At 60.7% G+C, this 43,426-nt stretch carries 43 protein-coding genes and 4 pseudogenes; 30 read left to right on the forward strand and 17 right to left on the reverse strand.

The window, feature by feature from the left end; translation table 11 throughout:
* Positions 1–305 precede the first annotated feature (305 nt).
* A pseudogene (locus FHT70_RS27480) lies at positions 306–563 on the forward strand (ISNCY family transposase); the annotation flags it as partial.
* Positions 564–569: 6 nt separating this feature from the next.
* Here FHT70_RS27480 and FHT70_RS27485 read toward each other — a convergent pair.
* On the reverse strand, positions 570–1,307 hold the full coding sequence (locus FHT70_RS27485; RefSeq protein WP_183706214.1) for a hypothetical protein: 738 nt from the start codon (positions 1,305–1,307) through the stop codon (positions 570–572).
* A 367-nt stretch (positions 1,308–1,674) separates the two neighbouring features.
* Between FHT70_RS27485 and FHT70_RS27490 the strand changes: the two genes are divergently transcribed.
* The 7 genes from FHT70_RS27490 (at position 1,675) to FHT70_RS27520 (ending at position 6,391) form a co-directional block, all read left to right on the forward strand.
* Positions 1,675–1,971, forward strand: coding sequence for a DUF1778 domain-containing protein (locus FHT70_RS27490; RefSeq protein ID WP_183706215.1), 297 nt, complete (start codon positions 1,675–1,677; stop codon positions 1,969–1,971).
* Positions 1,968–2,465 carry a GNAT family N-acetyltransferase gene (locus FHT70_RS27495; protein WP_183706217.1) on the forward strand — a complete coding sequence of 166 codons (498 nt, stop codon included), beginning with the start codon at positions 1,968–1,970 and terminating at the stop codon, positions 2,463–2,465. The genes FHT70_RS27490 and FHT70_RS27495 overlap by 4 nt, the downstream gene beginning before the upstream one ends.
* Before the next feature lie 675 nt (positions 2,466–3,140).
* Positions 3,141–4,439: a bifunctional sulfur transferase/dioxygenase Blh gene (blh, locus tag FHT70_RS27500; protein ID WP_183706219.1), complete on the forward strand. Its 1,299-nt coding sequence runs from the start codon at positions 3,141–3,143 to the stop codon at positions 4,437–4,439.
* Positions 4,430–4,777, forward strand: coding sequence for a sulfite-sensing transcriptional repressor BigR (bigR, locus tag FHT70_RS27505; protein ID WP_183706221.1), 348 nt, complete (start codon positions 4,430–4,432; stop codon positions 4,775–4,777). The genes blh and bigR overlap by 10 nt, the downstream gene beginning before the upstream one ends.
* The gene (locus tag FHT70_RS27510) at positions 4,774–5,184 is read left to right on the forward strand and encodes a YeeE/YedE family protein (protein WP_183706223.1); all 411 of its coding nucleotides are present in this window, start codon (positions 4,774–4,776) and stop codon (positions 5,182–5,184) included. Before bigR ends, FHT70_RS27510 begins: the two co-directional genes overlap by 4 nt.
* The gene (locus FHT70_RS27515; RefSeq protein ID WP_183706225.1) at positions 5,181–5,612 is read left to right on the forward strand and encodes a YeeE/YedE family protein; all 432 of its coding nucleotides are present in this window, start codon (positions 5,181–5,183) and stop codon (positions 5,610–5,612) included. Before FHT70_RS27510 ends, FHT70_RS27515 begins: the two co-directional genes overlap by 4 nt.
* Positions 5,594–6,391, forward strand: a complete 798-nt coding sequence (locus tag FHT70_RS27520; RefSeq protein WP_183706227.1) for a sulfite exporter TauE/SafE family protein — start codon at positions 5,594–5,596, stop codon at positions 6,389–6,391. The genes FHT70_RS27515 and FHT70_RS27520 overlap by 19 nt, the downstream gene beginning before the upstream one ends.
* Positions 6,392–6,662: 271 nt before the next feature.
* On the opposite strand, the gene FHT70_RS27525 is transcribed toward FHT70_RS27520, so the two are convergent.
* Complete coding sequence (locus FHT70_RS27525; RefSeq protein WP_183706229.1) at positions 6,663–7,484, reverse strand: universal stress protein; 822 nt, start codon at positions 7,482–7,484, stop codon at positions 6,663–6,665.
* Between the two features lie 722 nt (positions 7,485–8,206).
* On the opposite strand from FHT70_RS27525, the gene FHT70_RS27535 reads away from it, so the two are divergent.
* From FHT70_RS27535 to FHT70_RS27565, 7 genes are all read left to right on the forward strand, one after another.
* Positions 8,207–8,638, forward strand: coding sequence for an EF-hand domain-containing protein (locus FHT70_RS27535; protein WP_183706284.1), 432 nt, complete (start codon positions 8,207–8,209; stop codon positions 8,636–8,638).
* A gap of 320 nt (positions 8,639–8,958) precedes the next feature.
* Entirely contained in the window at positions 8,959–9,225 is a 267-nt protein-coding gene (locus tag FHT70_RS27540) for a PepSY domain-containing protein (protein ID WP_183706231.1), read from the forward strand.
* Between the two features lie 2 nt (positions 9,226–9,227).
* A complete protein-coding gene (locus FHT70_RS27545) occupies positions 9,228–9,797 on the forward strand; it encodes a cytochrome b/b6 domain-containing protein (RefSeq protein WP_183706233.1) in 570 nt (189 codons plus the stop codon).
* Positions 9,794–10,471: a response regulator transcription factor gene (locus FHT70_RS27550; RefSeq protein ID WP_183706235.1), complete on the forward strand. Its 678-nt coding sequence runs from the start codon at positions 9,794–9,796 to the stop codon at positions 10,469–10,471. Before FHT70_RS27545 ends, FHT70_RS27550 begins: the two co-directional genes overlap by 4 nt.
* Positions 10,468–11,799 (forward strand): HAMP domain-containing sensor histidine kinase, encoded by a 1,332-nt coding sequence (locus FHT70_RS27555; protein ID WP_183706237.1) that lies wholly within the window; start codon positions 10,468–10,470, stop codon positions 11,797–11,799. Before FHT70_RS27550 ends, FHT70_RS27555 begins: the two co-directional genes overlap by 4 nt.
* A gap of 161 nt (positions 11,800–11,960) precedes the next feature.
* The gene (locus FHT70_RS27560; protein WP_246722005.1) at positions 11,961–12,251 is read left to right on the forward strand and encodes a universal stress protein; all 291 of its coding nucleotides are present in this window, start codon (positions 11,961–11,963) and stop codon (positions 12,249–12,251) included.
* Positions 12,252–12,261: 10 nt separating this feature from the next.
* The gene (locus FHT70_RS27565) at positions 12,262–13,755 is read left to right on the forward strand and encodes an acetyl-CoA hydrolase/transferase family protein (RefSeq protein ID WP_183706239.1); all 1,494 of its coding nucleotides are present in this window, start codon (positions 12,262–12,264) and stop codon (positions 13,753–13,755) included.
* Positions 13,756–13,766: 11 nt separating this feature from the next.
* On the opposite strand, the gene FHT70_RS27570 is transcribed toward FHT70_RS27565, so the two are convergent.
* The 3 genes from FHT70_RS27570 to adhP all read right to left on the reverse strand — a co-directional run bounded on the left by FHT70_RS27570 (position 13,767) and on the right by adhP (position 17,035).
* Positions 13,767–14,741 carry an ABC transporter ATP-binding protein gene (locus FHT70_RS27570; protein ID WP_183706241.1) on the reverse strand — a complete coding sequence of 325 codons (975 nt, stop codon included), beginning with the start codon at positions 14,739–14,741 and terminating at the stop codon, positions 13,767–13,769.
* Between the two features lie 125 nt (positions 14,742–14,866).
* Positions 14,867–15,589, reverse strand: a complete 723-nt coding sequence (locus FHT70_RS27575; RefSeq protein ID WP_183706243.1) for a CBS domain-containing protein — start codon at positions 15,587–15,589, stop codon at positions 14,867–14,869.
* 372 nt (positions 15,590–15,961) lie between these two features.
* On the reverse strand, positions 15,962–17,035 hold the full coding sequence (gene adhP / locus FHT70_RS27580) for an alcohol dehydrogenase AdhP (RefSeq protein ID WP_183706286.1): 1,074 nt from the start codon (positions 17,033–17,035) through the stop codon (positions 15,962–15,964).
* A gap of 220 nt (positions 17,036–17,255) precedes the next feature.
* On the opposite strand from adhP, the pseudogene FHT70_RS27585 reads away from it, so the two are divergent.
* Positions 17,256–17,900 (forward strand): annotated as a pseudogene (locus FHT70_RS27585) (alcohol dehydrogenase catalytic domain-containing protein); the annotation flags it as partial.
* Positions 17,901–18,098: 198 nt separating this feature from the next.
* On the opposite strand, the gene FHT70_RS27590 reads toward FHT70_RS27585, so the two are convergent.
* Both FHT70_RS27590 and FHT70_RS27595 read right to left on the reverse strand, forming a co-directional pair.
* Complete coding sequence (locus FHT70_RS27590) at positions 18,099–18,932, reverse strand: universal stress protein (protein WP_183706245.1); 834 nt, start codon at positions 18,930–18,932, stop codon at positions 18,099–18,101.
* A gap of 66 nt (positions 18,933–18,998) precedes the next feature.
* The gene (locus FHT70_RS27595; protein ID WP_183706247.1) at positions 18,999–21,680 is read right to left on the reverse strand and encodes an HAD-IC family P-type ATPase; all 2,682 of its coding nucleotides are present in this window, start codon (positions 21,678–21,680) and stop codon (positions 18,999–19,001) included.
* A gap of 237 nt (positions 21,681–21,917) precedes the next feature.
* Here FHT70_RS27595 and FHT70_RS27600 point away from each other — a divergent pair, with 237 nt between their 5' ends.
* Together FHT70_RS27600 and FHT70_RS27605 are read left to right on the forward strand one after the other, a co-directional pair.
* Positions 21,918–22,238 carry a TraR/DksA family transcriptional regulator gene (locus FHT70_RS27600; protein WP_183706249.1) on the forward strand — a complete coding sequence of 107 codons (321 nt, stop codon included), beginning with the start codon at positions 21,918–21,920 and terminating at the stop codon, positions 22,236–22,238.
* 26 nt (positions 22,239–22,264) lie between these two features.
* On the forward strand, positions 22,265–24,127 hold the full coding sequence (locus FHT70_RS27605) for a heavy metal translocating P-type ATPase (RefSeq protein ID WP_183706251.1): 1,863 nt from the start codon (positions 22,265–22,267) through the stop codon (positions 24,125–24,127).
* Here the strand turns inward: FHT70_RS27605 and FHT70_RS27610 are convergent.
* Positions 24,124–24,945, reverse strand: a complete 822-nt coding sequence (locus FHT70_RS27610; protein WP_183706253.1) for a universal stress protein — start codon at positions 24,943–24,945, stop codon at positions 24,124–24,126. The two genes, FHT70_RS27605 and FHT70_RS27610, sit on opposite strands and share 4 nt — an antisense overlap.
* Before the next feature lie 128 nt (positions 24,946–25,073).
* On the opposite strand from FHT70_RS27610, the gene FHT70_RS27615 reads away from it, so the two are divergent.
* Entirely contained in the window at positions 25,074–25,532 is a 459-nt protein-coding gene (locus FHT70_RS27615) for a pyridoxamine 5'-phosphate oxidase family protein (RefSeq protein ID WP_183706255.1), read from the forward strand.
* 157 nt (positions 25,533–25,689) lie between these two features.
* On the opposite strand, the gene FHT70_RS27620 is transcribed toward FHT70_RS27615, so the two are convergent.
* Positions 25,690–25,989: a hypothetical protein gene (locus FHT70_RS27620; protein WP_183706257.1), complete on the reverse strand. Its 300-nt coding sequence runs from the start codon at positions 25,987–25,989 to the stop codon at positions 25,690–25,692.
* Between the two features lie 164 nt (positions 25,990–26,153).
* Here FHT70_RS27620 and FHT70_RS27625 point away from each other — a divergent pair, with 164 nt between their 5' ends.
* Both FHT70_RS27625 and FHT70_RS27630 read left to right on the forward strand, forming a co-directional pair.
* Positions 26,154–27,137: a zinc-dependent alcohol dehydrogenase family protein gene (locus FHT70_RS27625; RefSeq protein WP_183706259.1), complete on the forward strand. Its 984-nt coding sequence runs from the start codon at positions 26,154–26,156 to the stop codon at positions 27,135–27,137.
* A 285-nt stretch (positions 27,138–27,422) separates the two neighbouring features.
* Positions 27,423–28,070 (forward strand): BON domain-containing protein, encoded by a 648-nt coding sequence (locus FHT70_RS27630; RefSeq protein WP_183706288.1) that lies wholly within the window; start codon positions 27,423–27,425, stop codon positions 28,068–28,070.
* Between the two features lie 107 nt (positions 28,071–28,177).
* On the opposite strand, the gene FHT70_RS27635 is transcribed toward FHT70_RS27630, so the two are convergent.
* Complete coding sequence (locus tag FHT70_RS27635; RefSeq protein ID WP_183706260.1) at positions 28,178–30,097, reverse strand: PAS domain-containing sensor histidine kinase; 1,920 nt, start codon at positions 30,095–30,097, stop codon at positions 28,178–28,180.
* Positions 30,075–30,806 carry a helix-turn-helix domain-containing protein gene (locus FHT70_RS27640; RefSeq protein WP_183706262.1) on the reverse strand — a complete coding sequence of 244 codons (732 nt, stop codon included), beginning with the start codon at positions 30,804–30,806 and terminating at the stop codon, positions 30,075–30,077. Before FHT70_RS27640 ends, FHT70_RS27635 begins: the two co-directional genes overlap by 23 nt.
* Before the next feature lie 122 nt (positions 30,807–30,928).
* Here FHT70_RS27640 and FHT70_RS27645 point away from each other — a divergent pair, with 122 nt between their 5' ends.
* Complete coding sequence (locus tag FHT70_RS27645) at positions 30,929–31,672, forward strand: response regulator transcription factor (RefSeq protein WP_183706264.1); 744 nt, start codon at positions 30,929–30,931, stop codon at positions 31,670–31,672.
* Here the strand turns inward: FHT70_RS27645 and FHT70_RS27650 are convergent.
* Positions 31,635–32,078 (reverse strand): hypothetical protein, encoded by a 444-nt coding sequence (locus FHT70_RS27650; protein ID WP_183706266.1) that lies wholly within the window; start codon positions 32,076–32,078, stop codon positions 31,635–31,637. The two genes, FHT70_RS27645 and FHT70_RS27650, sit on opposite strands and share 38 nt — an antisense overlap.
* A gap of 204 nt (positions 32,079–32,282) precedes the next feature.
* Here FHT70_RS27650 and FHT70_RS27655 point away from each other — a divergent pair, with 204 nt between their 5' ends.
* Positions 32,283–32,792 (forward strand): Hsp20/alpha crystallin family protein, encoded by a 510-nt coding sequence (locus tag FHT70_RS27655; RefSeq protein WP_246722007.1) that lies wholly within the window; start codon positions 32,283–32,285, stop codon positions 32,790–32,792.
* Between the two features lie 75 nt (positions 32,793–32,867).
* Here FHT70_RS27655 and FHT70_RS27660 read toward each other — a convergent pair whose 3' ends face one another.
* Positions 32,868–33,515 carry a BON domain-containing protein gene (locus FHT70_RS27660; RefSeq protein ID WP_183706270.1) on the reverse strand — a complete coding sequence of 216 codons (648 nt, stop codon included), beginning with the start codon at positions 33,513–33,515 and terminating at the stop codon, positions 32,868–32,870.
* A gap of 214 nt (positions 33,516–33,729) precedes the next feature.
* Between FHT70_RS27660 and FHT70_RS27665 the strand changes: the two genes are divergently transcribed.
* The 6 genes from FHT70_RS27665 (at position 33,730) to FHT70_RS27690 (ending at position 40,303) form a co-directional block, all read left to right on the forward strand.
* Positions 33,730–35,364, forward strand: coding sequence for an MBL fold metallo-hydrolase (locus FHT70_RS27665; protein WP_183706272.1), 1,635 nt, complete (start codon positions 33,730–33,732; stop codon positions 35,362–35,364).
* Complete coding sequence (locus FHT70_RS27670) at positions 35,345–35,698, forward strand: hypothetical protein (RefSeq protein WP_183706273.1); 354 nt, start codon at positions 35,345–35,347, stop codon at positions 35,696–35,698. Before FHT70_RS27665 ends, FHT70_RS27670 begins: the two co-directional genes overlap by 20 nt.
* Positions 35,691–36,881, forward strand: a complete 1,191-nt coding sequence (locus tag FHT70_RS27675; protein WP_183706275.1) for an acetate/propionate family kinase — start codon at positions 35,691–35,693, stop codon at positions 36,879–36,881. The genes FHT70_RS27670 and FHT70_RS27675 overlap by 8 nt, the downstream gene beginning before the upstream one ends.
* Positions 36,874–39,285 (forward strand): phosphoketolase family protein, encoded by a 2,412-nt coding sequence (locus FHT70_RS27680; protein ID WP_183706276.1) that lies wholly within the window; start codon positions 36,874–36,876, stop codon positions 39,283–39,285. Before FHT70_RS27675 ends, FHT70_RS27680 begins: the two co-directional genes overlap by 8 nt.
* A gap of 158 nt (positions 39,286–39,443) precedes the next feature.
* A complete protein-coding gene (locus FHT70_RS27685) occupies positions 39,444–40,109 on the forward strand; it encodes a CBS domain-containing protein (protein WP_183706278.1) in 666 nt (221 codons plus the stop codon).
* Between the two features lie 41 nt (positions 40,110–40,150).
* Positions 40,151–40,303 carry a hypothetical protein gene (locus FHT70_RS27690; RefSeq protein ID WP_183706280.1) on the forward strand — a complete coding sequence of 51 codons (153 nt, stop codon included), beginning with the start codon at positions 40,151–40,153 and terminating at the stop codon, positions 40,301–40,303.
* A 151-nt stretch (positions 40,304–40,454) separates the two neighbouring features.
* On the opposite strand, the gene FHT70_RS27695 is transcribed toward FHT70_RS27690, so the two are convergent.
* Together FHT70_RS27695 and FHT70_RS27700 are read right to left on the reverse strand one after the other, a co-directional pair.
* Positions 40,455–41,288: a universal stress protein gene (locus tag FHT70_RS27695; RefSeq protein ID WP_246722008.1), complete on the reverse strand. Its 834-nt coding sequence runs from the start codon at positions 41,286–41,288 to the stop codon at positions 40,455–40,457.
* Between the two features lie 192 nt (positions 41,289–41,480).
* On the reverse strand, positions 41,481–41,864 hold the full coding sequence (locus tag FHT70_RS27700; protein WP_183706290.1) for an EF-hand domain-containing protein: 384 nt from the start codon (positions 41,862–41,864) through the stop codon (positions 41,481–41,483).
* Between the two features lie 360 nt (positions 41,865–42,224).
* On the opposite strand from FHT70_RS27700, the gene FHT70_RS27705 reads away from it, so the two are divergent.
* Entirely contained in the window at positions 42,225–42,497 is a 273-nt protein-coding gene (locus tag FHT70_RS27705) for a DUF982 domain-containing protein (RefSeq protein ID WP_112755869.1), read from the forward strand.
* Positions 42,498–42,570: 73 nt separating this feature from the next.
* On the opposite strand, the pseudogene FHT70_RS27710 reads toward FHT70_RS27705, so the two are convergent.
* A pseudogene (locus FHT70_RS27710) lies at positions 42,571–42,918 on the reverse strand (cytochrome b/b6 domain-containing protein); the annotation flags it as partial.
* 362 nt (positions 42,919–43,280) lie between these two features.
* Positions 43,281–43,426, reverse strand: a pseudogene (locus FHT70_RS30520) (VapC toxin family PIN domain ribonuclease); the annotation flags it as partial.

Genomic DNA, 43,426 nt, shown 5'->3' on the forward strand with positions numbered 1-43,426 from the left:
CGCTCCGGCAAGATCATGCGCCGCATCCTGCGCAAGATCGCCGAGGACGATTTCGGTGCCCTCGGCGACACTTCGACGCTTGCCGATCCCGCCGTTGTCGACGATCTGATCGCCAACCGGCAGAATTGGACAACGGTCACTGCGTAGATGGAAGGTGATGGCACCATCGGCGTGCTCTCAAGTCGTCTCGAAGTTCAGAATTTATCGATATGCCTCAACTCATTGCTTTCGCGGAGCGGCAACTCCTTCCTTGAGGGTCGCTGGTTCGTATCCCTTCATGAGCGCCGCCGGCGATTTTGGGAAGTGCGGAGGTCGTCGACAACAAGCGGCTGGACGACATGCTGTCGATCGTCGCCGAGTTGCAAGCCGGCCGAGAACAGCAACGCAGCAAGAGTGGTCCCCGACGCACCGGGCAGATGGATCATATGTTTGGCATTCGGGACGGTAGCACAGCCAACGGCTATCAGAAGCGGGGACGCAAGCCGAGGACAGATTACATGAACGATCCGGCGGTGATTGCACGGCGAGAGAAAGCGTTATTGAGGCAACCAGCGGCGGAATAAAGATCGTCAGTGCACGCCGATGTCGCTTTGCGTAGCCGATTCCAGCTGCAGGCATGCGGACCAAAGCGGTGTCTTGTGGAAGGATCCGTCCTGGAAGAGTGTGAGCCCCTCTCTTACTTCATAGAGCAAGCCGAGCCAGCACAAGCGCCGTAAGACGCCGTATTTTCGATCGGATTTCAGCTTCCAGGCTTCCAGGGTCATTTCGGTTTCCGAAAGAGGCGCCAGATCTGGATAGAGGATTTTCACAACCTCCATTAGCGTGCAACCTTCTCTGGCCTTGATATTGAGAAGATTGAGGAACATGCGCCACCAGCGCAACCGCGCTTGCACCTCCTCTTCCCGTTCGGTGGCGTGGATGTAGGAATAGAGATAATCCGTGGCGACCAAATCGAAGAAGGCGTTAGGGTTCACCAGAAACTCGCGGCCGCGTCTGGTTGGCAGCAGCACATCCTTTTTCCGACGAAGCAGCTTCAGATGACGGGTCATGTCGCGCACGACCCAGAGCGGCGGCATGTCGCGTTCATTGAGCACCTTGTTCATGCTATAGAGGTCTTCGGCTGTAAAGTCGGGCCAGAGGAAGTTAACAGCGGCCCAATGCACGAACTTGCGGTTCATGGCGCCGGTTGCCGTCAACCCGATGCCACCCTCACCGTCGGCATAGGCAACGGCAAGAAGCATGCCGCGAACGAGTGGTGACAGCGCGGCGACATTGACGTCACCCTGCAGTTTGATTTCCGGAAGCATCGTGCGACTTTGATCCCTACCCCGCCCCTATGCAGGTGCGCACGAGTATCAGCCGGAGACGGAACAATTGCTACTGAGAAAGCTAAAGCCGAAGAGGAGCATCATCACCCGCCCCCGCTCCGCCCTTTCAACCCGGCCCAGCCGGCCGGATCGGGGGCTGATCGTCAGAGCCAGTGTCGCATTTCTAACTGGCTGACAATGTCGCAGCCCTATTCAGCTTTGACAGAGGGAAATCGCGTGGCCGATGGTTCAATCAGACGAGCTAAATGCCGCGAATTAGGAACGCGCGAATTGTGGAACGACAATGCCTTTACGGGCCTTGTAAAGATATTGTCGTTACGCTATATCGGTGCAACAGGAGTTTGCCATGCCGACCTCACACACGAGCAAAAGCTCGGACGCAAGCGTACCGCTGAATATGCGCATCAAGCCTGCGACCCGCAATCTGATTGATCGAGCTGCTGAGTTGCTTGGGAAGACGCGAACGGATTTCATGTTGGAAGCTTCCGAGCGCCGAGCCGAGGAAGTGCTGCTCGACCGCACTATCTTCACGGTAAGCCCCGAAATCTATGCTGAATACCTTGCCCGGCTCGATGCACCCACGCAGCCCAATGAGCGTTTAGCACGCACCATGTCGACCAAAGCACCGTGGGATGAGGCGTGACCCTCAGCGCACCGGCCCCCCTGACCGATCATCATGAGTTGGCCGAGTTCAATTCCGGAGTCGTTGAACTGGACGACTGGCTGCGACGTCGCGCCCGTTCTAATCAAACCAGCGGCGCATCACGGACCTTCGTCGTGTGCGAGGAGAGCCGCGTCATCGCCTATTACGCGCTCGCTTCCGGCGCCATCAAGCAGCCGGAAGCGCCTGGCCGCTTTAGGCGCAATATGCCAGATCCAATTCCCGTCGCTGTGGTTGGTCGCCTCGCCATTGATCAATCCTACCAAGGGCGCGGTATCGGCAGGGCATTGGTGCGCGACGCGGGCCTGCGCCTGCTCAATGCCGCTGAAGTAGTTGGCATCCGAGGTATGCTCGTTCATGCGATTTCAGATGACGCACGAGCCTTCTACGAGGCCGTCGGCTTCCTGTCGTCTCCGTCCGACCCCATGATGCTGATGGTCGGATTGCATGACCTCAATAATGCGCTGAACCGTTAGGCGGAAATGATCATTAATTTCGGTCGAATGCATTCCATCTCGCTTCTAAGTCGCTGAATTTTGGGCCGAAGGATCCGACCTCAATTGAGGCCGCGGGTTCTAGTCCTGTCAACCGCATTAACGGTCGTCGGTTGGACGCCGATTGGCAGTCAGAAAAATGGTGAGAGCGCTGTCACCGTCGTTCGTCGAAAATCATGTTCTAAATCGGATGTCTTCCCCGAGAAGCTGCAAGGCCCAGTTCCATTTGCAACGTTCCGTTCTTGGGCGTTGCCCAGGCTTCTCCAAATCTCACCACGACCGATAGACGTTGCCGCCATGCGCCGCCTCTTCTGATACCCGGGGGAGCGCAGGACGGCATCGAGCTTGTCGCCAACCTTGGCTTCAAAAACGCCCCTGAGCGTTTTCAAAGCATAGTCAGTCCGGAAGCCAGCCGACGCAGGATCGGCAGCGGCGCTCAGCATCCCTCGGATGGCGTGCTGGAAAAGAACCCCGTCACGATAGCCGGCAGGACCAGCCACCGGCGATCCGCCGTGGCCGCCAGGACTGTTCCTTGAACTGGAAGCTTTCGCCTCGAGCGTCCGGCCACAAGGTATGCACAGAGTTGCATACCTGATCTTGTTTTATATCGTTATATATTATATTATAGTATATAACGATTGAGGCGCGGAGCCAGTCATGCCCATTACAGCAATATCCGAGAAGCTTTCCGTCTCGACGCAGCCGAGCATTGAGGACATCCAGTCGCTCCGCGACAAAGAATTCAAGACACTCATCAACAACCGACCGGACGACGAGGATCCTGCACAGCCTGGCACGCAAGCGGAAAGCCAGGAAGCGAAGCACTGCGGCCTGTCCTATGCGTTCATCCCGGTCACGGCCAGCACGATCACCGAGGCGGACGTGCGTGCGTTCCAGCGCGCGGTCGATGAATCCGACGGGCCTGTGCTCGGCCACTGCAGGACCGGCACTCGCTCGCTGAGCCTCTACTTGATCGGTGAGGTCCTTGACGGCCGCATGTCTGCCGATGAGGTCGTCGAGTTCGGAGGCAGCCGCGGCTACGACATCAGCGCTGCAGCACGCTGGCTTGAGAAGCAGGACGCGCACCGTCCGCAGGTAAAGGGCTTTTTCGACAAGCGTACCTGGAGCGTTCAGTACGTGGTGTCGGATCCCGCGACCAGCAAGTGCGTCATCATCGACCCTGTGCTCGACTTCGACGAGAAGTCAGGGGCGACAGCGACCGTCAATGCCGACGCTATCCTCGACTACGTTCGCGACCAGGGGCTGACCGTCGAGTGGATCCTCGACACCCATCCGCACGCCGACCACTTCTCGGCTGCGCAGTATCTGAAGGAGAAGACGGGGGCGAAAACGGCCATCGGCGCGCGCGTCGTGGATGTCCAGAAGCTTTGGAAGGGCATTTACAACTGGCCAGAGCTCGCGACCGACGGTTCGCAATGGGACCGGCTGTTCGCCCATGGTGACACCTTCATGGTCGGCTCCATCGATGCCAAGGTGCTGTTCTCACCGGGACACACCCTCGCCTCCGTCACCTATGTGGTCGGCGATGCGGCTTTCGTGCACGACACGCTCTTCATCCCCGACAGCGGGACCGCACGAGCCGACTTCCCCGGTGGTGACGCACGCGTCCTGTGGAAGTCGATACAGGACATCCTCGCGCTTCCGGATGAGACGCGAATCTTCACCGGCCACGACTATCAGCCAGATGGGCGGGCGCCTCGTTGGGAAAGCAGCGTGGCTGATCAGAAGAAGTTCAACCCGCATCTTGCTGGCGTGACGGAAGAAGAATTCGTGGCGCTCAGGACGAAGCGTGACAAGACGCTGCCGATGCCGAAGCTCATCCTCCATGCCTTGCAGATAAACATCCGCGGCGGGCGCCTGCCAGAGCCGGAAGCGAACGGCAAGCGCTACCTCAAGTTTCCGCTGGATGCATTACAGGGAGCAGCATGGGAATGACCGCCGATCCGAAGGCAACGATGAAGGCTGGGCTGTCTCCTGCGGAGCTTTCTCTCCGCGCGGGCGAGGTGGCGAACCTTCTGAAGACGCTGTCCCATCCGGCGCGTCTGATGATCGTCTGCACCCTCGTGGAAGACGAGTATTCGGTCGGGGAGCTTGAAGAGAAAGTCGACGTCCACCAGCCGCATCTGTCGCAGCACCTGACGGTACTGCGCGGCTCCGGCATCGTCGAAACGCGACGGGAGGGAAAACAGATCTTCTACCGTCTGACGGAAGAAAAGGCCGCGCAACTTGTTGCCGCCCTCTATGACATCTTCTGCGTGAAGGACGAGAAATGAGCGCCTATCTCCCATCTCTGCTCGGCGGCATGCTGATCGGGGCATCGGCTGTCATGCTTCTGCTCCTCAACGGCCGGATTGCCGGGATCAGCGGGATCGTCTGGCGTCTCGCGCAAGGGATCGGCTTGACGACCAACCTTGCCTTTGTGCTCGGGCTGCTGCTCGGGCCGCTCGCCTATCTGCCTATGTTCGGCGGCTGGCCGGTTGTGCAGATCACCGCCGGCTGGCCGCTGCTCATCGTGGCGGGACTGCTTGTCGGCTTCGGCTCACGCATGGGCTCGGGCTGCACCAGCGGACACGGCGTCCTTGGGCTTGCCCGTCTTTCGACACGATCAATGGTGGCGGTGGCCACGTTTCTGACCGCCGGCGCGGTCGCCGTCGCAATTCTGCGAGGTGCGGGGTTATGAACAGGAACATCTATCAATTCGTCGCGGCGCTCGCCTCGGGTGTTGTCTTCGGCTTCGGACTGTCCTTGTCCGGCATGCTGAACCCCGTCCGTATCCAGGGCTTCCTCGACGTCTTCGGCGCCTGGGATCCGAGCCTCGCATTCGTTCTTGGCGGTGCAGTTGCGGTCGCGGCCATCGGCGTGCAGGTGATGAAGCGGATGCGGCATCCAGCCTTTGACGACAGCTTCCATGTGCCGGCGAACCATCGGGTCGACGCGCCGCTGGTTATCGGCTCCGTCTTGTTCGGTCTTGGCTGGGGGATCGGCGGCCTCTGTCCAGGCCCGGCGATTGCATCTTTGTCAATGGGTCTTCCTCGGACAATCCTGTTTGTCGTGGCGATGCTGGGCGGGATGATGTTGTATGACAGAGTATGGAGCCGACGGGCGTGAGCTATCCTATCGTTTCGGCAGTCGGCTCCGGCGGCCTCGTCGGCTTCATGCTCGGCCTCCTGGATGGAGGCGGATCGATCCTGGCAACGCCCCTTCTGCTCTATGTGGTGGGGGTGACGCAGCCGCACGTCGCCATCGGCACGGGCGCGCTCGCCGTTTCGGCGAACGCGTTCGCAAATTTTGCCAGCCATGCGATCAAGGGTCACATTTGGTGGCGCTGCGCGGCCGTCTTCTCTGCACTCGGCGTCGTCGGCGCCGTCGGCGGCTCCAGCCTCGGCAAGGCGATAGACGGAGATCGCCTGATATTTTTCTTCGGGATCGTGATGATGGTCGTTGGCGCTCTGATGCTGAACCCCCGGAAGGCGGTGGCCGTCGAATGCCGCCCGGTCGACCTCAGGATGTGCCTTGCCACCGCGGCCGTGGCACTCGCCGCCGGCGCTGCATCCGGCTTCTTCGGGATCGGCGGGGGCTTCATTATCGTGCCCGGCCTCATGCTGTGGACGGGCATGCCGATGATCAACGCGATCGGCACATCTCTCCTCTCCGTCGGTGCATTCGGACTGACGATCGCCCTGAACTACGCCAGTTCAGGGCTTGTGGACTGGCGGCTTGCCGCCGAGTTCATCGGCGGCGGCATTGTCGGCGGCGTTTTTGGCATGCTGCTCGCTACGCGGCTCAGCGCCTACAAGAACATCCTCAACCGCCTGTTCGCGGCGCTCATCTTCGTGGTTGCCGCTTACATTTTGCATCGGAATTGGCGGACGGTGGTGTTGGGGTAAGGCGTCAAGCGGCGAGACGGGGCGCGGTCATGTTCCAACCTCGGTTGATGCGCCATGAAAACTGGCATGCTGCTTTGCATTATCCTGTTGCGCGTCACGCCTTGAACAGCGTCTGCGCCAGCGAGGGTGATTATATGCGCCCATGACGATCAACTCGGCAATCACATCCGTGGCATGCTGCCTCTGGACCTCGTCAGCTTCCGCCCGTCGGCGGCGCATTGCTGCAGGAGGTCATCGACGTAGCGGTCAGCCTCAACGCCCTTCGCGCTCTCTAGTGGGCGAGAAGCACTGGCAGCTCCGCCTTAGCGAGCAGTTCGCGAGTAACGCCGCCGAGGATGAATTCACGAAGCCGGGAATGGCCGAATCCACCCGCGACCAGGAGGTCTGCTTTACGCTCCAGCGCAGCCGATTGGATGGCAGCGGTCGCGGTCTCTCCGCCTGCCTGGATGGACACGTCTTCCACGTCGAATCCCGAGTGCTTCAAGGACGAGATCAAGAGCGCGCGGTTCGCCTCGTCGATCTCCTTGTCGTCCGTGATCGAGATGACCTGCACCTTGGTGGTGCGCTCGATGAAAATGCGGGCGCAGGATAAGGCGCGCGCGGCAGTGGCGCTGCCGTCCCAGGCAACGGCGATCGTGTCTACACGAGAGCAGATGCTCGTGGCGGGATATAGAACGATGGGACGGCCGCTCCCGAACAGCAGCGTCTCGGAAAGCTGGCGGGAGAGCTCCGACGCCTCGATGATGGACAGGTCGTGGCACCTGGCAAATTCGGAAAAGCGCTCATACACGAACGGCTCCGTGGCCTCGAATCCATGGATTCGCACTTGAACGCCAGTCTCCGAAACAGCGTGGGTGAGATGCTCTCGCAGCGAAGTCCCGCTGTCCCGGCTATACCGCTCAGCTTGCCCCCGCCACGCGTCGACATCGATCACTGTAGGAAAGGGCTGATGGACCTGGGGGATGCGAACTCGCGGGATGCTGGCGACGAGATGGGCGTCATTCCGCCGAGACAGGTCGATTGCATTGTCGATTATGGTGAAGGAACTCGCGTCGGGATAGGTCGACAACGGGAGATGGAACTGCGGCTTCATGATGGCCTCCTGAGGTTAAACAGCCGTCACGATGCCTGCCGCAGAGAGAGTTTGCATTGCGCTTTGTCAAGGCCATGGCGCAACCAGGCTGCGAATTTGGAAACTCGTCAGCGTTTTGCTGAGGGCTTCGACCAAGCATTCCCATTCGATCGTGTAGCAGATATCTGAACCATTCGTATGAGGGCGAGACGTTACTATCGCTGAAAGCAAAAACGTTGCCATTCTTGACCTGAATCAATGGAGCTAATGCCGGATAGACAGATGATGGATCTATCGTCGTGGCCGGGGCTTCGCGGCCAGATTCGGAGGATCATTCCATGGCGAACACTACCTTGCATGCGCAACCGTCGACCTACTCTGCGATGCCGATTCATGTCTCCGTGCTGGTGCTTGGCACGACACTGGCCGCCTTCGTCACCGTCTCATTCCTGCTCTGCATGGTGCTCGGCTTCGTGGCTCCCGACTGGGGACTGCATCGGCCCTGGCTGCAGTTCTTTTTGGGCCTGACCGGCTTTGATCTTCGAAGCCTGGCCCTCGGGACGATTCAAAGCGTCATCTTCGGCGGCTACGCGGGAGGATTGATCGCTATAATCTTCAACTTCACCAGCCGACGTCTTGGCCGATTGGGCAATCTGCGGGGACTTGGGCGCAAGCTCATCTTAAAATCGTCCTGCTCCACTCGGAAACAGGCGTGTAGACAGATTAAACCAAAGGGGAAGGACATGAGAAAGACAAGACTTCCAAACGCTGTGGCGCTCGCCGCGACGATCGCCCTCGGCGCTGCGGGATTCGCGGTCGCACAGACGAATGGTGTGGATCCGCATCATTCCGAGGAATCATCGCAAGGCGCCTCACCCTCCGGAACGGAGGAGATGAACGGACAGGGCCAGGAGACCATGCCCGGTTCCGGCATGATGCCCGGCGGAATGGGGCGAGGTATGATAATGCAGCCCGGCATGATGGGCGGCATGCCGCCGATGGGCATGCGCGGACAGATGATGAAGATCATGTTCGCAATCGCCGACACGGACGGGGATGGTGCGCTGTCCTTCAAGGAGGTGACGGCCATCCACAAGCGGATTTTCGACAGCGTGGACGCCAACAGAGACGGCAAGGTCACGCCCGAGGAGATGCAGGCGTTCTGGCGGCAATAGCCAGAACCGATAAACAATGGGGTCTCCAACAATTGGTGCCTCGTTACAGCGGCAGCAGTTCTGCTGGCGCTATTTGCGATCCGCTCTGCTGCGAGCTCTCGCTGCGGATTGCACCCCGCAATCGGATGCAGGTACGTTGGATGTGCCCCCACCCGCAGCCTTATGTTGCCGAGCCGATGGGCAGGAAATCACCGTTGCCCGCAGGCTGGCTGTCTCGGCCTGTCGCAAATTCGAATGGTGTCACGGACAGCAAACGGACAGGTTCAGACCTTTATCCAGTCGCTGTCGCCTCCTGGAAGGCACCAGCAAAGGATTGAACCATGAAGTTGAAACTTATCTCGGCCCTCATGATCCTGGCCGCAACTCCCGCTCTGGCGATCGCAAGCCCAAGCTGCACCAAGGAGCCGAAGTCCAAGTGGATGCCCGAAAAAGCCATGAAGGAAAAGATCGACGCTCTGGGCTACAAGGTGAAAACCTTCGAGATCACCGGAAGCTGCTACGAGATCTACGGCAAGGACAAGGATGGAGACCGCGCCGAAGTCTACTTCAATCCAGTGTCCGGCGAAATCGTCCAGAAAGGCGACTGACCATGGCGCCCGTTGAATTGCAGAAGCAGGAGGGCCGTCGGCCCTCCCACGTCGCGAGCGGCACCGTCAAGGTCTGGGATCCAATCGTCAGGCTGTTTCACTGGACGGTCGTCACGGCCTGCATCCTCAATCTTTTTGTGCTCGAAGAAGGAAAATATTGGCATCGTTTGACCGGCTATGTCGTTGCCACGGCCATGGTCGTACGGATCATCTGGGGGTTCGTGGGAACCAGGCATGCGCGGTTCGACGATTTCTTCCCCACACCCGGTAAAGTGAGAGCGCAGATTCTTGGCATCATCAATGGCAGCGAGCAACGCTATATCGGCCACAATCCGCTGGCATCCATCATGATGCTGGGTCTGATGGTACTTCTTGCCACGACCGCGCTCAGTGGCTGGATGACCACGCTCGATGCCTTCTGGGGCGACAAATGGCTCGAGGAAGTACACGGCGTCGTAGCCAACAGCATCATGGTCCTCGCTTTCATCCATGCCGGGGCGGCATTGATCGAGAGCTGGAGACATCGAGAAAATCTCGTCTGGTCGATGGTGACAGGTCGAAAGAGAGCATGAGGATTCTTCTGATCGAAGACAGCGCCCGGCTTCGCGAGCTTCTTTGCGAAGCCATCCGCGAGGCCGGCTGGCGCATGGATGCCTTTGCTACTGCAAATGAAGGCCGTCTCGCGCTTGATGGAACAAGCTACGATATCCTTCTTCTTGACCTTGGCCTGCCCGACGAAGATGGGCTTGATGTGTTGAAGTCTTTGCGTCTCGCCAAGCGGCAGATTCCGGTGCTCGTGCTGACGGCACGCGGGGCCGTCGACGAGCGGATTGCCGGGCTGGATGCCGGGGCCGACGACTACTTGATCAAACCCTTCAACAATGGCGAGCTGATCGCGCGGATTCGCGCACTGATGCGGCGCTCGCCCGTGACAGCCATGCCGACACTGGAATTCGCCGACGTCAGATTTGAGACGGCATCTCGCCATGTCACCTGCCACGGCATTGAAATGACACTTGCCCCATCGGAAAAGTCGTTGCTCGAACTGCTGATGCGCAATGGCGGGAACGTGGTTTCCAAGCGCAAGATGGAACACGCCTTCTCCGAGTTCGGCGACGAGCGCAGCAGCAATGCCGTCGAGCTGGCAGTCTCCCGGCTGCGGCGGAAACTGGAGGGACATCCCGCCAATGCCGTCATCGAAACCGTGAGAGGCGTCGGTTACATGCTGCGCGAGGAACGGGGTTGATTCGATCGGCTCCTACCTTAACGGCCATTCTGACGCGAAGGATCGCCTTCTTCGCCATGGTCGCGATGCTTGTCCAGCTCGCCGTCGTCTTCTCCGACTATTATTGGAACATCGGGGAACTTTCCCGCCTTTATGTCGAGCAGGAAACAGAGCGGCTTGCCTCGGGCGTAGGTGGCAGGGACGGAGCCGTTACCTACAGGCTGCCGGCAGCTGTAGGCCGGCGTTATGCCCATCCACAGACCGGCTATGTCGCCCGCATTCGCGACGGCCGGGGCCACCTTATCTTCGAATCCTGCGACGATGCCTGCGAAAGCCATTTCCTGCCCGCGGAGGTCAATCCTCCGGATTTTTGGCTTCGCACCATAAAGCCAGGGAAACCCCTTACGCTCGTCGGTGGCCGAGCTTTCCAGATCGGCGAGCAGCGGATTCTGGTTGATGTCGCCACTGTGGGCGATCCTGAGAATCTCGCGTCCGGCGTCTTTTGGAACGAGATCCTCGAGCACATGATCGTGCCGATGAGCATCTTGCTCGGACTTGTTCTCGGGGCAACCTTAATGTCGGTTCGCCGTGCTCTGAAGCCCGTGAAGGCAGCGGCAGATGCTGCCGAACTCATCGATCCGATGGATTCCAGATCTCATCTGCCCTTCGAGGGAATGCCGCGAGAGATTGCCCATCTCGCGGTGGCCGTCAACCGGGCGTTCCAACGGATTGGCGAGCTGATGCTGTCGCAAAGGGTACTGACATCCGGGATCGCCCATGAAGTGCGCACACCGCTTGCGGCCATCAAACTCGAACTCGGCCGTATTGACCATCCGAGGGCGCGGAAAGCTGAGGCGGATCTCGATGACCTCGTGCATTTTGTGAGCCAGCTGATGGCGCTCGCGCGGCTGGACACTTTCGATCACAGCACATTCGAAGAGATCGATCTAGTCGTTCTATGTAGAGGCGTGGCCGAGCAGCTCGCACCTTGGGTTTACGAAAGCAAGCATTCGCTGGAGGTGTTCGCCCAGGTCGAGGCGGCAGGTGTCAGAGCCGCACCAGCCCTGTTGAAGGACGCCCTTCGCAACCTGGTCGAGAATGCGGTTCGCCATACGCCCGATTCAACGAAGATCATTGTCAGGGTGGGAGAATACGGTATCCAAGTCGAAGATCGACAGGAAGTACGACTTGGCAGTTTCGTCCATCAAACCCGGAATGCGGAAGGCCTCGGAATCGGACTTAAAATCGTTGAACGGATCGCGGAACTTCATAAGGGATCGTTGAGGCGTACCAAATCTCGGCACGGCCACATGTTCGAACTCTTGTTGCCGCCGGGCGAACCGAAATAGGGCTGAACTGTTCGCGCCATCGCTTCTCCCGATCCAGCCTGACCGCCTCCGCTGATCAAGCAAGACATCAGAGCTGCTATTGCGCCAGGTCAATGCGCATTTCCGACCAGGTGTCAAAATAATAATATCACAGCGCAATTCTTTCCTTCGGGAATACACCCATGAGACGGCACTTCTTCCTTCCACTCCTCACCTATGCCCATGCTGAAAGACGAGACAGACGAATACCTGATCGAAAACCTGCAGAAGAATGGCGTGATGGCGGAGGCGATCCAAGTGCGTGCCCGCGGGGACTCGGCGAAAAGGGGCTGCAGAGCAAGGCCTTCGAATTGCGGGCCGACCTTCTCGTCATGGGCGGTTTCGGCCATTCGCGCTTGCGGGAATTCGTGCTCGGCGGCGCGACGCAGGCGGTGCTGACCAGCATCACCCTGCCTGTCCTGCTGTCGCATTGAGGGCCTGTGCATGACGTTCAAGGATCGGCTTCGGAACGATCGGCTTTGGGATCGTATCGTCGATGCCGCAGAGGCCGCGCGGCTGATCACCGACGGCATGACCGTCGGCATGAGCGGATTCACCAGAGCCGGCGAGGCCAAGGCCGTGCCGCTGGCGCTGGCGGAACGGGCAAGACGTGATCCGCTGAAGATCACGCTGATGACCGGCGCCTCGCTCGGCCACAATATCGACAGCACGCTCACCGAGGCTCATGTCATCGGGCGCCGCATGCCGTTCCAATCCGATCCCGTCTTACGTCGGGCGATCAATGCCGGCGAAGTCATGTTCGTCGACCAGCATCTGTCGGAGACGGTGGAATTCCTGCGCAGCGGCCAGCTTGCACCGGTGGATGTGGCCGTTGTCGAGGCGACCGCGATTACCGAGTGCGGCGGCATCGTACCGACGACCTCCGTCGGCAATTCGGCAAGTTTCGCCGTCCTCGCACCGAAGGTGATTGTCGAGATAAACCTGTCGCAGCCGGAAGCACTGGAAGGTCTCCACGATATCTATCTCCCTGCCGCGCGACCGAGCCGGGACGCGATCCCCATCGTTGCGCCCGATAGCCGCATCGGCGTACCCTTCATTCCGATCCCGCCGGAAAAGATCGCTGCGATCGTCATCACCCAGAGCAGCGACAGCGATTCAGCGGTGGAGGCATCGGATGCCGAAACCGATGCTATCGCCTGCTATCTCACTGAGTTCCTGCTGCATGAGGTGCGGCGCGGCCGCCTGACGGAGAGATTGCTGCCGCTCCAGGCGGGCATTGGAACGATCGCCAACGCAGTGTTCCAGAGGTTCACGGAGACACCGTTCCACGATCTGACCATGTATTCAGAGGTACTGCAGGATTCGACATTCGACCTCATCGACGCCGGCAAGCTTGGATACGCATCAGGGTCCTCGATGACATTGTCAACCGGGAAACACTGGCGTGTGCTTTCCGAGATCGAACACTACAAGCGGCGGCTCATCTTGCGCCCGCAGGAGATCAGCAATCACCCCGAAGTCATCCGGCGGCTTGGCATCATCGCCATCAACACGGCGTTGGAATTCGATATTTACGGCAACGTCAACTCGACTCATATCGGCGGCACCCAAATGATGAACGGCATCGGCGGCTCCGGCGATTTCGCCCGCAACGCCCACATGTCGATATTCGTCACGAAGTCGCTTGCCAAGAACGGAACAATCTCGCGCATCGTGCCGATGGTCAGCCATGTCGACCATACCGAGCACGACGTCGATATTCTGGTGACGGAAATCGGTCTTGCCGATCTTCGCGGCCTTGCCCCGCGGGAGCGGGCGGAGGTCATCATCGCCAACTGCGTGCATCCGATCTATCGTGAAACGCTGGCAGATTATTATCGGCGCGCGCTGCTGCGCGGCGGCCACACGCCTCATCTCCTGGAGGAGGCGCTCAGCTGGCACGATGCCTTACGCCGGACAGGAAAGATGCTGCCGTAGCGCCGCCCGTTTCACGCCTCCATGGCGTCAGCCGCTGCCGTGTCCTCGACCATCTCGTCCTCTTGCAATCTTGCAGCGTCACTTGCATCGCGGATCATGGCATATTTGACCTGCGTCACCTTCAGGTCGCGGTACCAGTCGATGAGTTCTCCCCACGGATCTCTGATCTTGGAGAGGCCGGAAATGAAGGCGACGACGGTGCCGATTTCGGTCTTGCCGGTGACGACATAATAGCCGCCGAGCGCGAAGATGCCGGCATAGCCCAGCTGTGTCATCAGGTTCATCATGAAATTCATGGTGAACTTGATCCGGAAGACGCTCATGTTCAACGCAAAGAGCCTCTCGATCCGATCGCTCTGAGCGTCGAGCGCATCATTGGTGGCGACGTGCTGGACCATGCTCTGGCTGACATGGCGCATGACGGTGATTTTGGTTTCGACGCGGCGGTTGATGGCGAACTGCATCAGCGGCACGAAACCGATCTGCGGCAGGAAGACGACGGCGACGGCCAGCGCCATAAGGGGCTGCAGAAAGATCATATAGCCGCCAACGGCGACAAGAATGCCGGCCTGCAGCAGCGGCTCCGAGATGCTGGTGCCGACAAAACCGCCGACCGGTTCGGCCTCGGCGATGATGATCGAGAGCTGCACGCCTTCGGCAAGCGCATCGAAGGGAGCCTCCCCCGATCGCTCCGAGGCAACCAGCGCCGACTTGCGCAGCCAGCGCACCGCGATCTCACCGATCCAGCCACGATAGATGTTGAGCATCAGTTTGGTCAGGCCTTCCAGCAGGACGAGGCCGAGATAGGCAAGGACGAGAAACAGGATGGTCTGGTAGGCGCCGCCGTCTGTGGCCGCATTGATGATGCGCCTCTGGACCTCCAGCGGCGCGGTGCCGGCGAGGAAGAGAACGATGGAAAGGGCCGCGATCGCGATCTGGTGATGGCGACCGACGAGAAACACGAAACCGAACAGACTTTTCGGCATTTTACGTCATGGCCTCGTATTTGTGCTTCACAATGGCCGGCGCCGCTGCGAGCGACGGGAGCGGGCTTCCACCTTGTGGGGCGCTCCTGCCGGCTGGCCATTCCATGATTTACCTCCCTGACTTTTCAAGCCTGTCTCATCTCGGCATCCGGCGGCGGCAGTGCGATGCCGTAATAGGGATCGACCCAGACGAGCTGGTCCCTGACCGACGTCACGCCTGCAACGTTCTCGACCGCGACCCTTGCGGCCAGGCGCTCGCGTTCGTCGAAGATCGTTCCGGTCAGTTCGGCGACGCCACCGGCGACGTGGCAATGGATGAAGCCGTTGCGGCTCCAGCTCTGTTTTGCAAGTTCCGCTTCGATTGCTGCCTGGATCTGAGCGTCTCCGGCCGAAAGCGACGCCGCCGGTAGTGCCCGAGACAAGGCCCGCAAGAGATCGGAGCGCGAGATGATACCGACGAGCCTGCCATTCTCCACCACGGGCAGACGCTTGATATCCTGGCGTTCCATCAATCTGACGGCGTCGGAAATGGAGGCGGTCGGCGCGATCATGCTGACCTGCGCGGTCATCACCTCCTCGATCCGCCGACCATGGGTTCGGACATATTCGGCGGCGATCTTTCCGGAGCTCGTCAGCCATTCGAGCAGCCACGACCGCTTACGTTCGGTGTTCAATTCACTCCGGCGCAGGAAGTCCCCTTCGCTGACGACGCCGACCAGCGCTCCGTTGGCATCGACGACCGGCAGACCGCTGATCCTGTTGTCGAGCATCAGCTTGGCGGCTTCGGTGACGGAACAGGATGTCGTCGTAGTGATCGCCGGCGATGTCATGATGTCTTGAACGAGCATTTTCGACTCCTGATGTTTCGCATCCTCTCGGCAAAACGTGACGCGCGAGAACCTTGAACAGGCCGGCATTTTGTCGGCGTAATCGATGCCTGGGTGCCGGCCTTTGCAGCAGGCAAGCAAAGCTTTGGGCTAGTGGGAACAAGTTAGCGGCGATGAAGCCGGGACGCTTTGATCAACGTCAACAATGGAAGGAACTCGAAACGCAGCCGGATCGTTTGAATTCCTTTTCGGCCCAGCGCTTCGCTCTCAGCCCCAGCCGGGGGGGCGCCTTGCTCCACGTACCGGATCGGCCGGTACGAGGCGCTCTGGTTTTAGAATCGAAGGTGTCTCCGCCGCTCCTCCCGGGCGCGGCGGAGAGGCGCAGCGCGCCAGCTATGCTGCGGACTGGTCCCGCGCTGCGAAGATGCTCGCCTCTCCTGCGATATCGAGCACCGTGCGGCCCTCGATCGTTCCCGCTTTGAGATCGGCAAAGATATCGTTGATGTTGTCGAGCGGCGCCTTGGAAATTTCGGCGCGAACCTTGCCTTCGATGGCGAAAGCCAGCGCTTCGTCGAGGTCGCGGCGCGTGCCGACGATCGAGCCGCGTACGGTGATGCGTTTCAGGACGACGTCGAAGATCGGTGTCGGGAAGTTGCCCGGTGGCAGGCCGACGAGGCTGACGGTGCCCTTGCGCCGCACCATGCCGAGCGCCTGCGAAAAAGCGGGCGGCGAGACGGCGGTGACGAGAACGCCATGCGCACCGCCGCCAGTTGCCTTCAGTACCTTTTCGACGGTGTCTTCGGCGCGGGCGTTCAGCACGAGATCGGCGCCGACCTGGCGGGCAAGGTCAAGCTTGGCGGCAGCGACATCAAAAGCGACCACCTTGAGACCCATCGCTTTGGCATATTGGATCGCAACATGGCCGAGGCCGCCGACGCCCGATATCGCCACCCATTCGCCGGGCCGCGCTTCGGTTTCCTTTAGCCCCTTATAGGTCGTGACACCGGCGCAGAGGATTGGCGCGATCTCGGCAAAGTCGACGTCTGCGGGAAGGCGGGCGGCGAAAGCGGCCGAGGCAATGACATATTCGGCAAAGCCGCCATTGCAGCTGTAGCCAGTATTGTGCTGGTGTTCGCAGAGGGTTTCCCAACCGGTTTCGCAATATTCGCAGTGCAGGCAGGCATCGTGCAGCCAGGCGACGCCGACGGCATCGCCTTCCTTGAATTGGGTGACGCCGGGACCGAGAGCAGCAACGACCCCGGCCGCTTCGTGACCGGGAATGAAGGGCGGCAGCGGCTTGACCGGCCAATCGCCGTCGGCGGCATGCAGATCGGTATGGCATACTCCGCAGGCAACGACCTTCACCAGGATTTCACCTGGACCCGGAACAGGCACCGGCACGCATTCGATCGCGAGCGGCTTGCCGAACTCCCGAACCACTGCCGCCTTCATCAACTTGCTCGTCATGATCTTCGTCCCTTCACGATGATTGTCCGGCGCGGATAGTGCGGGCATCGGACACTCCGCACATTGACCCATCGCAAAGAGCAGCTCCGTTGACCGGATCGCGCTTGGATTTTACGACCAGCGACGCACGGATGCCCATGCAGATTGGGTCTTGGCTTCATCCCGTCGGAAGAAGAAGGTAACCTGCCACATCTGCGGGAGGCGTTGGGAGGTAAGCCTGATGAAAGCCATGGTTCTCGAAGCGGTCGGATCCCCTCTGCGTCAGGTCGATCGGCCCGATCCCGTCGCGCTAAGCGGGCAACTGATGTTGAGAGTAGAAGCTTGCGCCGTTTGCAGGACCGATCTTCACGTATGTGACGGCGATCTTTCCGAGCCGAAGCTTCCGCTCATTCCCCGCCATGAGATCGTCGGCGTCGTTGAGGCAGTGGGGGAGGGGGTGCCTACATCGCGCGTCGGACAGAGGGTCGGCGTTCCCTGGCTTGGTCACACTTGTGGCTGCTGTTCTTTTTGCCGGAGCAAAGAGGAAAACCTTTGCGATCAGCCGCAATTCACCGGCTATACGCGGCATGGCGGTTTTGCCACGCATGTCGCTGCCGATGCTGATTACGCCTTTGTGCTGGATCAGCAGGCCGACCCGGTAGCGCTTGCGCCGTTGCTGTGTGCCGGTCTCATAGGGTGGCGTTCACTGAAAAAGGCCGGCGACGGCTCCAGGATCGGGTTATACGGTTTCGGTGCGGCCGCCCACATCATCGCGCAGGTCTGCCGTTGGCAACGGCGCGAAGTCTATGCTTTTTCACGTCCGGGCGACACTGCGGCGCAGCTTTTCGCGCTCGACCTCGACGCCGTGTGGGCGGGAGGCTCGGATGAAGGTCCGTCATTGAGGCATATCGATGGGCAACTCCGAGAGGGTTATGAGAGTGTCGAATAACAGCCCTCAGAAGGGAGCGCGGAAAAGCAACCAAGATATTCTCGCGATGCCGCCGCAATCCTGCTGATCGAGGAAGTGCCGAGCCACATGCCAGCCGAAGGCGGCCGCGCGTGATACATGGCCGCACCCACGTACTCAATGAGCCATAAAGATCGGCATACTGCTTTGCTCGATCATGTTGCGCGTCACACCTCCGAACAGCGTCTGCTGCCAGCGAGGGTGATTGTATGCGCCCATGACGATCAAATCGGCGTTCACATCCATTGCATGTTGCCTCAGGATCTCGTCTGCCCTGTTTCCGCCGCTCGCCACGCGATCCACCTGAACCTTGACTCCGTGACGGGAGAGGAAGCTCGCGATGTCGGCGCCTGGTTCTTCTCCATTCACCCGCTCTCGCGAGACCGGATTGACCATCGTCACATAGACACAGTCCGCCGTCTTCAACAGGTCGAGGGCCTGCCTTGCGGCACGCGACGCCTCGTCGCTCGAATCCCATGCCAGTACGATCGATTTGGAAGTGGAAGAGAGCGGCCGGCGGCCGCGATTGATGATGACCGGCGTCGGCGTCTCGAACAAAGCGCCATCCATGACCCTTTTCTGCAGTTCCTCGTCCTTGCACGCTTGGCGGCCGACGAGAACGACGTCGGCATAGAGCGCCCGATCTGCAATGTCCTCCCGCGCAAAAGCGTATTCCGTGTAGATGTCCTGCACGTCGTAGGACAGACCGGTGCGCGAGAGATACGCCTTGATCTCTTCGGCCTTCTTGACGAGTTCCTCGATATCACGCTGGCGTTCTTCCAGCCAGATGGTCGACAGGGAGTTGTATTCTCCCACCATCGGCGACGCGCCCATGCAGATCACGACCGCGCTGAGATGCGCTCCGGAGGCTCCGCAAAACTCCACGGCGGCCTTCAGGTCTTCGTCGAAATATTTGGAAGTCAGGATGCTCAATACCGTGCGAATGGACATTTCGATCACCTCTCTTGCTCAATATCGGAATGATACCGGCACTTGCGACGACGTCTTTGATCTTCGTCAAGCGCCGCGGGATGAATGAGCGCGCCATCGTCGGCATACGAACTTGTCGACCTCGGTCACGAGTACGAGTGAGCTCGCCACCAGCATGCTCAGACCCCACTCAAGAGGCGTGATGGGCGAAAGGCCAAGCGTTGTGCTGAGCCATGGTACGTACATCGCCGAGATATGGATAGTCTGGGCGGTCACCACGCTGAGGAGCAGGAACCGGTTCCGAAGAATGTCGGCCGAAAATATCGATCGTCTTTCGGAGGAGCTTGCCAGGGTCTGGACGTTCTCGAACATCACGAAGATGAGAAGCGTCATGTTGCGGGCTTCGGGAACCCCATACCCGTGCGAAAGCATCCACTGGAAAGCCAGGAACGCTGCTCCGCCGATGACGACCGTCGATTGGACGACGCGCCGGATCATCACGCGGTCGAGGACAGGCTCGAGCGGAGAACGTGGCGGGCCGGCCAGTTCATCTCCTTCCGGCCTTCCGCCCGCAAGGGCGACGTCCTGTATGCCGTTTGTCACGAGATTGAGCCATAGGAGCTGAACAGCGAGGAGTGGCATGGGCAGTCCGAATGGCAGCGCGAGCATGAAGAGCAGAACCTCCGCGGCGCCCGTTGCGACTGACATCAACACCACCTTGCGGATGTTGCGATAGGCCGCCCGGCCTTCGGCGATCCCCGCGACGATGGACGCGAAATTGTCGTCGGTGATGACGAGATCGGCGCTCTCCTTTGCGACCTCTGTTCCCCTGAGCCCCATTGCGACGCCGACATGCGCCCTCTTCAAAGCCGGACCGTCGTTCACACCGTCTCCTGTCACGGCGACGATATGGCCGTTCCGGATCAGGGAGCCGACGATCGCCGATTTCTGCGCCGGTTGCACTCGGGCGTAGATGCGAGCCTCTCTGGTAATTTCGTCCAGCCGCCCGTCGCCCGCTCGTGCAGCTTCGTCGATGTCGTGGCCCGAAACGATCTGGCGGGCGTCAAAGCTCAAGCCAGCATCTCTGGCAATCGCGGCAGCGGTCCGCGGATCGTCCCCGGTCACCATCACGACCTCCACGCCCGCCGCGCGGCAGTCTTTCATGGCGTTCGGCACCTCGGGTCGAATTGGGTCCTGTAGTCCGGCCAGCCCCAGGAACACGAGATCGACAAGGTGACCGTGCCCGAGGCTCCTGGCGAGCTGTACGCCGACTTCCCCTTCGGCGAACGCAAGCACCCTGAGGCCGCGAGCGGCCATCTCTTCCTTCTGCGCCAAAAGTGAAGCGCGGTCGATTTCGACGAGGTCTCCTGCTGAGTCCATCCGATCAGCCATTTCTATGAGCACCTCCGACGCCCCCTTGACGAAGACATGGATTCGATCCCCGCCGTGGTGGAAGGATGCGGCGTATTTGTGCTCGGGCTCGTAGGCGATCCTTGCGGCCAGTGGGTATCGGTCGTTCAGCTCTCCCTGTGCCAGCCCCGCCTTTCGCCCCGCTGCGAGGAGCGCCACGTCGACCGTGTCGCCGGCAGCGACCCACAGATCGTCCCGGCGAATCAGGCTTCCTTCGTTTGCGAGCAGTGCAGCGCGCAGCAGCTTGCGCGCCCTCTCGCGGACAAGATTGCCGTCCAGGCCGCTCGCCCTGATCTCACACCTGTCAAGATCGGCATGGGCGTCCAGGACGATGTCCGTTCCGTCCGGCAGGCGAATTTCGGTCACCGTCTGGACGTTGCTGGTCAAGGTCCCGGTCTTGTCCGTGGCGATCATGGTGGTCGAACCCAGGGCCTCTACGGCGGGCATGCTTCGGACGATGACGTTGCGGGCAGCCATCCGCCGCATGCTGACCGCAAGCGCGATGGAGATCGCGATCGGAAGCCCTTCAGGAACAGCGCTCACGGCGAGACCCACGGACATCATGACAAGATCGTGCAGAGGGAGGCCCCGCATGAAGCCCGCCAGGACAAGTACCAATGCTGCCAGTCCTACGAAAACCGCGAGCGCGTTCGTAAACTTCGCCAGACGCGCAACGAGCGGGGGCTGCGACGAACTGGCTCTTCCCAGCTCGACGGCGATGCGGCCAAGCATTGTTGCCGCACCAGTAGCAGTCACGACGCCTTTGGCTCGCCCGCGCGTCACCAGAGAGCCCGCGAGCAGCAGCAGGGAACTGCCTGTTTCATCTTTCGAGCCTTCGACTGCTTGCCCTTTGGAGACCGGCATCGACTCTCCGGTCAGAAGCGACTCGTCGCACCGGAGGCCGCTCGCATCGACAAGCGTCAGATCGGCAGGGATTCTGTCACCGGATTCCAGAAGAACGAGATCGCCCACGACAAGGCGTTCGGCCTCGATCCGGCAAGCCACGCCGTCCCGGATGACCTTGGCCAACGGCTGCTCAAGCTTCCGAAGGGCGGCGGCCGCCCGATCCGCGGAATATTCCTGGTAGGTGCCTATGGAGGCATTGATCAGAAGTACGACGAGAATGAACAGGGCGTCTTCGATCCTGCCGGTCGCAAAGGAGAGCGCCGATGCCAGCAAAAGGATATAGATGATCGGGTTGCGGAATTGGACGAGGAAGACCTTCAGCGGGGATGGGGGGGCAGGCTCGGGCAGCGTGTTTGGCCCGAACCCGGCAAGGCGTTGCTCGGCCTCGATGCTCGTCAGTCCGTTCGCCTTGAGCGTTTTAGGGGCGGGTGTCTGCGCCGTGAGATTCATCATGGACTCCGGGCTTGTCGCAGCGATTTCATTGATAGCTCGCGAGACAGCCTATGTGCGCCAGCGCACGGGGCATTGACCGGGATCAAGGAGCTTCAATCGGACTGAGATATGCTGAAGACGATTTGTGGGCCGTGGCATATGCGGCCACATCGTTTCAAAGGCGCGGTGCTTGGATCGGTGTTCCGGCGGCGGCGCGTGCGAACCTGCGCTGATCCGGCAAGATTGAAAGGCAATGAAATGAATAAGAGCTCGGTACAGACCGTGTTGCAGTCGATGAAGGATGACCTTGTCCGTCGCCTCGAAGCGATCGATGCGGATCTCTGTGTGGCGCTCGAGAAGGACAGCGAGGAGCGCGCGACCCAGGTTGAGAACGATGAGGTTCTCCGCGAGATGCAAGCCGAGGGGCGCGACCAGATCGCGGCCATCGACGCGGCTATCGGAAGGCTGAACGACGGCAAATATGGGCAATGCGCCAAATGCCATCAGCCGATCGGCAAGGAACGGCTGACTGCGGTTCCCTATACGCCGTTCTGCATCGACTGCGCAAAATCGTTCTGATTTTTGAATTTGTGGGAGGGTGATTGATGGCTACGGCGGCGGCTTGGTGGGCTGGCGGGTGGACGTTGCCTCAGGGCAGGATGTCGCGACTGAGGAAGGCGGGCTCCCGCTCGGGCCTTCTGGTAATGTTGTCGCTCGTTGCGCTTGCGGCCGCACTCGCCTTCTATCTCGTGGGTCACGGCCTTGGATATCGGTTAATCCTGTTAGGCTGCACCAGCCTAATCCTGCTGTCCCTTTGTATCGAGATTGCCAAGAAGCTGCGGAAGGAGGAATACGGCCTGGACCTGATTGCTGCCATGGCCATGGCGTCCTCTTTATGGTTCGGTGAATATCTTGCCGGAGCGATCGTCGGCCTCATGTATTCCGGCGGTCAGTTTCTGGAAGCATACGCACACCGTCGCGCCGACGAGGGCATGTCGGCTTTGCTGGCGCAGGTTCCGCGCACGGCGATGCGGCTTGCCGCAACCGGTTTCCAAGAAATTCCGATCGAGACGATCGCGGTCGGCGATGTCCTTCTGATACGCAAGGGCGACGTCGTACCGGCCGACGGGACGCTCGTCGGCGAATTCGCGACGATCGACCAGGCGGTGCTGACCGGAGAACCTTTCCCGGCGCGCATCGCCAAGGGAGGTAACATTTCGAGTGGCGCCACGAACGAGGGTGACGCTATCGAAATCCGCGTTCTAAGCCGCGCCGAGGATAGCACCTATGCCGGGATAGTCAGGCTCGTGGAAGCATCGAGGCGCTCCAAGGCAAAGCTGATGCGCCTGGCCGACCGGTTCTCGGTCTGGTTCCTGTTCGCAACGATCACGGTTGCAGGGGGTTCCGCATTCATGTCCGGAGACATGTCACGGATCGTCGCCGTGCTGGTCGTCGCCACTCCCTGTCCGTTGATCCTTGCCGTACCTGTCGCACTTGCAGCCGGCACCTCAAAAGCCGCCAGGGAGGGCGTTCTGGTCAAGGGAGCGGGACCTCTTGAGGCCCTTGCTGAAGCCACCGTGGCGGTGTTCGACAAGACGGGGACGCTCACGGCGGGAGAGCCGGAAGTCGGTCACATCGATGGCCCGGAGCATCCCGACAGGATCCTGCGGCTCGCCGCCTCGCTGGATCAGGCATCGAGCCATGTGGTCGGACGTGCGCTGGTGGACGAGGCGCGGAGACGGGGCCTGGTTCTGAGCCGCCCATCGGAGGTGACGGAGACTGCGGGATCCGGTATTTGCGGAATTGTTGATGGCGTACGTGTCGGCGTCGGAGGAGACACGTATTTCGGAGAGGCTCCGCCGTCAGGGTCGAACGGTCCAAGCAGCGCGATGCGTGTAAAGGTTCTCTTTGATGATACGCTGGCTGGCACGATCACGCTTGAGGACCGTCTTCGCAAAGACGCTGTCCAACTCGTCACCCAGCTCAGGGCATCAGGGATCTCTCGGGCGGTACTCGCTTCCGGTGATGAACTGCCCATCGCGACAGCGATAGCTCGCTCGCTGGGCTTGGACGAAGTCGCGGCGGGGCTTGATCCCTCCGACAAAGTCAAAATCATTGAGAAGGAGCGAGTCAACGGGAGAGTGCTGATGGTCGGCGACGGAGTGAACGACGCGCCAGCGCTGGCGGCAGCAGACGTCGGAATCGCTGTCGGTGTCGAGAACCTCGCCGCGGCCGCGGAGGCTGCGGATATCGTTCTCGTCCGGGACGACCTCACCAGGATACCCAAGGCGATCGGCATCGCGCGTCGTTCACGCAAGATCGCGCTTCAGAGCATCTATGCGGGTATAGGTCTGTCGCTCCTCGCAATGGGGTTTGCGGGAGCGGGCTACCTTCCGCCCGTCGGCGGCGCATTACTGCAGGAGGCCATCGACGTGGCGGTCATCCTGAATGCCCTTCGCGCTCTCTAGTGGGCGAGAAGCACTGGCAGCTCGGCCTTGGCCAGCAGTTCCCGAGTAACGCCGCCGAGGATAAATTCACGAAGCCGGGAATGGCCGAATCCGCCCGCTACCAGAAGGTCTGCTTTACGTTCCAGCGCGGCCGATTGGATTGCGGCGGCAGCGGTCTCTCCGGCTGCCTGGATCGACACGTCTTCTACGTCGAATCCCGAATGCTTCAAGGACGAGATCAGGAGCGCGCGGTTCTCCTTGTTGATTTCCTTGTCGTCGGTGATCGAGATGACCTGCACCTTGGTCGAACGTTCAATGAAAATCCGAGCGCAGGATAGGGCGCGCGCGGCAGTGGCGCTGCCGTCCCAGGCAACGGCGACCGTGTCTACACGAGAGCAGACGCTAGTGGCGGGAAATAGCACGAGCGGACGGCCGCTTCCGAACAGCAGCGTCTCGGAAAGCTGGCGGGAGAGCTCCGAGGCCTCGACGATGGACACGTCGTGGCACCTGGTGATTTCGGAAAAGCGTTCAAACACGAACGGCTCCGTGGCCTCGAATCCATGGATTCGCACTTGGACGTCAGTCTCGGCAACAGCGTGGGTGATATGTTCCCGCAGCGAAATCCCGCTGTCCCGGCTATATCGCTCTGCTTGCCCCCGCCACGTGTCGACATCGATAACTGTGGGAAAGGGTTGATGGACCTGGGGAATCCGGACTTGCGGGATGCTGGCGACGAGATGCGCGTCATTCTGCCGAGCCAGATCGAAGGCGTTGTCGATAATGGTGAAGGAACTCGCGTCGGGATAGGTCGACAATGGGAGATGGAACTGCGGCTTCATGGTGGCCTCCTGAGGTTAAACACCCGTCATGATGCGTGCCGCGGAGAGAGTCTGCATTGCGCTTCGTCAAGGCGCCGGCGCAACGAAGCTCTTATCATCGTGCTTCACTAAAGCTGGAGAACACGGTCATGACGATCGAGCTGACGGAGATCCACCCAGGTGAGTGTTATCGGATCCTTGAGAACGAGCGCTTCGGACATCTCGCATGCTGCAAGGATGGCCAGCCTTACGTGGCGGCAATCTACTTCGCCTTTTCCAGCGGCGTCGCCTATAGCTTCACCATGCCAGGCAAGAAGCTCGACTGGATGCGGGGGAACGACAAGGTCTGCCTTCACGTCGAGCACCGTTCGAGCGCCGGCGGGTGGACGAGCGTCGTCGTCGAAGGCAGGTTCGAGGAGTTTCCGGACAGCGACTCGCGTGGAAGCGAAAGGCTCCATGCATGGTCGCTTCTCCAAAAGAATTCGGACTGGTGGGAGATCGGCGCGATGAAGCCCCACGAGTCCCCCATACTCGAAGGCTCACCGCATGTCTTCTACGGCATTGTCGTGACGGCCGTGTCGGGGCGGAGAGCGGTCAAGGCGGACTGATCCGCTGTCCCGCGCGTTGAAATCCCGATCATAGGTCGCTTGTTTTCCACTTCGAAGCCGTGGCTGGCGGCCGTGCGTCGGCGAGACCGTTTGCACGAACTGGAGCATGCGTTGTTGCAATCCCCGGCCGATGGCGCAGATGACGGTGGTGAACGGGTCAGTATATGTCCTTACCTGACAGGCTGACGAACTCTGTCGTCAATCCTTCGGCGTGCGCTTCCTTGAGAAGACGATCAGCGCTCACGATGTCGAGGCACATGGTGCCACTGAAAGATTGCCTGAGCGCACAGCAGAAATGGTCTCTCGCCCAGGCCAGGCCTCGCGGCGTCACAGCCGTCACCTCCCAGCGATCCTCGTCCCGACGTTCGAGAACAAGGTCTGCGGACGTCCGTTCGACCTGCTCGATCGGTTTCTCGACGCCCGTCGGTGTCTTACAGGTTGCTTCTTGTTCGCGCATGTCCGTCTCCTTTGGATGAGGTCGTGGCGCTCTGTCAGGAGCCTATCGGATCCGCGGCATTCATTCTTTGACGAGCATCAATCTGGATGCTTGACCGGGATCAAGTCGAGGTCGGGAATGTGTGATACTACTTGGCGCGGTGGTACATGCCGATGGAGGGAGACGTGAGGGCGATGGTACTCGAGAAGGTGGGTCGGCCGCTTCGTCTCCTGGAGCGGCCGGATCCGCCAGCGCCGCACGGTCAAGTCGTCGTTAAGGTCGAAGCCTGCGGCGTGTGCCGCACGGACCTTCATGTCTGCGACGGAGACCTCTCCAAGCCAAAGCTTCCCCTCGTTCCGGGGCACGAGATTGTTGGGACCGTGATCGAAACGGGGGAGGGCGTTGCTGGTCGACTCACTGGTCGAAAAGTCGGGGTACCTTGGCTGGGCCACACCTGCGGCCACTGCGCATACTGCCGCGAGGGTCGCGAGAATCTTTGCGACGAACCCGGCTTCACCGGCTACACGATCGACGGCGGATTCGCGACGCATGCGATTGTCGAGGCGGGCTACGCGTTCGAGCTGCCTGACGATGCTGATCCGGTGGCGACCGCGCCTCTCCTCTGCGCGGGCCTCATTGGGTGGCGATCACTGAAAATGGCGGGCGAGGGGAGTACGCTCGGCATCTACGGGTTCGGCGCGGCCGCCCACATCCTCGTGCAGGTGTGCAAACATCGAGGCCAGAGCGTCTACGCATTCGTGCGTCCCGGAGACGAGGCCGGACGGAAGTTTGCGCTTGATCTTGGCGCCGTCTGGGCAGGATATTCCGGCGATACTCCTCCAGTCCAACTCGACTCGGCCATCATCTTCGCGCCGGCCGGCGAACTCGTGCCGATGGCGCTTGACGTGGTGCGGAAGGGCGGAACGGTGGTCTGCGGCGGCATTCACATGTCGGACATTCCGAGGATGCCCTACCGCCTGCTCTGGGGCGAGCGGCGGGTGGTCTCGGTGGCGAACCTGACCCGGAACGACGGAGCCGAATTCTTCTCGATCGCCGAGGCGGCCGGAGTACGATGCGTCACCAGCGTTTACGCTCTCGAGAATGCGAACGACGCCCTCGACGACCTGCGCGCAGGCCGTGTTACAGGCGCCGCCGTGCTCGTTCCGTAGCTGAGGATCAATCCGGATCATCCGGCAACCTGGAAGCTTTTCCGAGGACGGACGTCGGCCAACTGCTCGCAATTCTCATTAGGGAGCATGCCCGCGCGCTCGTCACGATCGCAAGGAACGGCCACCGTCTCTTCGTTGCCGCCGACGTGCAAACCCGGTAGCGACCGCGGAGGCGGTGTTCGGCCCGATGCGATCACAAGGTCGCTCTCGTGCTTGATGAAGATCAACGACGAAGTTCTGCGGCACTGGCACGTTCGACATGTCGTAAACCTGAAGGAGGTTGTCATGGACGACATTCGTCTCAGACAGAACATTCTCGATGAAATGGAATTCGAGCCCAGCATCGACGCGGCTGGTATCGGCGTTGCGGTCCACAGCGGGATCGTGACCCTGACCGGTCACGTGCGCACCTACGCGGAGAAGGAAGCCGCAGAGCGGGTAGCAAGTCGCGTCAAGGGCGTACGCGGAATAGCTGCCGACATCGAGGTCCAGATTTTCGGTCCGAAGGCAACAGACGACGACGACATCGCCCGGCGGGCTGTCAAGATGCTCGACTGGAACGTCTCCGTGCCGAAGGATTCGGTGCAGGTGCGGGTCCTAACGGGGTGGATCACCCTGAGAGGTCAGGTCGAGTGGCAATATCAAAAGAACGCAGCCTACGACGCAGTGCGTGATCTCGCCGGCGTGGTCGGCGTGTCGAACCTGATCGAGTTGAAACCGCGCATCACGGCGGTGGACGTCAAGAAGCGCATCGATGACGCATTCCAACGAGACGCCGCTCTGGAGGCCGATGCAATCAAGATCGATGTCAAAGGCGGAAAGGTTATCCTCTCCGGCAAGGTGAAGACCTGGTCGGAACGGCAGGCGGCGGAGCGTGCCGCGTGGTCTGCACCGGGAATCAGCAATCTCGATGACCGGCTGACGGTCGGGTGATCAAATGTTGGGAGCGGCTGGAGTTAGCCGCTCCGCCCACCCGGCAGCGAGAGCGCCGCTGCGACCGCCTCGCATACGTCACCAATCCCAAGATCAAAGGTCCGCCGTCAAGCAGAACCGCCATCATGCCTCGTGTCGAGCAACAGCCTGAGATGGGTCGACATCTCCGACGCCGTGTACGGCTTCTTTAGCCAGCCGGCGCCTGCTTCGATCTCCTTTTCTGCAGCATGGGGCTCCGAGAAGCCGGACGTGAGGAGAATTTTCACCTGCGGCCAGCGCTCGCGAACCTTGCGGGCCAGTTCGTCGCCGTTCATTCCAGGCATGGCCACATCGGTGAACAGGAGCGCTACGTCGTGCGCCGCCTCCAATTCCTTCAATGCGTCGATTCCGTTCGTCGCTTCGATCACAGTGTAGCCGAGCGCCTGCAGACGGCTGACCGCCACTCTGCGAACTCTCGCGTCGTCTTCGACGACCAGAATGGTTTCAGTTCCATGAGACGTGGCGTGCTCGGTCTGCCCTTTTTCCGGATGGGAATCCTTCCCGCCATCGGCGCGTGGAAGGAAGAGGCGCACCGTGGTCCCCTCGCCAGGTTCGCTGTAGAGCTGCAGGTGTCCTGCGGATTGCTTTGCGAAGCCGTAGACCATGCTCAGTCCGAGGCCCGTTCCAGAACCCGTCGGCTTCGTTGTGAAGAACGGCTCGAATGCTCTCTCCCTAACCTCGCTTGTCATTCCAGTCCCTGTGTCGGTAACCGAAATGAGGACGTATCTGCCGGGTCGGATTGCCGGATACATCCCGGCGTAATCGGAATCGATCTCGACCCCGGATATCTCGATCGTCAAACGGCCTCCGGCAGGCATCGCGTCTCTGGCATTGATCGAAAGATTGAGAAGCGCACTCTGGAGCTGCGCCTTGTCTGCCATTGCGGTCAACCGCCGTCCGGGAATGACCGTCCGGAGTTCGACGGAGTCGCCGAGCGTTCGCTGGACGAGGTCCGAAAACTCTCCAAGCAGGGCGCCGACGTCCAACTCCTTCGGTGCGAGAGCCTGCCGCCTTCCGAACGCGAGAAGCTGGGAGGTAAGCCTGGCGCCGTCGTCGGCCGCGGACTGCGCCTCCCGCAGCAGAGACAACTGCCCCGGTTCGACAAGACTGGCCTCCAGCATCTCGAGATTACCGCTGATGACCGCCAGCAGATTGTTGAAGTCGTGGGCGAGCCCTCCCGTCAACTGGCCGACCGCCTCCATCTTCTGGGACTGCCGCAGCTCGGCCTCGATGCGGTGGCGGCTGGTCAGATCCCTGACGAAGCCCGTGAAGATCCGTTTGCCGCCGGTGACCGCCTCGCCGACGGAGAGCTCCATTGGAAAGGTGGTCCCGTTCTTCCTCAGACCGACGACCACGCGCCCGTAGCCGATGATCCGTCGGCGCCCGGTCCGAATGTATGAATCCAGGTATCCGTCATGTGCCTCCCGGTCGGGAGAGGGCATCAGCATGGAGACGTTTCGCCCGATGGCCTCGTGCGCGGAGTAGCCGAAGAGTTTCTCTGCCGCAGCGCTGAACGAGGTGATGATACCTCTGTCGTCTATGACGACCATTGCGTCTGGCACCGTATCAAGAATGGACTGGAGGTGAGCCTGCCGCTCCCGCAGCTCGTCCCCGACCTGCTGCATAAGCGTCACGTCGTTATTGGACTGCACGATGAGCGTGTCGGGATCGCCAAGTTCGAGAACAGTCCACCGCGTAGCGATCGCCAGTCTGACGCCGTCCTTCCGTCGATGATCCACCTGACCGCTCCAGAAGCCCTTGCTACGCACATGGGCCCGAAGCTCGTCCAAGTCGACCGGAAATCGCGTATCCAGGAGTTCGTGGACCACCTTTCCCACGGCCTCCTCGGCGGACCATCCGTAGAGCTGCTCGCAGCCCGCGGTCCAGCGCTGGATAATGCCGTCGAAGCCGTGGACGATCAGGTTGGCCACGTCGAACATGCGCACGATCCGGTCCAGGTCGGTTTCACTGGTAGCGTGTTCCAGCATAGCGTGCTCCAGGGTATTCTTCGAAGTCATCGTCCGGGTCTTCGTCGGCGGTGCGGGCCAACGCCGACCGGCTGGCCACCTTGAACTGATGCTTGTCAGCAGGCAATAGGATGCCTTTGGCGACAAGTTTGGTGAGCGTCCTCGACACGGTCTCGATCGTCATGCCCAGATGGTCGGCGATATCGGCGCGGACCATCGGCAGACTGATCGTCCGGCCATCCCGTCCCTCGTTCCGTTCAAGCCGCTGCAGCAGGAAGGTGCAGACTCGCTGCTCGGCGTTCTTGTGCGACAGCAGGAGCATGTGATCCTGCGCTGCAGAAATCTCGTCGCGTAGTTGCGACAGAAGCTGAAGCCGGAATTCAGGCACCAGTTGCAGCTCCTCTTCCAGCGTCCGCTTGTTCATCCGGGTGAAGGCCACGTCGTCGATCGCCTCGCCTGCAAACATGTATCTGTTGTGAAAAGACAGGCCGACCAGATCGCCCGCGCCAAGAAAACCGATGATGAGGCGGCGGCCGTCCGAAAGGAACCGGCATATGCGCACGTTCCCGCGCACGATGCGAAACACATGGCGGGCGGCGTCACCCTCGAAGAAGATCGTGGTTCCCGCCTGGGCTTTCTCTATGGTCTGGCCCATGAACAGCGGCGCGAAGTCGATCATTCCTTGCGTTAGTGGCCGTTCAAGTGAGTGAATATTCGATACCGCAGGCATGTCGTGGCTCCCTCCGCCGTTGTCTGGCGTGGATTTGACCGAAGTCTGATGACACCGGGATGCGAGGAGCGTAAGAATTGATGCGATTGTGTAACAATCCGTAACAACTCGAGAATCCTGGGATGACGAGCGGACCTGTCAGGCGAACCCGCATACTTGTCGTGGACGACGATGTCCGGATCCAAAGAATGCTCGCGCAGTATCTCGGCGAGGAAGGATTCGACGTCGACGTGGCAGGCGGCAGCTCGCAGATGCGTGCCAGGATGGCGGGGGCCAAATTCGACGCCGTCCTGCTCGACCTCGTCCTGCCGGGAGACTGCGACGGGCTCCAGCTTGCAAGGGAGATCCGTTCGGCTTCGGACGTTCCCATCATCATGCTGTCCGGTCGTGACGATGTCATGGACCGCGTCGTCGGTCTGGAGGTCGGCGCGGACGATTATATTGGCAAGCCATTTCATCTCCGGGAGGTGCTCGCGCGCGTGAGGACGGTCCTCCGAAGGCGCACCGTTCCCAACGAAGTCGCACCTGCGGAAGCTGACGTGCTGCGCTTCGCGGGGTGGCGGCTCGATGTGGATCGACGGGCGGTGATCAACCCGGCCGGAGACGAAGTGGCAATGTCGACGGGCGAGTTTGACATGCTGCACGTGTTCGCCACCCATGCCGGACGCGTCATGACGCGCGACATGCTGATGGATCTGACGCATAAACGTGGCCGCGACGGCTTCGACCGCACCATCGACGCACTGATCGTCAGGCTGCGGCGCAAGATAGAGGCTGATCCGGCCAATCCAAGCCTGATCAAATCTATTCGTGGCGTCGGATATCTCTTTACAGCAAGGCCGGAGACGGCTTCTGGTCAACCCTGACCATCAGGCCGTGGTCCCACCGGAGAAATCTGTCGACGTTTTCCATCTCCGCGAAATCGCTTGGAAACCGCCCCCAAAACCGCATGAAACTGCATCCCGCCGATCGCGTCTTCAACGAAGTGAACAGGACGTCCGCGATGGTGACTTCGTCGATGACGCTTGCTGCCACGAAGATCGGAATGTCCATCAATCGCCCGGCGATCGGATGCGCGCCGATCCGATAGACTGCCAGCCCACGCACATAACCTGCCGGATCCTCCAGCGAGACGAGCGTCCAACGATCAGCGCTTGTCACCACTTGCGCCCAATTTTCGGCCGAAAAGCACGGAGCCGCCACCTGGATCAGGCTGTATGCCTGCAGCGCATCGTTCATATCCAGCAGGCGGACGTAATAGCCCGACGTCATGGCGGTTTCCCTCCTTGATCGAGAGAAATGTTGGCATGGTCCGGCGGTCGGGGCCTTGTCCTAGGTCAATCTTCACTCCGGGGAAACTCGAATGACAAAAGGCAGGTGATTTGACGGTGATCAAAGACCGAGAATGCAATGAACTGTTTCATGTGCACGTCGCCGCCTGTGAACGACGGCATTCTTGAGAAAAGGAGAATGACTATGGCAGACTCTGCACCGAAACTTACCGCAAAGTCAGAAGCAAGGCCGGCGGCGCCAGTCGACCGCTGGTGGCCTCTCGACAGCCTCCGGTCCGAGATCGACCGCGTGTTCAGCGACTTCGGGAGCCCCTCGATTTTTGACCGGGCCTTCAGCAGGATGCCGGCCGCTTTCTCGCGCGGCATGCTCGCCGTCGATCTCGTTGAATCCGACAACGCCTTCGAGCTGTCGGCCGAGCTTCCCGGCGTAGACGCCAAGGATCTTGAGGTCACGCTCGCCGACGGGATTCTCACCATCAAGGGCGAGAAGAACGAGGCCAAGGAGGAGAAGGAAAAGGACTATTACCTTTCCGAACGGCGCTATGGATCGTTCCATCGAAGCCTGGAGGTGCCGCGCGGCGTGGACATCGAGAAGATCGAGGCGAATTTCTCGAACGGCGTTCTCAAGGTCTCGCTACCGAAGACGCCGGACCGTCAGAAGAATGACAAGAAGATCACGGTCAAGGCGGCTTGACGGCCAACCCTGCGCTACGCCGAGGGGCGGCGTGCGGTGGGCAGGGAGAGAGGGAGGGGCGATCCCTCCCTCTTTTCAGTTGATGCGGATGTGATTCTCGACGGTGGCCACGCCTGGTACAGACCAGGCCGTCCGTTCGGCGACGCCGCGCTCGTGCCAGGCGCGCACGCCGCCTTCGAGAACGACCTTGTCGTCCTGAACCTTCACCGAGATTCCGCCGCCGTCGAGTTCGGCGCTCCGTTTCAGCGCTTCTTCAATCCGACAGCGGACGTCCGGCACCGTCGGGCACGGTCTTATCGTGAGCAGATTGAGGACGCCGACCACGCCACCGAGCTTCCTGACGGCATGCTCGGCAGCAGCTTTCTGGAACTGCCAGCGCACTTCGCCCGACAACGTCACCCAGCCGCCCTCGACCTTTACATGAACCGGTCCCTCCGGAAGCGCCGTGGTCCAGGCGATGATGTCGATTGCCCGCGATGCGATCTGGTCGTCCGCATGCTGCTTGTGACCTACGCACCGCACTTCGATGTTCACGGCTACGGCCCGGACGCCCTTCACCCGCGCTGCAACGTCCTCCGCCGTCAGCTTTTCGGCATAGGTCGACACATGACCGGAGAGGGTCGCGATGCCATCTTCCACCGACACGCCGATATGGGCCGCGTCGATGTTGGGTTCGAACGCCAGCTCGTCGAGTACGTCCTGTTGGATTCCTAGATCCGTCATTTCTACCTCCTGTTGGGTTCCGAAGCCCGTTGGCCTCGGGGAGTATGATGCGCCGTCCAAAATTTCCGGCGTTGCGCTCGGTCAATTGAACCGTCGCGACCTGCATCTTTCCAATTGACCGAATGTCGGGCGAACGCCGAAGATGTCTTTGACCTTCGTCAACGTGCGGTCGTCCGAGGTGCCTTAAAGTCCCTGACAACACATAGGAGTTGTCATGGCCAATCCGATCCTTCACTTCCATGGCGCTGCGGGCTCGGTGACCGGATCATGTTTCCTTTTGGAAGCCGGTAGCACACGCATTTTGATCGACTGCGGAATGTTCCAGGGCTCGAAGTCGGAGAAGGAGCTCAACTACAAGCCATTCCCCTTCGAACCATCGCGGATCGACGCCGTGCTGCTCACGCACGCGCACATCGACCACTCGGGGCTGCTTCCGAAGCTTGCGAAGGCGGGATATGGCGGGCCAATCTTTGCAACGGCAGCAACGATCGACCTTTGCACAATCATGCTCCAGGATTCGGGTCACATCCAGGAGTCGGAGGTCCGGCAGCTCAATCGAAGGAATCGCAGAAGGGCGCGAGAGACGGTGGAGCCCATCTATACCGCCGACGACGCCCGCAGCATGCTGCCGCAGTTCATCGTGGTTGAGTATGGCGAGTGGCGGGAGACCGGCGGCGGCGTCAGGTTCCGTTACTGGAATGCTGGACACCTGATGGGTTCCGCATCGATCGAAGTCGAAGCGCCCGGCACCGACGGGGCGACAAGAATTTTGTTCTCCGGCGACGTCGGCGCGAGCAACAAGTTGTTCGAAAATCTCCCTCGGGCGCCTTCCGGGGTCGACTACCTCATCTGCGAAAGCACGTACGGAGACCGGGAACGGGAAGAGTACGCCCTGGAGGATCGACGGGATCGGCTGCGTGAAGTGGTGGCGAGTTCGAACAGCCCCGGCGGGGTTCTTCTCATTCCCTCCTTCGCCGTCGAGAGGACGCAGGAAGTGCTGACCGATCTTGTCGCCCTCATGGACGAAGGAGAGGTGCCGCGGTGCCCCATCATGATAGACTCGCCGCTCGCGTCGCGAGCGACCGAGGCCTTCAAGAAGCATGCGGCCGACCTCGGTCACGGCAAGGCGTTCCTTCGCGCTCTGAACGCACCAAACGTCCGCTTCACCGAGACGGCCGAGCAGTCGAAGGCGCTCGATCTCGTCCGTGGCTTTCACATCATCATCGCTGCAAGCGGAATGTGCGAGGCGGGGCGGATCCGCCACCGCCTGAAGAACTGGCTCTGGCGGCAGGAGTGCACCGTGCTGTTCGTGGGGTTCCAGGCGGCGGGGACGCTCGGCCGCATCCTGCAGGAGGGCGCGACCGACGTCCGCATCCAGGGCGATGAGATTCACGTCTGCGCCAGGATGGCGACGCTCGACGCCTACAGCGGACATGCGGATGCAAGCGAACTGGATGCGTGGGTTGCCGAGCGGGAACCAATCCGGAAGACGATCTTCCTTGTCCATGGAGAGGAGAGCGCTCGTGAAGCGATGTCCGCCCGGCTCCCGCAGCAAGCTTCCGCAAAGGTCGTCTGCCCGTCGCTGGACGACGCCTACGAGCTTTCACCTGCGGGTGCACGCCTCATCGAAGACACGAGGCCTGCACGTATCAAGCCGGTCGTGCCCGGCAGACCCGACTGGAACAACGACTATCAGCGGTTCGTTCTGGACCTGTCCGATCGTCTGAAATCCGTCGCCGACGAGAAGGGTCGCGCGGTCGTGCTGCGCAGGCTTCGACGCGCACTGGACCCGGACGATGTTTCGGCGGCCGAAGGGAGAAGAGACGGCAATGTTGATCATGGATCGTGACTGCAAGCGGGGCGGCGAACGCTTCGCGATACCGACCCAGGGCGAGGTGCAAGGCAAGCTTACCGTCCTGGAGGTCGTCGCTATAACCTGCCTGAGGGAGGTTCTCGCTTCGAAGAATGCCTTTGCGGTCGCTGCGTTAAAGAAGAAGGTCCTGCGGGCAATGAAGGAGCAGTGCGCGTCGTTCGGTCTGTCGTCGGAAGACGAGACGTGCGTCCTCGAGTACGCATGCGAGTTCTTCGAGGAGGCAAAAAAGGAGGCAGGCAGGCAGACTGCAACGAAGGTGGCTGCGAAGTCTGCCGGGACTGCACGCTCCAGGGCTTCGGGCCATGGATAAGGTTGCCGTCACCTTCAACGCTGGATCCTCCAGTCTGAAGGTCGGCGTCTTCAGGCTGGAGGACGGTCTGGCGCGCCGGCTGGGAGGCGGTGTTGCCACGCTTGGAGACCAGTCAAGATTCACCTTCCGATTCTCTGACGGGGATGAGACTGTCGATCTTCCGTCCGGGACAGTGATCGATGCGCGGCTGGTTTCGCAGGTCGTCGATTGCATCGTCCGCGGAGGATTCGACCCCGTCGTGGCCGGCCATCGCATCGTCCACGGAGGACAGACCTTCAATGGCCCCGTTCTGCTGGAGTCCGATGTCGTCCTCAAAATCGAAGATCTGACGCATCTCGCGCCGGTGCACCTTCCTCCGGCGCTGGCGATCGTCCACGCAGTGCGGAGCGCATATCCGGACATACCGCAGACGGCTTCGTTCGACACCGCATTCCATTTTTCGCAGAGCAGCCTTGCCGCACGGCTCGCCATTCCAAGAGCGCTGCACGATGCAGGTCTCCGCAGATACGGCTTCCACGGTCTTTCCTATAAGTACGTCGCCCGCGAACTCAGGAAACACGATCCCGACCTCGCCGCCGGGCGTGTCGTCTGCGCGCACCTTGGAAGCGGCGCAAGCCTTTGCGGGATGATCGACGGCGTCGGCATAGACACCAGCATGGGCTTCTCTCCGCTGGACGGAGTTCCGATGTCGACCCGGCCGGGCTCGCTCGATCCCGGCGCCGTCGTCCACCTTCTGCGCAACAATTTCCACGACGCAGACGGTCTCGAGGATTTCCTCTACCACCGTTGCGGGCTGCACGGCGTCTCCGGGAAAAGCGGGGACGTCCGGGTCCTGCTGGAGGACTTTCATCCGGCTTCCAGGGAAGCCATAGACCTCTTCTGCTTCAGGATCGCCGGCGAGATAGGAAGGCTAGCCGTCTCTCTGGGCGGGGTGGACGCGATCGTCTTCACCGCCGGCGTAGGCGAGAACCAGCCGGAGATACGCAATGGCGTCGCCCACCATCTGGGTTGGCTCGGTCTCTCGTTGAGCGAGCCTGCGAACAAGATGAATGCGGCTGTGATCAGCTCAAGGGAAAGCGAAATCGTCGCTCTCGTCGTTCCGACGGACGAGGAACAGGTCATCGCCGAAGAAGCGATGGAAGTCATCAGCCGGCACAAGCATTTGAGGATCGAACATGTCTGAATATCGCAGCCTTCAGCTCGCCGCTCGCGAACTCGAACTCATCGACCGCTACTGGCGGGCCGCAAACTATCTGTCCGTCGGCCAGATCTACCTCATGGATAACCCGCTTCTGCGCGAGCCGCTTCTGCCGGAACATATCAAGCCCCGCCTTCTCGGACATTGGGGAACGACGCCCGGCCTCAACTTCATCTACATCCATCTCAACCGCGTCATCAAGGCTCGTGGCCTGGACGTCCTTTATGTGTGCGGGCCTGGCCATGGCGGGCCGGGAATGGTCGCGAACACCTATCTCGAGGGGACATACAGCGAGGTATATCCCGGCATCTCCCAGGATGCCGACGGCATGCGCAAGCTGTTCAGGCAGTTTTCGTTTCCGGGAGGCATTCCCAGCCACGTCGCCCCGGAAACTCCCGGTTCGATCCACGAGGGCGGCGAACTCGGATATGCGCTGGTCCACGCGTTCGGCGCCGCGTTCGACAACCCGGACCTCGTGGTGGCCTGCGTGGTCGGCGACGGCGAAGCGGAGACAGGACCACTCGCGGCGGCCTGGCATTCGACGAAATTTCTCAATCCTGCTCGCGACGGCGCGGTGCTGCCGATCCTGCATCTCAACGGCTACAAGATCGCAAATCCGACGATCCTTTCGAGGACAAGTGACGAGGATCTCCGCAGCCTGTTCGTCGGATTTGGATATGAGCCAATCTTCGTCGAGGGCCACGAGCCGGCGGACATGCATCGGCAGATGGCGACCGCCTTCGACCGGGCATTGGACATCATCGAATCCTTGCAGGCGGCGGCGAGGAACGGGTCGCCCGCGGCCGGCGTGCCGCGGTGGCCCATGGTTGTGCTTCGCAGCCCCAAGGGCTGGACCGGGCCGAAGGAGGTCGACGGCAAGAAGGTGGAGGGGTTCTGGCGCGCCCACCAGGTGCCTGTCGCCAATTGCCGCGGTGATGCCGGCCACCGAAAAATCCTCGAAGACTGGATGCGGAGCTATGATCCCGATGACCTGTTCGAAGCGGACGGGCGGCTCAAGGACGAGTTGCGGGCCCTGGCGCCGACTGGTGAGAAGCGCATGGGAGCGACGCCCTACGCGAACGGTGGACGCATGCGCAGGGAGCTGCAGCTACCAAGCATTCGCGACCACGCGGTCGCGATCGACGTTCGTGGTGCTGCCCAGGTCCAGTCGACAGAGATTTTAGGACGGTATCTGCGGGATGTAATGCGGCTCAATGCCGAGGCCAAAAACTTCCGGATCTTTGGCCCGGACGAGACCGAATCCAACCGGCTGGGTGCGGTGTTCGAACAGACTGACCGAGTCTGGATGCAAGAAATTGAAGACTATGACGTCCATCTCGGCAGGGATGGCCGGGTCGTGGAGGTTCTCAGCGAGCATCTCTGCCAGGGGTGGCTGGAGGGATATCTCCTTACCGGTCGCCACGGGCTTTTCTCATGCTACGAGGCCTTCATCCACCTCATCGACTCGATGTTCAACCAGCATGCCAAGTGGCTCAAGGTCTCGCGAGGATTGGGTTGGCGGGAGCCGATATCGTCTCTCAACTACCTCCTGACGTCGCATGTCTGGCGACAGGACCACAACGGCTTCTCGCATCAGGACCCCGGCTTCGTCGATCTGGTCGCCAACAAGAAGGCCGACATCGTCCGCATCTATCTACCGCCGGACGCCAACACCCTCCTGTGGGTCGGCGATCACTGCCTGAAGACCTACGACCGCGTCAACGTGATCGTTGCGGGCAAGCAGCCGGAGTCTCAATATCTTTCGATCGACGAGGCGGCCAAGCACTGCGAGGAGGGCGTGGGCGTCTGGGACTGGGCAAGCTTCGAGAACGATACGAGCGCGCCGGACGTCGTGATGGCATGTGCGGGAGACGTGCCGACCATGGAGACGCTCGCTGCCGTGATGCTGTTGCACGAGGCGATACCAGATCTCAAGATCAGGACGGTCAACGTCGTCGATCTGCTCGCGCTGCAGGATCCGAAAGCGCATCCTCATGGCCTCGACGATGCACGGTTCGATGGCATCTTCACGAAGGACAGGCCGGTCATCTTCGCCTACCACGGCTATCCCTACCTCATCCACCGGTTGACGTACCGGCGCACCAATCACGGCAACATCCACGTGCGTGGGTTCGTGGAGGAGGGAACGACGACGACGCCGTTCGACATGACCGTATTGAACGAGCTGGACAGGTATCATCTCGCTCTTGAGGCGATCGCGCGAGTGCCCGATCTTGCCGAAAAGGTGCCAGATGTGATCGCAGCCCTGCATGCAAAGCTCAACGAGCACCGGGCGTTCGTGCGGGAGCGTGGAGAGGACATGCCGGAAATCCAGAATTGGCGCTGGGCACGCTCCCTCCCAGGGCGACAGATGACCGGAATTAAGTAGCAACTGTCGCCCGCCGGCGAGCCTGATGCCGCACTTGGTCGGGAGGTTCCGGAGACGCCGTCGCGGGAAAGACGGCCTCTCGTGTACGCCTTGATCCACGTCAATGCGCTTAACGCGTGGTGGCTCCGTAATTGTCCGATCAACAAGGAGACAGCGCGATGCTCGCTAGAGACATCATGACGACCCCCGTGACGACGCTCGACGAGGGACACAACGTTAGAGAAGCCGTCGAAATCGTCAACGCCAGCAAGATCGGCGCGGTGCCCGTCGTCGATGGCGAAGGGAGGCTCACGGGCATTGTCACCGAGGGAGACCTGCTGCGCCGGGTAGCGTCGTCCTGGGCGAGACGGACCGTACCGCATACGCGCGACCGCGAAGACGCACTGGCGGATTATGTGAAGGCTCGAAGCTGGCGCGTCAAGGACGTGATGTCGACGCCCGTCGTCAGCGCCGCCCCGACCGCCACGGCGAGCCAGCTCGCCGAACTCCTGCAGGCCCACGACATCAAACACCTGCCCGTCGTCGAAAACGGCAGGCTCGCCGGAATGATCAGCCGTCGCGACTTGATGCGAGCGCTTCTCGATGTTCCACGGCAGTGCACCGCTTCCGGCGACCAGGCCCTAGGGACCGCCGTTCGTAGCCGCTTGGAAGCCGAGCTCGAAATAACGCCCCCTATGGTCAACGCGACAGTCTCCGACGGGGTAGTCACCCTGAGGGGAGAGGTCGAGACGGAGCTGGAACGCTCCGCGGCCAGGGTGGCGGCGGAAAGCGTCCGCGGCGTCGCCGGCGTCGTGAACAAGATAACGCTGGCCTCCGCATGGTGAGCCGCCTCAAACGATGAAATCGTCCTCGGAGACTTTATGTCATGCTTATCAGGGCCATCGCGGACGCCGTCATGTCGAGGCTTCTCCTCGTCCTCCTGGTCCTCATGGTCGGGACGGTCGTCGGCGTCCTGCTGGTAAAGCCATCCGGCGACACTCGAAGCGTGCGCGTCGAGCGCTCTCTTTCTGACCCGTGAGTGCGCGATGGGCACCTGCCGCTCCAGGACTGAATTGCTGGGCCGAGGTGCCCGGTTTGATCGATATGAACGTCCACGCCGTTCGAACCCGGTAAGGCCCGCCGCTCGATAGCAGCCGGAACCAGTCGTAAGGCGTGGCGGAGACAGTTCGTCAATGTGACATGAGCACCGGCAGCAGAGGCTCGTGCAACACGCCATCGGTTGCTCCGCCCAGGACCAAATCGCGCAACCGAGAGTGCCCAAACCCTCCCATGACCAGCATGTCAGCACTCAGTTCCAGTGCCGTATGCTGAATACTCTGACCGATCGATGACGAACTAAACCGAGCGACCGTTGCGCTTGCATTGACGCCACTCGAAACCAGGATTTGAGCAAGGTGCGCTCCGCTTGGCTCAGGCAGCGGTTTTTCGCCCATCAGAGATAGGACCGAGACGCGCTTGGCCTTGTGAATGAACGGGTTTGCATCGTTCACGGCCCGAGCGGCGGCTCGGCTTCCGTCCCAGGCGATGACCAGATGGTCGAATGGGCCCGCAAGGGTCTTGTTGGGAAAGATGATGGCCGGCCGGCCGGATCCGAATATGATCGCTTCGGCGACAATACGGGTATCGGGAACCTCCGCGATAGATTCGAGAATCGCGAGATCGAAAAAACGTGCTTCCGTGACTGCCGTGTCGTGCAATAGGGACAAGGTGGTATTCACCGTTCGACAAGAAAGTTCAACATCGGCGCCCGCTGCGAGGTTCGTTGCCGCTGAAACCAGCGTAGCGGCACGTTCACGGCTCAAAGTCTCGGCATGCTCGATCATCTTCGGAGTATCGAGCAGCAAAGACGACCACGCGGCAGGGATGTGCGGAATCGCGACTGTCAGCGCGCACGCGCGAAGATGCGCGCCGTGATACCTGGCAAACGTTACCGCGTTCGAAATGATCAATCCGGAACTTGAACCGGGATATGTTGCCAGCGGGAGAAAATATTGTACCGTCATGTCATGCTCCATCGCTCGCGGACCGCGCCACGATTGCAATCATCTACTTCATTCGTCTCAACTCGACATTGATGTAACGCAATTGCCGGTGCTCCGGCTTCTGGTCGCCCGGAGGGTTCTATCCAGCGTATAGGTCATGGAGAGGTCTCCTCTGGGCTCCCGTGCAACCTCCAGCAAATGCCCAGCGTCCAATCACATGTCTTGCATGAACGCCTGCATTTCTTCAGGTGTGACTTTGCCGTCATTGTTCGCGTCGACCGCGTCGAAGACGCGTTTGTGGATTGCGGTCAACTCTTCGAAAGAAACTGCGCCATCTCCATCGCCATCGGCGATCGCAAACATGATCTTCATCATATGGCCGCGCATTGGCCCCATCATGCGCATTCCTGGGTACATGCCAGATGGCGTCATGTCGCGGCCCATCATTCCTGGCATCATTTCCGATCCGTCGGGCTCGGGTTTAGTCTCAGACTGGGCCGGGTCTGCGCTTTTCGTCTGGGCGGAGGCGCTGCCCATGGAACCGAGGGCGCCGAGCAAGGCCAGCATAGCGATCGTTGGCAGTCTGAACATGGACATCCTGACTCTCCTCTTTGAGTTGTTCTCCACGAGTTGGAGCGCCCTTGAGGATACGATGCACACCGGTTTCAAACATTGCGCTGGATCAAACCATTTCTATGCTTCGAGGCGTCGAAGACGGACCGATCGCCTTCGCGCCGCGCAATGACTGCGACGCCAGCCACCTAAGTCACCGAGGAATGATTGCGGCTGAAGCGACAAGGAGGATTGCGCGGCTGGGGCGAGAGCAAGGTGATTGACCGATATCAACGTCCACGCCATTCGAACCCGGTATCCTGATGCCGTCAGCCAGCGCCTGATCGTGGTCCGGCCCTCGTGAAGCTGCCACGCCCGCAGTCCGAAACCTTCAGGAGATCGAAGATGACCCCCCAGAAGCAGATAGAACGAACCTGGTCGGAACCCGTTTTCGTCCAGGTGGGCATGAGCGTCCCTCAGGCTGTCTGCGGAGCGAGCGAGGCGCTCGATTTTCTCGCCAACCGATGGAAAGGCTCGCGAAGAAAACACGCATTCGCGAGTGAGATCTGCGCCGCCGCCGTAAGCGGGCATGTCTCGCAGGAGACCGCGCGCCAGGCTTTCATTCAGGCCGCTCACGAAGCCAGAATGTCCACCTGCGCGCCCGGTGGTCGTTCGTAGACGCCAGGGCGAGATCAGGTCCTTAACCCAGGTGCCCTCCAGGGCTCCTACGCGGCCGCGATGCCGATCCAGGTCAATCGGCTCGCTTCCTACCGGTTACCATCGCTCGGACAAGGTTTTCCTTATGCTCGATGCTTGCCAGGAGGACGCCAGCGATGTGAAGGCCAACTAGGCCAAGCGTCACATTGACCAGCAGTTCATGCGCTTCTTCCACCCATTCCGCGCCCCAATAGGCATCCGTCGTCATCATGTAACCGGTTGCGGCAATGCCGGAGATCGCGACGAGCAGCACGAACACCATCGCGCCTCCGGCAGGATTGTGGCCGATATAGCGCTTGGCGCGCATGGCCAGGCTGTCACGCATGAAGCCGAGGGTCGTGACCGGATCGTAGGCGAAGCTGGAAAAGCGCGCGTGGTGACTGTGTGACCCCGCCCGCTCGACGCGGCTTCGTCCCGAGTATGATTGCGGCGATCACATTCATTCCAACGACGTAGGCTACCGGGTGATGGCCGAGAAGTTCGACCTTTCATTCTTGGAATGAGTGGCGCTCATTAATCGCTGTTCCAAGATTAGGTCGCCAAATCGCTCAAGCTCCTCTCTCAGAAATGGAAACAATAGATTTGGAGTAGTCGGAGTTCCATAAATGCCCTTTACGCCACTGACATTGAAATAGCGGTCAACAGTTCCGGCACGGCGCGAGTTTCGAGGCCAGCATTGTGCGGCTTGTTGCCATAGCGTTCACGTTTTAGGCCAGGAAGATCGCATAATGGATCGACGGGAACTCACGATCTACTCGTGGTGATCAGGTGCAAGGCAGAATTGCCCCTTGTAATCGCTGCTGTTGACAGCTTGCGATCGAATGTCGCCAGCTGCCCCCCATGCACCTTGGCTAGCGCAAGCAGGTAGGTGTCAGTTACCTGTCCCGATG

This window comes from Rhizobium sp. BK049, assembly GCF_014193135.1.
In the GTDB taxonomy this organism is placed as follows: domain Bacteria; phylum Pseudomonadota; class Alphaproteobacteria; order Rhizobiales; family Rhizobiaceae; genus Rhizobium.

Bases quoted from the DNA above. Each gene is read 5' to 3' on its own strand.
- FHT70_RS27545 (WP_183706233.1), top strand. From the start codon at position 9,228: ATGGCGCCCGTTGAATTGCAGAAGCAGGAGGGCCGTCGGCCCTCCCAC.
- FHT70_RS27600 (WP_183706249.1), top strand. From the start codon at position 21,918: ATGAATAAGAGCTCGGTACAGACCGTGTTGCAGTCGATGAAGGATGAC.
- FHT70_RS27540 (WP_183706231.1), top strand. From the start codon at position 8,959: ATGAAGTTGAAACTTATCTCGGCCCTCATGATCCTGGCCGCAACTCCC.
- FHT70_RS27650 (WP_183706266.1), bottom strand. From the start codon at position 32,078: ATGACGTCGGGCTATTACGTCCGCCTGCTGGATATGAACGATGCGCTG.
- FHT70_RS27685 (WP_183706278.1), top strand. From the start codon at position 39,444: ATGCTCGCTAGAGACATCATGACGACCCCCGTGACGACGCTCGACGAG.
- bigR (WP_183706221.1), top strand. From the start codon at position 4,430: ATGGGAATGACCGCCGATCCGAAGGCAACGATGAAGGCTGGGCTGTCT.
- FHT70_RS27700 (WP_183706290.1), bottom strand. From the start codon at position 41,864: ATGTCCATGTTCAGACTGCCAACGATCGCTATGCTGGCCTTGCTCGGC.
- FHT70_RS27620 (WP_183706257.1), bottom strand. From the start codon at position 25,989: ATGCGCGAACAAGAAGCAACCTGTAAGACACCGACGGGCGTCGAGAAA.
- FHT70_RS27645 (WP_183706264.1), top strand. From the start codon at position 30,929: ATGACGAGCGGACCTGTCAGGCGAACCCGCATACTTGTCGTGGACGAC.
- FHT70_RS27510 (WP_183706223.1), top strand. From the start codon at position 4,774: ATGAGCGCCTATCTCCCATCTCTGCTCGGCGGCATGCTGATCGGGGCA.
- FHT70_RS27640 (WP_183706262.1), bottom strand. From the start codon at position 30,806: ATGCCTGCGGTATCGAATATTCACTCACTTGAACGGCCACTAACGCAA.
- FHT70_RS27575 (WP_183706243.1), bottom strand. From the start codon at position 15,589: ATGCTCGTTCAAGACATCATGACATCGCCGGCGATCACTACGACGACA.
- FHT70_RS27565 (WP_183706239.1), top strand. From the start codon at position 12,262: ATGACGTTCAAGGATCGGCTTCGGAACGATCGGCTTTGGGATCGTATC.
- FHT70_RS27570 (WP_183706241.1), bottom strand. From the start codon at position 14,741: ATGCCGAAAAGTCTGTTCGGTTTCGTGTTTCTCGTCGGTCGCCATCAC.
- FHT70_RS27665 (WP_183706272.1), top strand. From the start codon at position 33,730: ATGGCCAATCCGATCCTTCACTTCCATGGCGCTGCGGGCTCGGTGACC.
- FHT70_RS27590 (WP_183706245.1), bottom strand. From the start codon at position 18,932: ATGTCCATTCGCACGGTATTGAGCATCCTGACTTCCAAATATTTCGAC.
- FHT70_RS27680 (WP_183706276.1), top strand. From the start codon at position 36,874: ATGTCTGAATATCGCAGCCTTCAGCTCGCCGCTCGCGAACTCGAACTC.
- FHT70_RS27550 (WP_183706235.1), top strand. From the start codon at position 9,794: ATGAGGATTCTTCTGATCGAAGACAGCGCCCGGCTTCGCGAGCTTCTT.
- FHT70_RS27485 (WP_183706214.1), bottom strand. From the start codon at position 1,307: ATGCTTCCGGAAATCAAACTGCAGGGTGACGTCAATGTCGCCGCGCTG.
- adhP (WP_183706286.1), bottom strand. From the start codon at position 17,035: ATGACGAGCAAGTTGATGAAGGCGGCAGTGGTTCGGGAGTTCGGCAAG.
- FHT70_RS27690 (WP_183706280.1), top strand. From the start codon at position 40,151: ATGCTTATCAGGGCCATCGCGGACGCCGTCATGTCGAGGCTTCTCCTC.
- blh (WP_183706219.1), top strand. From the start codon at position 3,141: ATGCCCATTACAGCAATATCCGAGAAGCTTTCCGTCTCGACGCAGCCG.
- FHT70_RS27695 (WP_246722008.1), bottom strand. From the start codon at position 41,288: ATGACGGTACAATATTTTCTCCCGCTGGCAACATATCCCGGTTCAAGT.
- FHT70_RS27675 (WP_183706275.1), top strand. From the start codon at position 35,691: ATGGATAAGGTTGCCGTCACCTTCAACGCTGGATCCTCCAGTCTGAAG.
- FHT70_RS27520 (WP_183706227.1), top strand. From the start codon at position 5,594: ATGGAGCCGACGGGCGTGAGCTATCCTATCGTTTCGGCAGTCGGCTCC.
- FHT70_RS27670 (WP_183706273.1), top strand. From the start codon at position 35,345: ATGTTGATCATGGATCGTGACTGCAAGCGGGGCGGCGAACGCTTCGCG.
- FHT70_RS27595 (WP_183706247.1), bottom strand. From the start codon at position 21,680: ATGATGAATCTCACGGCGCAGACACCCGCCCCTAAAACGCTCAAGGCG.
- FHT70_RS27705 (WP_112755869.1), top strand. From the start codon at position 42,225: ATGACCCCCCAGAAGCAGATAGAACGAACCTGGTCGGAACCCGTTTTC.
- FHT70_RS27630 (WP_183706288.1), top strand. From the start codon at position 27,423: ATGGACGACATTCGTCTCAGACAGAACATTCTCGATGAAATGGAATTC.
- FHT70_RS27655 (WP_246722007.1), top strand. From the start codon at position 32,283: ATGGCAGACTCTGCACCGAAACTTACCGCAAAGTCAGAAGCAAGGCCG.
- FHT70_RS27560 (WP_246722005.1), top strand. From the start codon at position 11,961: ATGAGACGGCACTTCTTCCTTCCACTCCTCACCTATGCCCATGCTGAA.
- FHT70_RS27635 (WP_183706260.1), bottom strand. From the start codon at position 30,097: ATGCTGGAACACGCTACCAGTGAAACCGACCTGGACCGGATCGTGCGC.
- FHT70_RS27615 (WP_183706255.1), top strand. From the start codon at position 25,074: ATGACGATCGAGCTGACGGAGATCCACCCAGGTGAGTGTTATCGGATC.
- FHT70_RS27515 (WP_183706225.1), top strand. From the start codon at position 5,181: ATGAACAGGAACATCTATCAATTCGTCGCGGCGCTCGCCTCGGGTGTT.
- FHT70_RS27525 (WP_183706229.1), bottom strand. From the start codon at position 7,484: ATGAAGCCGCAGTTCCATCTCCCGTTGTCGACCTATCCCGACGCGAGT.
- FHT70_RS27660 (WP_183706270.1), bottom strand. From the start codon at position 33,515: ATGACGGATCTAGGAATCCAACAGGACGTACTCGACGAGCTGGCGTTC.
- FHT70_RS27535 (WP_183706284.1), top strand. From the start codon at position 8,207: ATGAGAAAGACAAGACTTCCAAACGCTGTGGCGCTCGCCGCGACGATC.
- FHT70_RS27610 (WP_183706253.1), bottom strand. From the start codon at position 24,945: ATGAAGCCGCAGTTCCATCTCCCATTGTCGACCTATCCCGACGCGAGT.
- FHT70_RS27605 (WP_183706251.1), top strand. From the start codon at position 22,265: ATGGCTACGGCGGCGGCTTGGTGGGCTGGCGGGTGGACGTTGCCTCAG.
- FHT70_RS27490 (WP_183706215.1), top strand. From the start codon at position 1,675: ATGCCGACCTCACACACGAGCAAAAGCTCGGACGCAAGCGTACCGCTG.